The 47641-nt window shown below is 62.6% G+C and carries 43 protein-coding genes, 1 tRNA gene and 2 pseudogenes (1 of these 46 cut by a window edge); 28 read left to right on the forward strand and 18 right to left on the reverse strand.

Annotation, left to right across the window (positions count from 1 at the left end; all coding sequences use genetic code 11):
• Together ACK59L_RS03280 and ACK59L_RS03285 are read left to right on the forward strand one after the other, a co-directional pair.
• Positions 1-263: the 3' portion of a tripartite tricarboxylate transporter permease gene (locus ACK59L_RS03280; protein WP_023534356.1), read on the forward strand. 1252 nt of this gene lie to the left of the window's left edge; only the last 263 of its 1515 coding nucleotides appear in the window; its start codon lies off the left edge, out of view; it ends in the stop codon at positions 261-263.
• Positions 256-1290 (forward strand): AbrB family transcriptional regulator, encoded by a 1035-nt coding sequence (locus tag ACK59L_RS03285; RefSeq protein ID WP_058637095.1) that lies wholly within the window; start codon positions 256-258, stop codon positions 1288-1290. The genes ACK59L_RS03280 and ACK59L_RS03285 overlap by 8 nt, the downstream gene beginning before the upstream one ends.
• 29 nt (positions 1291-1319) lie before the next feature.
• Here ACK59L_RS03285 and ung read toward each other — a convergent pair whose 3' ends face one another.
• Positions 1320-2012: a uracil-DNA glycosylase gene (gene ung / locus ACK59L_RS03290; protein WP_023534412.1), complete on the reverse strand. Its 693-nt coding sequence runs from the start codon at positions 2010-2012 to the stop codon at positions 1320-1322.
• Positions 2013-2138: 126 nt separating this feature from the next.
• Here ung and ACK59L_RS03295 point away from each other — a divergent pair, with 126 nt between their 5' ends.
• Positions 2139-3245: an enoyl-CoA hydratase/isomerase family protein gene (locus ACK59L_RS03295; RefSeq protein WP_409271838.1), complete on the forward strand. Its 1107-nt coding sequence runs from the start codon at positions 2139-2141 to the stop codon at positions 3243-3245.
• Between the two features lie 33 nt (positions 3246-3278).
• Here the strand turns inward: ACK59L_RS03295 and ACK59L_RS03300 are convergent, their stop codons facing one another.
• Positions 3279-3689 (reverse strand): hypothetical protein, encoded by a 411-nt coding sequence (locus ACK59L_RS03300; RefSeq protein WP_058603198.1) that lies wholly within the window; start codon positions 3687-3689, stop codon positions 3279-3281.
• A gap of 215 nt (positions 3690-3904) precedes the next feature.
• Here ACK59L_RS03300 and ACK59L_RS03305 point away from each other — a divergent pair, with 215 nt between their 5' ends.
• From ACK59L_RS03305 to ACK59L_RS03320, 4 genes are all read left to right on the forward strand, one after another.
• Positions 3905-5377: a diguanylate cyclase domain-containing protein gene (locus ACK59L_RS03305; RefSeq protein ID WP_409271840.1), complete on the forward strand. Its 1473-nt coding sequence runs from the start codon at positions 3905-3907 to the stop codon at positions 5375-5377.
• A 1-nt stretch (position 5378) separates the two neighbouring features.
• On the forward strand, positions 5379-5603 hold the full coding sequence (locus ACK59L_RS03310) for a cysteine-rich CWC family protein (RefSeq protein WP_058603200.1): 225 nt from the start codon (positions 5379-5381) through the stop codon (positions 5601-5603).
• On the forward strand, positions 5593-6285 hold the full coding sequence (locus tag ACK59L_RS03315; RefSeq protein ID WP_409271843.1) for a pseudouridine synthase: 693 nt from the start codon (positions 5593-5595) through the stop codon (positions 6283-6285). Before ACK59L_RS03310 ends, ACK59L_RS03315 begins: the two co-directional genes overlap by 11 nt.
• A 281-nt stretch (positions 6286-6566) precedes the next feature.
• Positions 6567-6640 (forward strand) — tRNA-Gly (locus ACK59L_RS03320).
• A 48-nt stretch (positions 6641-6688) separates the two neighbouring features.
• Here the strand turns inward: ACK59L_RS03320 and ACK59L_RS03325 are convergent.
• Both ACK59L_RS03325 and ACK59L_RS03330 read right to left on the reverse strand, forming a co-directional pair.
• Positions 6689-7123, reverse strand: coding sequence for a DNA methylase (locus tag ACK59L_RS03325; protein WP_409271845.1), 435 nt, complete (start codon positions 7121-7123; stop codon positions 6689-6691).
• Positions 7120-7344, reverse strand: coding sequence for a DUF2188 domain-containing protein (locus ACK59L_RS03330; protein WP_058603223.1), 225 nt, complete (start codon positions 7342-7344; stop codon positions 7120-7122). Before ACK59L_RS03330 ends, ACK59L_RS03325 begins: the two co-directional genes overlap by 4 nt.
• Positions 7345-7595: 251 nt before the next feature.
• Between ACK59L_RS03330 and ACK59L_RS03335 the strand changes: the two genes are divergently transcribed.
• Complete coding sequence (locus tag ACK59L_RS03335) at positions 7596-8636, forward strand: DUF4917 family protein (protein ID WP_409271847.1); 1041 nt, start codon at positions 7596-7598, stop codon at positions 8634-8636.
• Here the strand turns inward: ACK59L_RS03335 and ACK59L_RS03340 are convergent.
• The 4 genes from ACK59L_RS03340 to ACK59L_RS03355 all read right to left on the reverse strand — a co-directional run bounded on the left by ACK59L_RS03340 (position 8620) and on the right by ACK59L_RS03355 (position 11462).
• The gene (locus ACK59L_RS03340; RefSeq protein ID WP_409271849.1) at positions 8620-9126 is read right to left on the reverse strand and encodes a helix-turn-helix transcriptional regulator; all 507 of its coding nucleotides are present in this window, start codon (positions 9124-9126) and stop codon (positions 8620-8622) included. The two genes, ACK59L_RS03335 and ACK59L_RS03340, sit on opposite strands and share 17 nt — an antisense overlap.
• Positions 9116-9406: a hypothetical protein gene (locus ACK59L_RS03345; RefSeq protein WP_409271851.1), complete on the reverse strand. Its 291-nt coding sequence runs from the start codon at positions 9404-9406 to the stop codon at positions 9116-9118. The genes ACK59L_RS03340 and ACK59L_RS03345 overlap by 11 nt, the downstream gene beginning before the upstream one ends.
• A 166-nt stretch (positions 9407-9572) precedes the next feature.
• On the reverse strand, positions 9573-10778 hold the full coding sequence (locus tag ACK59L_RS03350; RefSeq protein ID WP_409271853.1) for a class I SAM-dependent methyltransferase: 1206 nt from the start codon (positions 10776-10778) through the stop codon (positions 9573-9575).
• Between the two features lie 66 nt (positions 10779-10844).
• A complete protein-coding gene (locus ACK59L_RS03355) occupies positions 10845-11462 on the reverse strand; it encodes a hypothetical protein (RefSeq protein ID WP_409271855.1) in 618 nt (205 codons plus the stop codon).
• 185 nt (positions 11463-11647) lie between these two features.
• On the opposite strand from ACK59L_RS03355, the gene bglX reads away from it, so the two are divergent.
• The 6 genes from bglX (at position 11648) to ACK59L_RS03385 (ending at position 20087) form a co-directional block, all read left to right on the forward strand.
• Positions 11648-13939 carry a beta-glucosidase BglX gene (gene bglX / locus ACK59L_RS03360; RefSeq protein WP_409271857.1) on the forward strand — a complete coding sequence of 764 codons (2292 nt, stop codon included), beginning with the start codon at positions 11648-11650 and terminating at the stop codon, positions 13937-13939.
• Between the two features lie 104 nt (positions 13940-14043).
• Positions 14044-15801, forward strand: coding sequence for an ATP-binding protein (locus ACK59L_RS03365; RefSeq protein WP_409271859.1), 1758 nt, complete (start codon positions 14044-14046; stop codon positions 15799-15801).
• A complete protein-coding gene (locus ACK59L_RS03370) occupies positions 15795-17129 on the forward strand; it encodes a sigma-54-dependent transcriptional regulator (protein ID WP_409271861.1) in 1335 nt (444 codons plus the stop codon). The genes ACK59L_RS03365 and ACK59L_RS03370 overlap by 7 nt, the downstream gene beginning before the upstream one ends.
• Positions 17130-17372: 243 nt before the next feature.
• Positions 17373-18692 (forward strand): MFS transporter, encoded by a 1320-nt coding sequence (locus ACK59L_RS03375; protein ID WP_058603230.1) that lies wholly within the window; start codon positions 17373-17375, stop codon positions 18690-18692.
• Positions 18693-19076: 384 nt separating this feature from the next.
• Positions 19077-19364, forward strand: a complete 288-nt coding sequence (locus ACK59L_RS03380; RefSeq protein ID WP_196126416.1) for a hypothetical protein — start codon at positions 19077-19079, stop codon at positions 19362-19364.
• A 117-nt stretch (positions 19365-19481) separates the two neighbouring features.
• A complete protein-coding gene (locus ACK59L_RS03385) occupies positions 19482-20087 on the forward strand; it encodes a flavin reductase family protein (protein ID WP_058603232.1) in 606 nt (201 codons plus the stop codon).
• Here the strand turns inward: ACK59L_RS03385 and ACK59L_RS03390 are convergent, their stop codons facing one another.
• Complete coding sequence (locus tag ACK59L_RS03390) at positions 20088-20321, reverse strand: hypothetical protein (protein WP_409271863.1); 234 nt, start codon at positions 20319-20321, stop codon at positions 20088-20090. It abuts the gene before it with no gap.
• 90 nt (positions 20322-20411) lie between these two features.
• The gene (locus ACK59L_RS03395) at positions 20412-20705 is read right to left on the reverse strand and encodes an antibiotic biosynthesis monooxygenase family protein (protein ID WP_409271865.1); all 294 of its coding nucleotides are present in this window, start codon (positions 20703-20705) and stop codon (positions 20412-20414) included.
• A gap of 198 nt (positions 20706-20903) precedes the next feature.
• Between ACK59L_RS03395 and ACK59L_RS03400 the strand changes: the two genes are divergently transcribed.
• A complete protein-coding gene (locus ACK59L_RS03400) occupies positions 20904-21824 on the forward strand; it encodes an AraC family transcriptional regulator N-terminal domain-containing protein (protein WP_409271867.1) in 921 nt (306 codons plus the stop codon).
• 44 nt (positions 21825-21868) lie between these two features.
• On the opposite strand, the gene ACK59L_RS03405 is transcribed toward ACK59L_RS03400, so the two are convergent.
• Positions 21869-22753: an MBL fold metallo-hydrolase gene (locus tag ACK59L_RS03405; RefSeq protein WP_409271869.1), complete on the reverse strand. Its 885-nt coding sequence runs from the start codon at positions 22751-22753 to the stop codon at positions 21869-21871.
• Between the two features lie 103 nt (positions 22754-22856).
• Here ACK59L_RS03405 and ACK59L_RS03410 point away from each other — a divergent pair, with 103 nt between their 5' ends.
• On the forward strand, positions 22857-23762 hold the full coding sequence (locus ACK59L_RS03410) for a LysR family transcriptional regulator (RefSeq protein ID WP_409271871.1): 906 nt from the start codon (positions 22857-22859) through the stop codon (positions 23760-23762).
• Positions 23763-23770: 8 nt separating this feature from the next.
• On the opposite strand, the gene ACK59L_RS03415 is transcribed toward ACK59L_RS03410, so the two are convergent.
• Positions 23771-24640, reverse strand: a complete 870-nt coding sequence (locus ACK59L_RS03415; RefSeq protein WP_058603237.1) for an oxaloacetate decarboxylase — start codon at positions 24638-24640, stop codon at positions 23771-23773.
• A gap of 347 nt (positions 24641-24987) precedes the next feature.
• On the opposite strand from ACK59L_RS03415, the gene ACK59L_RS03420 reads away from it, so the two are divergent.
• Positions 24988-26439 (forward strand): MDR family MFS transporter, encoded by a 1452-nt coding sequence (locus ACK59L_RS03420; protein WP_409271873.1) that lies wholly within the window; start codon positions 24988-24990, stop codon positions 26437-26439.
• A 79-nt stretch (positions 26440-26518) separates the two neighbouring features.
• Here the strand turns inward: ACK59L_RS03420 and ttgR are convergent, their stop codons facing one another.
• Positions 26519-27151 (reverse strand): efflux transport transcriptional regulator TtgR, encoded by a 633-nt coding sequence (gene ttgR, locus ACK59L_RS03425; RefSeq protein ID WP_058603239.1) that lies wholly within the window; start codon positions 27149-27151, stop codon positions 26519-26521.
• A gap of 256 nt (positions 27152-27407) precedes the next feature.
• On the opposite strand from ttgR, the gene ACK59L_RS03430 reads away from it, so the two are divergent.
• The 4 genes from ACK59L_RS03430 to ACK59L_RS03445 all read left to right on the forward strand — a co-directional run bounded on the left by ACK59L_RS03430 (position 27408) and on the right by ACK59L_RS03445 (position 33861).
• Positions 27408-28574: an efflux RND transporter periplasmic adaptor subunit gene (locus tag ACK59L_RS03430; protein WP_409271875.1), complete on the forward strand. Its 1167-nt coding sequence runs from the start codon at positions 27408-27410 to the stop codon at positions 28572-28574.
• Between the two features lie 3 nt (positions 28575-28577).
• Positions 28578-31730: a multidrug efflux RND transporter permease subunit TtgB gene (gene ttgB, locus ACK59L_RS03435; protein WP_409271877.1), complete on the forward strand. Its 3153-nt coding sequence runs from the start codon at positions 28578-28580 to the stop codon at positions 31728-31730.
• Entirely contained in the window at positions 31727-33181 is a 1455-nt protein-coding gene (locus tag ACK59L_RS03440; protein ID WP_167338495.1) for an AdeC/AdeK/OprM family multidrug efflux complex outer membrane factor, read from the forward strand. Before ttgB ends, ACK59L_RS03440 begins: the two co-directional genes overlap by 4 nt.
• 158 nt (positions 33182-33339) lie before the next feature.
• On the forward strand, positions 33340-33861 hold the full coding sequence (locus ACK59L_RS03445; protein WP_409271880.1) for a DUF962 domain-containing protein: 522 nt from the start codon (positions 33340-33342) through the stop codon (positions 33859-33861).
• Positions 33862-33925: 64 nt separating this feature from the next.
• Here ACK59L_RS03445 and ACK59L_RS03450 read toward each other — a convergent pair whose 3' ends face one another.
• The 3 genes from ACK59L_RS03450 to pcaR all read right to left on the reverse strand — a co-directional run bounded on the left by ACK59L_RS03450 (position 33926) and on the right by pcaR (position 37622).
• Positions 33926-35215 (reverse strand): MFS family transporter, encoded by a 1290-nt coding sequence (locus ACK59L_RS03450; protein WP_409271882.1) that lies wholly within the window; start codon positions 35213-35215, stop codon positions 33926-33928.
• Between the two features lie 136 nt (positions 35216-35351).
• Positions 35352-36554: a 3-oxoadipyl-CoA thiolase gene (pcaF, locus tag ACK59L_RS03455; protein WP_409271884.1), complete on the reverse strand. Its 1203-nt coding sequence runs from the start codon at positions 36552-36554 to the stop codon at positions 35352-35354.
• Positions 36555-36746: 192 nt separating this feature from the next.
• Positions 36747-37622, reverse strand: a complete 876-nt coding sequence (pcaR, locus tag ACK59L_RS03460) for a pca regulon transcriptional regulator PcaR (protein ID WP_409271886.1) — start codon at positions 37620-37622, stop codon at positions 36747-36749.
• Between the two features lie 430 nt (positions 37623-38052).
• Here pcaR and ACK59L_RS03465 point away from each other — a divergent pair, with 430 nt between their 5' ends.
• Both ACK59L_RS03465 and ACK59L_RS03470 read left to right on the forward strand, forming a co-directional pair.
• A complete protein-coding gene (locus tag ACK59L_RS03465; protein ID WP_409271888.1) occupies positions 38053-38253 on the forward strand; it encodes a hypothetical protein in 201 nt (66 codons plus the stop codon).
• A 307-nt stretch (positions 38254-38560) separates the two neighbouring features.
• Positions 38561-40033: an inorganic phosphate transporter gene (locus ACK59L_RS03470; RefSeq protein ID WP_058603246.1), complete on the forward strand. Its 1473-nt coding sequence runs from the start codon at positions 38561-38563 to the stop codon at positions 40031-40033.
• A gap of 66 nt (positions 40034-40099) precedes the next feature.
• Here the strand turns inward: ACK59L_RS03470 and ACK59L_RS03475 are convergent, their stop codons facing one another.
• The gene (locus tag ACK59L_RS03475) at positions 40100-41575 is read right to left on the reverse strand and encodes a helicase HerA-like domain-containing protein (RefSeq protein ID WP_409271890.1); all 1476 of its coding nucleotides are present in this window, start codon (positions 41573-41575) and stop codon (positions 40100-40102) included.
• Between the two features lie 311 nt (positions 41576-41886).
• Between ACK59L_RS03475 and ACK59L_RS03480 the strand changes: the two are divergent.
• From ACK59L_RS03480 to ACK59L_RS03500, 5 genes and pseudogenes are all read left to right on the forward strand, one after another.
• Positions 41887-42759 (forward strand): annotated as a pseudogene (locus ACK59L_RS03480) (cache domain-containing protein); the annotation flags it as partial.
• 261 nt (positions 42760-43020) lie between these two features.
• A pseudogene (locus ACK59L_RS03485) lies at positions 43021-43617 on the forward strand (methyl-accepting chemotaxis protein); the annotation flags it as partial.
• 146 nt (positions 43618-43763) lie between these two features.
• On the forward strand, positions 43764-44915 hold the full coding sequence (locus tag ACK59L_RS03490; protein ID WP_409271902.1) for a glycosyltransferase family 4 protein: 1152 nt from the start codon (positions 43764-43766) through the stop codon (positions 44913-44915).
• The gene (locus ACK59L_RS03495; protein WP_409271892.1) at positions 44908-45672 is read left to right on the forward strand and encodes a DUF2334 domain-containing protein; all 765 of its coding nucleotides are present in this window, start codon (positions 44908-44910) and stop codon (positions 45670-45672) included. The genes ACK59L_RS03490 and ACK59L_RS03495 overlap by 8 nt, the downstream gene beginning before the upstream one ends.
• Positions 45669-46661 (forward strand): lysylphosphatidylglycerol synthase transmembrane domain-containing protein, encoded by a 993-nt coding sequence (locus tag ACK59L_RS03500; RefSeq protein ID WP_409271894.1) that lies wholly within the window; start codon positions 45669-45671, stop codon positions 46659-46661. The genes ACK59L_RS03495 and ACK59L_RS03500 overlap by 4 nt, the downstream gene beginning before the upstream one ends.
• 182 nt (positions 46662-46843) lie before the next feature.
• On the opposite strand, the gene purU is transcribed toward ACK59L_RS03500, so the two are convergent.
• Positions 46844-47641: formyltetrahydrofolate deformylase (gene purU, locus ACK59L_RS03505; RefSeq protein WP_409271896.1), on the reverse strand; the 798-nt coding region annotated here is incomplete at its 5' end.

Genomic DNA, 47641 nt, shown 5'->3' on the forward strand with positions numbered 1-47641 from the left:
TGGTCGGCATCGGCATCATGGGCTACATCCTGCGCAAGCTGGACTTCCCGCTTTCGCCGATTCTGCTGGGCTTCATCCTGGGTGGTCTGATGGAGCAGAACCTGCGCCGGGCATTGTCAATTTCCAACGGCGAGTTGGGCATTCTCTGGTCGAGCCCGATCAGCATGGGTGTCTGGGCACTGGTAGCGCTCATGCTCGCACTGCCTATGGTGCGCATCTGGCGCAAGCGTAGCCTGCAGCGCCGGGCCATGGCCGATGCCTGATCGTGGGTTGCCGCTGTACTGGGCAACTGGGCTGGTCGGCCTTGCTGGCGGTTTCGCCGCCAGCAAGGTCGGCTGGCCTTTGCCGTGGATGGTCGGCTCGTTGCTGGCGATCATCGCGGTACGTTGCCTGAGCCCTTGGCAGCTGCCAGAAATACCCAATGGCCGGCGCTGCGGGCAATGCATCATTGGCCTTGGCATCGGCCTGCACTTCACGCCCCAGGTCATCGAGCAAGTGGGCAGTCACTTCGCCTTGATCTTCTTCGGCGCTTTGTTCACTACCGTTTCGAGCGTGCTTGGGGTGTGGTTGCTGCGCCGCTCGGGTGAGGACCGCGCCACTGCGTTCTTTGCCAGCATGCCAGGCGGTTCCGGTGAAATGGTCAACCTGGGTGCGCGCAATGGCGCGGTATTGAGCCAGGTGGCCGCAGCCCAAAGCCTGCGCGTGCTGGCGGTGGTGCTGTGCGTGCCGGCGCTGTTCAAGTTGCTGTTGGGCGATGGCGTAGCGCTCAACCACACCGGCAGCGTCAGCTGGGCCTGGCTGGCCCTCATCGCACCGCTGGGCGTGGCCGCTGGCTGGCTCTGGCAGCGGCTGCAACAGCCCAACCCATGGCTGTTCGGGCCGCTGCTGGTGGCAGCCACCTTCAGCCTTGCCGGCAACTTGCAGATCGCCCTGCCCAATGGCGCCAGTCAGATCGGCCAATGGCTGATCGGCAGCGGTCTGGCCTGCCATTTCAACCGTGCATTCTTCCGCCGCGCGCCGGCATTTCTGGGGCGCACGCTGGTGGCCACAGCCTTGAGCATGGCCCTGGCTGGCGCTGCCGCCTGGGGCTTGAGCCTGCTGACAGCTTTGGACCTGCGCTCACTGACGCTGGGCATGATGCCCGGCGGCATCGCTGAAATGAGCCTGACGGCCGAAACGCTGCAACTGTCGGTGCCGCTGGTGACTGCTTTGCAAGTGATGCGCCTGCTCTTCGTGCTGTTCCTGGCCGAGCCCTTGTTCCGTTACTGGATGAGCAAGCGGCCCGCATGACCTGTCGGGGCCTGACGGCCCCGTCTGGCTCACAGCGGTGGCAACGCCCAGTTAATGGGCGCCAGCCCGCGCTGCTCGAGAAAGCCGTTGGCACGGCTGAAATGCCCACAGCCAAGAAACCCACGGTACGCCGACAACGGCGAGGGGTGCACCGACTTGAGCACCAGGTGCTTGGTGCCGTCGATCAGCTTCTGTTTGCTCTGCGCATGAGCCCCCCACAGCAGAAACACCACATGCTCACACTGCTCGCTGACCACCTCGATGATACGGTCGGTGAAGAACTCCCAGCCTTTCTTGGCGTGGGAGGCCGCGTTGCCCCGCTCCACGGTCATGGTGGTGTTGAGCAGCAACACGCCCTGCTCGGCCCAGCTTTGCAGGTAGCCATGGTTGGGGATGGGAATGTTCAGGTCGCGGTGCAGCTCCTTGTAGATGTTCACCAGCGACGGCGGCGTGGGCACGCCAGGCTGCACCGAGAAGCACAGGCCATGGGCCTGTCCTGGGCCGTGGTAGGGGTCCTGGCCGAGAATCACCACCTTGACCTGATCCAGGGGGGTGGAGTTGAGTGCATTGAAGATCAGCGGACCAGGTGGGTAGATCTGTTTGCCGGCGGCATATTCACCGCGCAGGAACTCGCGCAACTGCTGCATGTAGGGCTGCTCGAACTCGGCACGCAAGGCGGCTTTCCAACTGGGCTCGAGTTTGATGCGATCGTCGTCAGTCATGGGGGCTTCCGTAAACAATGGGGCGACACTAGGGGTGACACCGACGCTTGTCAAACGATCCGACCAGTGCCCGGCGGGATCGACCAGGCAGGCCATACTTGAGCGGTAACCTGAATGAGGTAAGCCATGAGCATTCATTGCCAAGTACTGACAGGCGCCGATGGCGCTCGCCTGGGCATCGCTACCCTTGATGCGCCAAGGGCGCTCAATGCCCTCGACCTGCCAATGATAGAGACGCTGGCCGAGCAGTTGCACAGCTGGGCGCAAGACCCGGGCATCGCCTGTGTGCTACTGCGTGGCAATGGCGCCAAGGCATTCTGCGCCGGGGGCGACGTGCGAGCGCTGGCCCAGGCGTGCCGCGAGCAGCCTGGCAGCGTGCCACCGCTGGCTGCATCGTTCTTCGCCGCCGAATATCGCCTGGACCATGCCCTGCATACTTACCCCAAGCCACTGCTGTGCTGGGGCCATGGCCATGTGCTGGGCGGCGGCATGGGTTTGCTCCAAGGCGCCAACGTACGCATCGTAACCCCCAGCAGCGCACTGGCCATGCCTGAGATCAGCATTGGTCTGTACCCTGACGTGGGGGCCAGCTGGTTCCTGGCCCGCTTGCCGGGCAAGCTGGGGTTGTTCCTGGGGCTCACCGGTGCACCTATCAATGCGCGCGATGCACTGGACTTGGGGTTGGCTGACCGTTTCATGGGCGAAGACCGACAAGCGGCGTTGATCGACGAACTGCTGCAGATGAACTGGCAGGAGCAGACCGCGCTGCAACTCAACAGCCTGCTCAGGGCTGAGGCGCATTGCGCCCGCCAGGCACTGCCGGCGGCCCAGTGGTTGCCACGCCGCGCGCTCATCGACGCGCTGCTCGATGTCACCTGCGCGGGCGCAGCCTGGCGGGCAGTGGCGAGCCTGCGTCAGCACGACGACCCGCTGCTGTCGGCAGCCGCCGAGCGCATGCTGGGCGGCTGTCCGCTGACGGCTCATCTGGTGTGGGAGCAAATTCAGCGGGCCCGACACCTGTCACTGGCGCAGGCGCTGCAGATGGAATACGCCATGAGCCTGAACTGCTGTCGTCATCCGGAGTTCAGCGAAGGGGTGCGTGCCCGCCTGCTGGACAAGGATCACCAACCGCGCTGGCACTGGCCGGATGTGGACCACGTGCCCGCAGCCGTGGTGCAGGCACACTTCCAAGCGCCGTGGGAAGGCCATCATCCGCTGGCGGACCTGCACTAGCGGCGCGTCGGGCGCAGGGCGCTCCTCACCTGATCAATGGCCTCGCCCACGCCTGTCACCCCAGCCGCCTTGATGCCGACCTCCATCCTGGAAGCGCGGGCCATCGTTGCGGTAGTCGTGTCGATCGCGGTCGCGCCTGTAGTCCCAGCGCTGGCGATGACCGTAATCGTAGCGCGGGTTGCCGTGCCAGCGTCGCACGTCGGGCGGCGGCAACGGTCGGTAGCCGGGCGGCGCATGGTAACGAGGCACCGGTTGATAGTAGTAGCGCGGTTGTGGTGGCACCGGATAACGATCGTACCGGTAGTAGCCGGGCGCATAGCCGGGCGAAACATATCGGTCGGTAACGTAATAGTCGGAGCGATAATAGGTCGACCGACCAGCGTAGGGCGCACAGGCGCCAAGCGTCAGCCCGAGCAGGGCCACAAGCAGAATTCGATAGGACATAGGCGGCCTCCCGGACCGCTGAGGTGCCCGTGCAGCGAACGCTGCCGAGCGTCGATGCACGACACGTTGATCGACATGGAATAAGACAAGCGCCAACCCGTGCAGTGCCATACTGGTAATAATTTGATACAGCTGCGGCTTCTGGACAAAATCTTGCAGTCATTTAAAGCCCGGAACACTAGAATGTGCGGCCCGGCACACATCATGGGAAGATCATGCCTTCACGCTCCGCTCCGTCATCGCAGCGTTCGTTAATCGCCGCCCTGCTGATGCTGCTGGCCTGCGGTTTCCTCGCCACGTCGCTGCTGAGTTATTTCTCCTCGCGCAGCGCCATACGTGACGGCATCATCAATACCGAATTGCCGCTGACCTCCGACACGGTCTATTCGGAAATCCAGAAAGACCTGATCCGCCCTGTTCTGATCGCCTCAATGATGGCCCAGGACACTTTCCTGCGAGACTGGGTGCTGGCCGGTGAGCAGGATGCCCAGCGCATGACCCGCTACCTGGGCGAGGTAACGGGCAAGCAGGGCATCTTCACGTCCTTTTTCGTCTCCGAACACACGCTGACCTACTACCAGGCCAAGGGCGTGCTCAAGCAGGTCCAGCCACAGGCCTGGCGCGATGCCTGGTACTTCCGCCTGCGCGACCAGGCGGCACCTTACGAGATCAATGTAGACCTGGACATGGCCAACCAGGACAACCTGACCGTGTTCATCAACTACAAGGTGCACGACTACCAGGATCGCTTCATCGGCGCGGCAGGGGTGGGGCTGAGCGTTTCCACCGTGGTCAGGATGATCGATCAGTACCAACACCGCTATCAGCGATCCGTGGTCTTCGTCGACGCCCAGGGCAAGGTGTTGATGACAGGCTCAGGCGGTGGCCCGCAGGGCCTGCGCGTCGGCCAGTCGCTGGTCGACAGCCCGGACCTGGGCGGCGTGCTGGCACGCCAGCCGGTGCCTGGCGAAGGCAGTCATGAATACCGCGACCTTGAAGGCCACAGCCATTTTCTGAACGTGCGCCACTTGCCGGAACTGGATTGGTACCTGCTGGTGGACAAACGCGAGACCGGGGCGCTGGACCGGATCCGTCATTCGCTGTACCTGAACCTGGCGATCTGCGCCATGATCACCCTTGTGGTGATAGCCCTGGTGCATGCGATGGTGCGCCGCCACCAGGCCAGCACCGAAGCCCTGGCCACGCTCGACAGCCTGACCGGGCTGCCCAATCGGCGCAGCTTCGACCTGCTGGCCGCCCAGGCGCTGCGCGAGGCCCAGCGTGACAACAGTCCGCTGGTGGCGTTGCTGATCGACCTGGACCACTTCAAAGCCCTCAACGACACCTATGGTCATCTGGCAGGCGACGAAGTGCTGCGCCAATTTGCCAATGTCCTGCAAGGCAGCATTCGCCAGTCCGATATACTCTGCCGCTGGGGAGGCGAGGAGTTCATCGTGCTGCTGCGTGAGGCCGATGCCCGCCAGGCGAACGAGGCTGCCGAAAAGATCCGGCGCCGCGCCGAGCAACTGACCTTCAGTTACGAGGACCAGCCCCTGCGCCTGACCACCAGCATCGGGGTGAGTCATCTGCAGCCAGGCGATACCTTGCACACCCTACTGACCCGCGCCGACGGCGCCCTCTATCGTGCCAAACAGGCTGGCCGCAACCGTGTCTGCAGTGAAACCTGAAATGAACGACGATCAACGTTGCCCCGCCTGCGGTGCCCTCAACCGGTGCACCCTGGCCGATCCTGCGCAGGCCACCCAGGCTTGCTGGTGCTACAACGTGCGCATCGACCCGGCGGTATTGCAGGCCTTGCCTGCCGAACTGCGCGACCGTGCCTGCCTGTGCCCAAGCTGCGCAGGCGTCGAGGCCCAATTGGCATCGCCCGCAGGTGACGACCATGCGCCTTGATCGTTTTCTTGCCAACCTACCGACCTGCAACCGCCAGCAAGCGCGCCTGATGCTGGCTCAACGTCGCGTGCGGCTCGATGGCCAAGTGGCCAGCGACCCGCTAACGGAAGTACGGGCGTTCAGCCGGGTCGAGCTGGACGATGAGGTGCTGCAGGCGGGCCTCCCGCCACGCTACCTGATGCTGCACAAGCCGCCCGGTTGCGTCAGCGCCACCCACGACCCCCAGCATCCAACAGTCATGGACTTGCTGCCCGACGCGCTCGCGCAGGGCCTGCATATCGCCGGGCGCCTGGACTTCAATACCACCGGGCTGATGATCCTGACCAACGACGGGCAGTGGTCCCGGCGCCTGACCCAACCGGCCACCAAGCTGCCCAAGCATTACCTGGTCGAAACCCAGGACGAAATCGGCGAGCACTATGTAGCCCGGTTTCAGGAGGGGTTTCACTTTGCTTTCGAAAACCTGACGACCCAACCGGCCGACCTGCAGATCCTCGGGCCGCGCCTGGCCCGGCTCGCCATCGTCGAAGGGCGCTACCACCAGGTCAAACGCATGTTCGGGTTCTACGACAACAAGGTGGTCAAGCTGCACCGGGAGCGCATGGGCGCCATCGTGCTGGACATGGACCTGCCGCCGGGGGCATACCGTGAACTCACCTGCGAGGAAATCGCTGCCGTGTAGGCGTAATGCTACTTAGGACCGCTCCGCGGCCCATCGCGGCACGAGGCCGCTCCTACAAAGTCCGATTAGCCTGCCGAGCCAGGCTTCACTTGAGTGTGGAGCGGCCTCGTGCCGCGATGGGCCGTGAAACGGCCCCAGGGATCTTGATTGAACAGCATTATGCCGTTTAGGCCAGCCTTGTGCCGTAGGGAAAAAGGCGCAGGACAGCGGCGTGAAAAGACATTTTTTATAACGCGGGCTTCTAATTTGCCGAACGTTCTGGTAAAAAGTGCAGCTCAGATGCGGGTATAGTTTAGTGGCAAAACGAAAGCTTCCCAAGCTTTAGTTGAGGGTTCGATTCCCTCTACCCGCTCCATCTTCAAGCCAGCGTTCACATGGCTTACGCTTCCTCTACTGCCCATCCTCACTGCGCACGTTGATGCTGCAGTACCACCGCCGCTTCCCGCATAAAAATCTCGAGCGTCTTGGGCCCCACGCCTTCAAATCCCAGCAGCCATGTATTGACGTGCGCCATGTCCACCGCCGCATTGAGCAACACCTCATCCATTTCCGCTTCAAGCCCACTGCCCAAGCGATGCAGCCGCCTGGCCGTGGATTCGTCGTAGCGGGCGTAACCGGCCTGACCCAGAAGCTTCACCAGCGTGTGATGCGGACACCTCGCCAGCTTGCCTGGGGTGTTCAGGCCATGGGTATCGACCAGCAGCCGGTAGGCCTGGATCGCGACATTGGCACGAATGCGCTTGCCGATCAGAAAGCTGGCAAGCAACCACTTGTAGAGGCCGCGCCCATGGCACTGGTGTAGGTCGATGCCAAGCAGCGCGGCGCTGACCAGTATCAACCCTTGGTGCGCCGCGGGTCAGCGGAGCGAGGGTAGGTGCGCTCTTCCTCGATGGTGCCATCGGCCTTGTGAATCTTCACCGAGGCTGTCTTGCCCTCGAAGAATGTGGCCAGCGACCCCACCAGTTCTTGCTTGGTCGCGCTGTGCTTTGAGGCGCGCGCAGCACCTGCCTTCTTCAGTTCCCACCCGTCGTTGGCAGGGCTTACATGATAGGTGTCCATGACAGATCTCCTGTTCAGGTAAAGACATGACGGTCTACGTGTCGGTGTGGCCGGTGCTGGCTAGGCGCTGCACCGTGGCCACTCAAGACCTTGGAGGGATTCAAGTCCGCTCGTGTTCACTTTCAATCCCCTGCAGTTGCCGTCAAGCTCACCGATGCAGCCTGCAACGCGCTGCCAGCACTGGCGCGGCGCACTCATGGCCTAGGCTTGGCGTGGTAAAGTCTGTCGGATCCCGCTTTACGGACTCCAGCATGCCCGCACTAGACGCTACTCTTCTCCACTGGTCAGACCTTGCCGACCAGTATCCCTGCAAAACCCTGCTGGTCGGTAACGGCGCAAGCCGGGCCTTCTGGAAGCCGTTCGGGTATTTCTCGCTGTACGAGGAGGCGCAACGGGCCGGGCGTAAGAAGGGCTTGGCCATCAGCGATCAGGCCTTGTTCAAGTCATTGGGCTCCGAGCTGTTCGAACCAGTGCTGACCGCCCTCAACACCACGGTGCGTACCAACGCTGCGCTGGCCATCAACTCGACCGCGCCGCTGAACCGCTATTACTCCATCAAGGAGGCGCTGATCCACGCCGTGCGCACCGTGCACATGCCTTGGTCGGCAATGCCCGAAGCCGCCCTGAGCACCCTCAACCAGGCCCTGCGCGGCTACCGCAACGTCTATACCAGCAACTACGACCTGCTGCTGGTCTGGGCCGTGCAGCACGATCCGAAGGGTTTTGCCGAACTGTTCGACGAGCAGGGTTTTTTCGACGTGCGCCGAACGGCGGGTCAAGGCACGCGGGTGCTGCACCTGCACGGTGGCATGCACCTGCTCAAGCTGCCTGACGGCACCACCCGGCAACGCAGTGCCAGCAGCGCTGAAATGCTCGAAGGGTTCGCCGTGAATGTGCCAGGTGAAGTGCCGCTGTTCGTCAACGAGGAGCGCAGCGACGAAAAACTGCGTGCCATCCGTAGTTCGGACTACCTGAGCTGGAGCCTGGGCCAGTTGGCCAGTGGACACCAGGGCATGTGCCTGTTCGGGCAGCACCTGGACAGCAACGACCGGCACCTGCTCGACGCCATCCGCTCAGCCCGGCCCAGCCACCTGGCGATTGCCATACGCCCTTTGGGAGAGGCATCGGTCATCAATCAGAAGCGTCATTTCACCAGCCGGTTCGAAGACATGCCGGACACGGCCCTGCACTTCTTCGACGCCCAGACGCATCCGCTGGGGCTGGCAAGCGCACTACCAGGCACACCAGTCGCACAAGCGGACAGTAGCCATTTGCTTACGAAGCAGGCTTGACAGCGCCGAATACGCGCTCATAGGCCGTGCAGATGTTGATGACCATCGCACTATAGGCAAGCTCGACCACGTTTTGCCTAACAGGGTATGTACCTCGCTTCTGGAGCCAGGCAAGAATGTCTGCAAGGTGCCATAGGCATGTTCTGCCATGGTGCACGGGAGGGGGGAAGTCAATTGAATGCACGAGCATCAACTTGCGCATGTTCTGACGGGATACCCCTATCAATTCTGCAACATCCGTCAGTCCAACGAGGTCGGGAGTCGCTTCGATGAGGTTGGCCGTGGGTACTGCCCGCTGCACGTCACACAAGGCACTTCGTATTGCGTCGTCAGCAGAGCTGGCCTCACGAATGAATGAGAGCGCCAGCCTTCCCGGTTGGCCAATCCCCACCAACGCATCGTCACACCCATGCGATACCAAGCGCTCAAGAAGACCATCAATGTCGTGACGGTCACTTACCTGAAATTTGAGAGTAAATTCATAGTTCATGGAGGTGTTCCGTATCAAGGTCCATATCGCCGGATACTGCCTTTTCGATCACACAATTGTTGACCACGCGTTTGATCTGGCGGGCAAAATTGCCGAGGTTTTTTGGCGTACTCCAGATGCTGACGATACAGAATTCACCGCACCTGCAATTTGCACTGTTCCATGGACAATAGAGCTTTCCCCAACAATGCCCTCCCCCTTCAATGACTTTCCAGCCTCTAGACTGGGCGTATCGTAAAGCTGACTCGATTTCCTTATTGAAATGGGTTGGGCGCGGCATCGACTTCCTCGATTCTGGCCCAGAGACTTCGGTTGTCAACTGACAACCCTGATGCAATCTGCCTCAGCGTAATCGCAGAACGACGGCTTGATGGATAACGGACGCTAATTCAGAACTATCCTACGCCCCCCAAGACATCTTCCCAGGCTGTATTCGCGCTTGAATGTCAAAGCAACCCATCCGCCCGCAGCAACGTTTCAAGACAATGCGCCTTCACCCCGTAGAACGCCTTGAGCTGTTCTATCTTCTCCAGCAAGGCTGACTGATCCGCTGGCTGGCGCCGCTTTACGGCCAGGATCATCTTGTTCTTGTTGGTGTGCTCCAGGGATATGAACTCGAACACCTTGGTCTCGTAGCCGCAGGCCTCCAGGTACAGTGCACGCAGGCTGTCGGTGAGCATTTCGGCCTGCTGGCCCAGGTGCAGGCCATATTGCAGCATCGGTTGCAGCAGGCCCGGGCTGTGCAGCTGCGGGCGGATCTGCTTGTGGCAGCACGGTGAGCACATGATGATCGCTGCGTTGCAGCGGATGCCGGTATGGATGGCGTAGTCGGTCGCCACGTCGCAGGCGTGCAGCGCGATCATCACCTCGATGGCATCGGGCACCACGCTGCGCACATCGCCGCACTGAAACTCCAGCCCTGGGTGTTCGAGCCGCGCGGCGGCGGCGTTGCACAGCTCGACCATGTCCTGGCGCAGCTCAACGCCCGTTACCTGGGCATCGCGGCCGAGCGTATTGCGCAGGTAATCGTGCATGGCGAAGGTCAGGTAACCCTTGCCCGAGCCGAAGTCGGCCACCCGCAGGCGTTGCTCGCTCGACAAGGGGGCACTGGCCAGGGCGTGGTCGAAGACCTCGATGAACTTGTTGATTTGCTTCCACTTGCGCGACATCGACGGGATCAGTGCGCCCTGGGCATCCGTGACGCCAAGGTCGCGCAGAAACGGTCGGGCAATGTCCAGGTAGCGCTTTTTCTCGCGGTCATGCCCGTTGCTGCCAACGGTTTCCCGGGGCGCCTGGGCGCCATGGCGCTGCAGCATGGGCTTGCCCTTCTTGCTGAAGGTCAGTTGCAGCTCACCCTCTGCATCGAACAGGTGGGCATTGCGAAAGCCTTCTGGCAACAGTTCGGCGATGCACTGCAGAGCATCATCGAGCGGCAGGTTGCGGGTGATGTCGCGGGTCTGGTGGCGGTAGACCAGGGACAGGTTCGCCTGCCCCTTGACCAGCAAGGGCTTGGCGATAATGCGTTGCAGGGTCGGGTCGGTGCCGACAGGCCGCGCCAATACCAGCTTGACCACGGTGTTGCCCTGCAGGCCGGTGCGAAGCAGGTCGAGAAACTGGACGCGCGCATCCGGTGAAGTAGAAAGGGCAGACATGGGCAAACGGTACCTCCAATAGCGGGGGCCGTATTCTACACCCCCGCACAGTCGGCCAGGGTCGCGTTAGTCGAGGATTACCAGCGGCTGGGGCAGACGCCTGCACGCAAGTGCGCGTGGCGCCTGCTGGCCAAGGCGATGGCCGCACGCCTCGACGCACTCGATCATGCCCTGCAGCGCTTGCCCCTGGCGAACCTGGCTGGCCAGACGGTCAGTGAGCGTGACGCGCAGCGCCTCGTCAAGGCAAAGCGCGGCCTGCTTGTCCACCAGCAGCTGTGCGTACTGCTCGGCCTCGCTGACGAAGATCATTACGCATCCGGCGCCTGTAAAGGCCCGAGCGCCGAGGTCGAGAAACTGACGGGTGGCAAGGCGCGACGCTCGCCAGCGGCGCCAAGCCCGCGGTACGGTCCAGCGTTCCAGGCGCGGGCTGCGCAACAGCACGCAGAGGCCTACGAACAGCAGTACATTGGCAACGATCAGGCCGCGCACGCTGGGCCAGCCCAGCACCCCGTGCAGCACGCCTGGCAGCGCCAGCGCCAGCACGGCGGACCAGAATAGTGGGAAATAGGCGTAATCATCGGCGCGGCGGGCGAGCACTGCCAGCAACGCGACATCCGTGCGCCGGCCAACACCGGCCATGGCTTCAGCGAGCTGACGCTGCTGGTAGGGTTCAAGCGGGGTCATGCCGTGTTCTCGTGAGCGTTCTTATAGTTGTTTTCCCGGTGTACGGGGCTTCGTCAGCACGCGGCGGATTCAGGCATAATCCGCCGCAGGAAGATCTGCGTGCAAATCGTACAACAACAGCCGCCCGAAAACCTCGCCCATGCGTGTGTCACCGTTGGCCATGCATCGGCCCCCTTACGGAATTCATGATGAAACTGTCTCTGCTGGGCCTGGCCATGGGCCTCGTCAGCCAGGCGGCTGTCGCCGCCACTTCCGCGCCGCCGCTCGAGAACAAACAGGCCTTCATCGACCATCTGATCAGCCAGATGACCGAGGCCGAAAAAATCGGGCAATTGCGCCTGATCAGCATCAGCCCTGAAATGCCCCGGGAGAAGATCCGCGAGGAGATCGCCGCCGGACGCATCGGCGGCACCTTCAATTCGCGCACGGCACCGGAAAACCGGCCGATGCAGGACGCGGCCATGCGCAGCCGGCTGAAGATCCCGATGTTCTTCGCCTACGACACGGTACATGGCGAGCGCACCATCTTCCCCATCGGCCTGGGCATGGCCGCCACCTGGGACATGGACGCCGTCGCTAAGGTCGGCCGCACAGCGGCCATCGAAGCGGCTGCCGACGCACTGGACATGACCTTTGCGCCGATGGTCGACATCGCCCGGGATCCACGCTGGGGTCGCACCAGTGAGGGCTTTGGCGAGGACACGTACCTGACCGCGAAAATCGGCCAGGTAATGGTCCGCGCGTTCCAGGGCAGCAGCCCGGCCAACCCGGACAGCATCATGGCCATCGTCAAGCATTTCGCCCTTTACGGCGCAGTGGAAGGTGGGCGTGACTACAACACGGTCGATATGAGCCTGCCGAAGATGTACAACGATTACCTGCCGCCCTACCGCGCCGCGATCGATGCCGGCGCCGGTGGTGTGATGGTTGCGCTGAACTCGATCAACGGCGTGCCGGCCACCTCCAACACCTGGCTGATGAACGACGTGCTGCGCAAGGAGTGGGGCTTCAAAGGCGTGACCATCAGCGATCATGGCGCCATCCAGGAGCTGATCCGCCATGGCGTGGCGCGCGACGGTCGCGAGGCGGCCAAGCTGGCGATCAAGGCGGGCATCGACATGAGCATGAACGACACCTTGTACGGCGAGGAGCTACCAGGGTTGCTCAAGGCGGGCGACGTGAGCCAGGCAGAGCTGGATCAGGCCGTGCGCGAAGTGCTGGGCGCCAAATACGACATGGGCCTGTTCAAGAACCCCTACGTGCGCATCGGCGCGGCGCAGAACGACCTCAAGGACTACTACGGCGAGGACCGCCTGCACCGCGACGCCGCGCGCGACGTGGCGCGCCGCAGCCTGGTGCTGCTGGAAAACCGCAGGCAGACGCTGCCGCTCAGTAAAGATGCCACCATCGCCCTGGTCGGCCCTCTTGCCGACGCACCGATCGACATGATGGGCAGCTGGGCAGCAGACGGGCGCCCCACCCACTCGGTCACGGTGCGCGAAGGGCTGCGCCGCGCCATCGAGGGCAAGGGCAAGCTGGTCTACGCCAAGGGCTCCAACGTCACCGGTGACAAGGCCATTCTCGACTACCTGAACTTCCTCAACTTCGATGCGCCGGAAATCGTCGACGACCCTCGCCCACCTGCGGTGCTCATCGACGAAGCGGTCAAGGCCGCGCAGCAGGCGGACGTGGTCGTGGCGGTGGTCGGCGAATCGCGCGGCATGTCCCATGAATCTTCCAGCCGCACCACGCTGCAGGTACCGGCCAACCAGCGTGCACTGATCGAGGCCTTGAAGGCCACCGGCAAGCCGCTGGTGCTGGTGCTGATGAATGGCCGGCCACTGTCCATCGGCTGGGAGCGCGAGCAGGCCGATGCCCTGCTCGAAACGTGGTTCGCCGGTACCGAAGGTGGCAACGCCATTGCCGACGTGCTGTTCGGCGACTACAACCCCTCCGGCAAGCTACCGATCACCTTCCCACGCTCGGTCGGGCAGATTCCGATGTACTACAACCACACTCGTATTGGCCGTCCGTTCACGCCTGGCAAACCCGGCAACTACACCTCCCAGTACTTCGAAGAACCCAACGGGCCGCTGTATCCCTTCGGTTACGGCCTGAGCTACAGCACGTTCGAACTGTCGGGGCTCGCGCTTTCTGGCAACAAGCTCAAGCGCGGGGACACGTTGCAAGCCAGCATCGTGGTGCGCAATACCGGCAAGGTGGCCGGCGAGACCGTTGTGCAACTGTACGTGCAGGATGTGTCCGCCTCGATGAGCCGCCCGGTCAAGGAGCTGAAGAACTTCCAGAAGCTCATGCTCAAGCCCGGCGAAACACGGACCGTGACCTTCAGCATCGGCGAAGAAGACCTGAAGTTCTACAATGGCCAGCTGCAGCGCGTTGCCGAGCCCGGGGCGTTCAACGTCCAGGTGGGCCTGGACTCCGAGGCGGTGCAACAGCAGGGCTTCGAACTGCTGTAAGTGTCGATCCTTGACGGCCTTTTCGCGGACAGACCGGGGCGGCGGTGCAGCGCTCCGGTTTCGCCAAAGCAGGCTCCTTCCCCACCCACGCGGATCTGCTCCCAATGCCTTTTTCCTATCGCGCCCTGCGTCTGGGGCTGATCACCCTGGTGATCGTGCTGGGTACCGTCCTCTGTGCCAGCTGGGCCATGCACCAGGCCAAACGCCAGGCCATGGAAGCGGACGCCCGCCAGGCCAGCCAGCAACTGGGGCTGTATGCCAATGCCTTGCACACCCTCATCGACCGCTATCGGGCCCTGCCTGCAGTACTGGCCCTGGACCCGGAACTGATCGACGCTTTGCGCGGCCCGGTACAGGCGCGAACCCAGGATGCCCTGAACCGCAAGCTCGAGCGCATCAACGGTGCAGCCAACTCTTCCACCCTCGAACTGCTCGACCGCAACGGGCTGGCGGTGGCAGCCAGCAACTGGCGGCTACCCACCAGCTATGTGGGTTCCAACTACGGCTTTCGCCCTTATTTCAAGCAAACCCGCAGCCTGGGTAATGGCCGCTTCTATGCCGTTGGCGTAACCAGCGGGGTACCCGGCTACTTTCTGTCCAGCGCGGTGAACGACGAACAGGGTCGCTTTCTCGGCGCCATGGTGGTCAAGCTGGAATTTCCCGAGCTTGAGCGCGAGTGGCGCCAGGGCAGCGACATATTGCTGGTCAGCGATGCCCGTGGCATTACCTTCATCGCCAACCAGGACGGCTGGCGTTACCGGGAACTGCGCCCATTGGACGGCGCTGACCGGGCCGAACTGGCGCAGACCCGTCAGTACGACAAGCACCCGTTGATACCGCTGATGCACCAGGTGCTGATGCGTTTCGCTGAAAACAGCACCCTCAGCCGGGTGCAGGCCCCGCAAGGCGAGACCGAGTTCTTGTGGGAAAGCCTGCCGCTGGAAAGCGAGCAATGGACCCTGCACCTGCTGCGCAAGCCCCAGGTGGGAACCGACGCGCGCAATGCCGGCCTGGGTGCTGCAGCGGTATGGCTGAGCCTGGTATTCGCCGCCTTGCTGGTCAGCCAGCGCCTGCGCCTGTCACGCCTGCGCCAACGCAGCCGCGAGGAGCTCAAGCGCCAGGTCGAGGAACGCACCCGCGAGCTGCGCACGGCCCAGGAAGGGCTGGTGCAAACGGCCAAGCTGGCGGCCCTGGGGCAGATGTCCGCCGCCATGGCGCACGAAATCAACCAGCCCCTCACGACCCAGCGCATGCAGCTGGAAACCCTGAAACTGCTGCTGGACCACGGGCGCTACGACGAGGCTCGTCAGGCCCTGGAACCACTGGAGCAGATGTTGTCGCGCATGGCATCGCTGACCGGGCACCTGAAGACGTTTGCCCGTAACAGCCCAGGCGGCTTGCGCGAGCGCCTGGACTTGGCCGGCGTGGTCGACCAGGCGCTGGACCTGTTGCAGGCGCGCCTGCATGCCCTGGACGTGCAGTTGGCCCTGTACCTGGCGCGTCCGGCGTGGGTGCGCGGCGACGCCATCCGCCTGGAACAGGTGCTGATCAACCTTCTGAGCAACGCGTTGGACGCGATGGCAGACAAGCGCTACCGGCGGCTGGAAATCCGCATCGAGCCCGATGCGCAGCGTTGGCGCCTGAGCGTGCTCGATTCGGGGGGTGGTATCGCGGCCGAGGACCTGCCCAGGATCTTCGACCCTTTCTTCACCACCAAGCCCGTAGGTGATGGCCTGGGCTTGGGCCTGGCGATCTCCTATGGCATCGTGCACGACGCCGGTGGGCAGCTGCTGGCCGAAAACGTACCGGGCGGCGCGCGCCTTAGCATCACCTTGCCTCGCGATCAGGAGCCTGCATGTTGAACTCAGTGATGGTCATAGACGATGAAGCCAGTATTCGTACGGCCGTCGAGCAATGGCTGAGCCTGTCGGGCTTCGAAGTCCAGGTCTTTGCCCGTGCCGATGAGGGCCTGGCGTACATCGGCCAGGACTATCCAGGCGTGATCATCAGCGACGTGCGCATGCCTGGCATGGACGGCCTGCAACTGCTCGAACGGCTGCAGGCCAACGATCCGGACCTGCCCGTGATCCTGCTTACCGGTCACGGTGATGTACCCATGGCGGTCGAGGCCATGCGCAGCGGCGCCTACGACTTCCTGGAAAAGCCCTTCACTCCACAGCACCTGCTCGGCAGCCTTCGCCGCGCGCTGGAAAAGCGCCAGCTGGTGCTGGAAAATCGACGCCTGCATCAGCAGGCAGACCTCAGGACGCGGCTTGAAGCCACGCTGCTCGGGGTATCACCGGGCATGCAGCAGTTGCGCCGGCAAGTGCTGGACCTGGCCGCCTTGCCGGTGAACGTGCTGATTCGCGGCGAAACCGGCAGCGGCAAGGAGCAGGTCGCCCGCTGCCTGCACGACTTTGGCCCACGCGCCAGCAAACCTTTCGTCGCGCTCAACTGCGCCGCCATTCCCGAAGCCTTGTTCGAGGCCGAGCTGTTCGGCCATGAAAGCGGCGCCTTCACCGGCGCCCAGGGCAAACGCATCGGCAGGCTGGAATACGCCGATGGCGGCACGGTCTTTCTCGATGAAATCGAAAGCATGCCCCTGGCGCAACAGGCCAAGTTGCTGCGCGTGATCCAGGACCAGAAGATCGAGCGCCTGGGCGCGAACCAGAGCATCGGCGTGGACCTGCGCATCATCGCTGCCACCAAGCCCGACCTGTTCGATGAAGCCCGGGCCGGCCGCTTTCGCGAGGACCTGGCCTACCGCCTGAACGTTGCAGAGTTGCGCCTGCCGCCTTTGCGCGAACGACGGGAAGACATCGTCCTGTTGTTCGAGCACTTCGCGCAGGCAGCCGCGTCCCGAATTGGCCGCACAGCCCTGCCCCAGTCGGGTCAGCAGTTGGCGCAACTGCTGACCCATGATTGGCCGGGCAACGTGCGTGAACTGGCCAACGCGGCGGAGCGCCACGTACTGGGGCTCGGTTCGCCCATGCCAGAACAGACGCCTGTCGGGCAGTCGCTGGCTGAGCGCGTGGAGGCATTCGAGGCGCAGTGCCTGCGTGCTTCCCTGCGCCAACATGCCGGCGAGATCAAGGCGGTGATGCACGACCTGCAAATGCCCCGCCGTACCTTGAACGAGAAAATGCAGCGCCATGGGCTGGTGCGGGACGAATTCGTCAACGCGCCATAAGCGGAAACTCGCCTACATCTGCGCACTGATGAGCGGAATCTTGCTTATACAGGTGAACCGCCGTTGCGCGCACGCCGTACTGAGTGCATCTCAATTTCTGCTCAACGCCATGATCCATACGGGTTCCACGTCAGCGTGCACCCGGATGAAGCAAGGGCGCCTCGTTTTGGCACACCTTCTGCAAAAGCCCCTGCAAGCTGCGCCCTGCGCGCTTTCACAACAACAATGAGAAGGTGTCCCCTGATGGATAACGCTACCTCCCTGCCTAACGGGGCGGCCGCAACGCCTGCCGCGCCAAGAACCACTGCCAGTCGCCTCAAATCGATCTTCAGCGGTTCGATCGGCAACATGGTCGAATGGTACGACTGGTACGTCTATGCAGCGTTCTCGCTGTATTTCGCCAAGGCTTTCTTCCCGGCCGGCGATTCCACGGCTCAACTGCTCAATACCGCTGCCATCTTTGCCGTGGGCTTTTTGATGCGCCCGATTGGTGGCTGGCTGATGGGCATGTACGCCGACCGCAAGGGGCGCAAGGCTGCGCTGATGGCCTCGGTGCTGCTGATGTGCGCAGGCTCGCTGGTCATTGCCCTCACCCCCGGCTATGAGACCATCGGCGTAGCAGCGCCGGTCCTGCTGGTGGTCGCTCGCTTGATGCAAGGGTTGTCGGTGGGGGGTGAATACGGCACCTCGGCCACCTACCTGAGCGAAATGGCGAGCAAGGAGCGTCGGGGCTTCTTCTCCAGCTTCCAATACGTGACGCTGATCTCGGGCCAGCTTATCGCCCTGGCGGTCCTGATCGTTCTGCAACAGACCCTGACCACCGAGCAACTGTACGCCTGGGGCTGGCGCGTGCCGTTCGTGATCGGTGCCCTGTGTGCGGTGGTTGCCCTCTACCTGCGACGGGGCATGGAAGAAACCGCGTCGTTCACCAAGAAGGAGAAAGCCAAGGAAAGCCTGATGCGCACCTTGATGCGCCACCCCAAGGAACTGCTGACCGTGGTCGGCCTGACCATGGGCGGTACCCTGGCCTTCTACACCTACACCACCTACATGCAGAAATACCTGGTCAATACAGTCGGGATGAGCATCAGCGATTCGACCACCATCTCTGCCGCGACGCTGTTCCTGTTCATGTGCCTGCAACCTTTGGTGGGTGGGCTGTCGGACAAGATCGGCCGGCGCCCTATTCTGATTGCCTTCGGGGTGCTCGGCACGCTGTTCACGGTGCCGATCCTCAGCACCTTGCATACCATCCAGACCTGGTGGGGCGCGTTCTTCCTGATCATGGCGGCGTTGATCATCGTCAGCGGCTACACCTCGATCAACGCAGTGGTGAAGGCTGAACTGTTCCCGACCGAAATCCGTGCCCTGGGCGTTGGCTTGCCCTACGCCCTGACCGTGTCCATCTTCGGCGGTACGGCCGAATACGTGGCCCTGTGGTTCAAGAGCGCCGGCATGGAAAGCGGCTTCTACTGGTACGTCACAGGCTGCATCGCCTGCTCGCTGCTGGTGTATGCCACCATGAAGGACACCAAGCAGCATTCGCGGATCACCACTGACTAAGCCATCCCACGCTTAGCACTGCTTCGGGCGCCTAGAGGGCGCCCGATTTCGTTTTGGGCACCCCGAGCCCGTGGGATTACCCAGGCGCCAGCCCTCCCCCTGCAGGCCCAGCTTGCACCTTCGCACCGCCCGCACTGGCACGACGTTCATCTGACGCGCTTGGCTTAATGGCCTATTAATCACACTCCGGCATATTGCATCCCTGAGCAACAGCGCCAGCACCTGCTCCGCGAAACCCGCCGATTGGCTACCTACCAATACAGATGCGCACCCCAAATAATCGAATAAGTCGATCATTAAGCACGATTTTTAGCGCTTTTTAATCGTATTAATCAGCGTAACATTGAATTTATCGAAACAACTCACTAACTCTGGAGCTTCCCCATGAAAAGCAAACTCATCCTGACCCTCGCCCTTTGCGCATTTGCCGCAGGCGCATCCGCCGAGGATGGATTCGATCGCACCCATGCGCATACCTTCGCGGCGGCGCCCGCTCAAGCCACCGGCTATGCCGAGGATGGCTTTGACCGCACCGGTGGCCAGCGCTTCGCCGAAGACGGCTTTGACCGCACCGGTGGCCAACGTTTCGCCGAAGACGGCTTTGACCGCACCGGCGGCCAGCGCTTCGCCGAAGACGGCTTCGATCGCACCAACGCTCATCGCATCAGCTGATAGCAACCATGCGTATCCAGCCCGGCTTTCGCCGGGCTCCAGCATTCCCAGTTGGCCTCAGCCTTGGCACACTGGTCGCCTCTCAAACCAGGAGGTGGGCCGGCAAGCCCAGCGCAGATGTATTACTACGAACCCGCCAAAGGCCATGGCCTGCCCCATGATCCGTTCAACGCCATCGTCGGCCCTCGGCCGATCGGCTGGATATCCTCGCAGGACCAGCAAGGCCGTCTGAATCTCGCGCCTTACAGCTTCTTCAACGCCTTCAACTACATTCCACCGATCATCGGTTTCTGCAGCGTCGGGCGCAAAGACAGCCTGAACAATATCGAGCAAACCGGTGAGTTCGTCTGGAACCTGGCCACCCGCCCTCTGGCCGAGCAGATGAACCTGAGCTGCTCTGCTGTACCGCCGGAGGTGAACGAGTTCGACCTCAGCGGTCTGACGGCCACGCCCTCGAGCGTGGTGAAGGTGCCACGGGTAGGGGAAACCCCCGTGGCGTTCGAATGCAAGGTGACGCAGATCGTGCAACTGCAGCGCGCTGACCAGGCACTGGTGCCCAGCTGGTTGATCCTGGGCGAGGTGGTGGCGGTGCACATCGCCGAGCGCCTGCTCAAGGACGGTATCTACGACACCGCGGCAGCCGAGCCCATCCTGCGTGGCGGTGGCCCGGCGGACTACTTCGAGCTGGGCAACCTGTTCAAGATGCCCAGGCCCAAAGCCTGATCACCAGATCAGCTCACCCGCCTCGCTGACCCCTTGCAGGCGTTGCAACTGACCCGTGGCCGCCTCGTCGGCAGCCACGGCGCCCTTGAACACTTGCCCATCGAGCACCTTGTGAAAGCGCGGTGCGCCGCCCATGCCCAAGGCCTTCACGGCAATGGCTGCGTGGTAGCCACCGCCTTCGGCCGGCACTATTGCCGACACGGCTTCGAACTGGGGAAACTCTCTACGTGCCATCGTTGCCATACGCCTTGTGAGTGAAACCGAGATGGTACCCACTGGCTCGATGACGCGGCAATCACTGGCCTGGGCGCCCGCAGCACAGGCTCAGCCGAACGTGTGCAGATCCAGGCTGCTCACCACCTGGGCTTGCAGCAACTCGCCGAACACATTGAGCGTTGGCGAAGCGAAGTAACCATTCATCGCCTGCTGGTCCTGCCAGCTACCGCTCAATAACCACAACTCGTCATCGGCCTGCGAGCGCTGCACCGAAAAGCTCAGGCAACCTGGTGTTTCCAGCGACGGCACCAACAGGTCGCGCAAGCGTGCGCCGAGTTCGGCCGAGCGCCCGCTGCTGGCTCGAATCAAGGCAAGGTGGGTGACCGGTTGTTGTAGCCTCATTGCACAATCTCCCTGAAGCAGCAGTCGAATACCTGGCTTGCAAGGCTAGGGCCTGGGCGCGTCTGCGCGTTAGGCCATTACTGCACACCGATTGCCTGATTCTGCAACGCGGCAGGATCAGGCAATCGATCTGCAGTATTCGACTAGCTTCGACGATTGCCCAAACCTATGCTGCGTCGGTCAGCAGAGGAAAGCCCCATGCCCATCGCCCCGTCCCTAGATCCGCACCTGGAGGTTCAGCGCCAGGAGCTGGCCGACTTGATCGCTCGCCATGCAGGCGACCCCTATGGGCCGGCCTCAGCCATCGACAACCTTTTCCTGGTGCGCTACACCGAGAACATTCGCTCCGTACCCACCCTGGCGCAACCTGCGCTGTGCATTCTGGCCCAAGGCAGCAAGAGCTTGTTCCTCGGGGACGAACAGTACGCCTACGACCCGCTGCACTACATGGTGGTGTCGGTCACCTTGCCCCTGAGCGCGGTCAAGCTCGACGCCAGCCCGCATAGCCCGAGCCTGGGTTTGCGCATGGACCTGGACCCTGCCGAGATCAGCCAGCTGATCGCCGACAGCGGTCCGATGCTGGTACCCAATCGCCCCTATGGGCGCGGCCTGTATGTGGAAAAAACCGACGGCGCGCTGCTCGATGCCTTGCTGCGTCTGCTCCGCCTGCTCGACACGCCACGCGACATCGCCATGCTGGCCCCGCTGGTGCGCAGAGAGATTCTCTACCGCCTGCTGCGCGGCCCGCAGGGCTACCGGCTGTACGAAATTGCCTTGGCCAATAGCCAGACCCACCGCGTGTGCCAGGCCATCAGCTGGCTCAACGACAACTACCAGCGGCCACTGCGCATCGAGGACCTGGCCCGCGAGGTCAACCTCAGCGTTTCTACCCTGCACCATCGCTTCAAGGCGGTGACTTCGATGAGCCCGCTGCAGTACCAGAAACAACTGCGCTTGCAGGAAGCCCGGCGCCTGATGCTCAACGATGGCCTGGAGGCCGCTGTGGCGGCCTATCGGGTGGGTTACGAGAGCCCGTCGCAATTCAGCCGTGAGTACAGCCGCCTTTACGGCGCACCGCCTATCCGTGACATGGCCCGGCTGCGGTCAAGCGCGGTGTAGCGACAACGAGGTCACCGCAGCGCTGCATAGCGTAATGCGCACAGTCACTGAAGCGGCCATTGCATCTCGCCCTTGGCCACCTTGGCGCTGAGCTCGAGCGCACTCTGATCGCCCAACCCCGGATAGTGTCGTTTCATGGCCTCGACCAGCGCCGCCGCATCCCTTGCCACTCGCGCCTGCGCCTCGAAGGTGCGGATGTAATCGGCGGTAAAGCCAACGGACTGCGGTGAGTAATCACTGGCACCGACAAAGTGGCCGGGCACCACGGTTTGCGGCGCAAGTGCCTGGATGTCCGCCAGGGTTTGCAGCCAATGGGCACGCGAGGATGCCGATTGTGTGTCGGCCATCCACACATGAATGTTCTGCGAAACCACGACGCCGCCAACCACTGCCTTGATCGAAGGTATCCAGACAAAGCTGCGGTCTGGCTGCGGTCCTTCGAGGCCGCGCACCTCCAGCACTTGGTCCTCGAGCAGCAGACGGTTGCCTGCCAGCGCCTTGGGCAGCACCAGCCGTTCAGGTTTGTCCGCCCCCATTTCAGGCCCCCAGTACGCCAGTTTGGCCTCCATGGTGTTGCGGATGTGTTCGACGGTGGCGGCCGAGGCCACTACCTCGGCGTCCGGGAACGCCTGGGTCAGGGTTGCCAGGCCGAAGTAGTAATCGGGGTCGCCCTGGCTGATGTAGATCGTCGTCAGGCGCTTGCCACTGGCGCGTAGTCGCTGCACCAGTTGCCGGGCGTGGTCATTGCCAAATTGTGCATCGATCAATACGGCGTCACGTTGACCGCTTACGATCACGGAGCTGACCGCGAACGGCGCATCGGCGCCAGGGTTGTAAACGTCCAGTTGCAGGGGGGCGGCTGCCAGCAGTGGGGCGGCACAGGCCAGGCATCCGAGCACTAGGCCACGCAAGGGAGAAAGCAGTGTCATCGCAGGCATCCGTCAGAATGGGAATGCCTGGCAGCTTATGGGGCGACACCCTGCAGAAAAATGCCATGCTTGCACATGGTTTGTTTCTAAAATCGGGCAAATGATGGATCGTCTAACCGCTATGCGCGTTTTCGTCACGGTCGTGGACCTTGGCAGTCAGTCGGCGGCGGCCGAGCACCTGCTGCTCTCGCGGCCCGTGGTCTCTCGGTACCTGGCACAGCTCGAAGCGTGGGTGGGGGCGCGGTTGATGCAGCGCACCACGCGCCGGCTCAGCCTCACTGCCGCGGGCCAGGACATCCTGCCGCGCTGCAGGCAATTGCTGGAGCTGGCCAGCGACCTGCAGGGGGCCGTACAACAGCAAGACCAGACACCGCGAGGGACATTGCGTATCAGCGTCAGTACGTCATTTGGACAGGCGCAGCTGGCCGATGCCGTGGCCGCCTACGTGCGCCAGTACCCCTTGGTAAAAGTCGATCTGCAGATGCTCGATCGCACCGTGAACCTGGTGGACGAACGCATCGACCTGGCCATCCGCAACAGCAACGACCTGGACCCCAGCCTGGTTGCCCGCCGCCTGAGCGTATGCCGCTCGGTGATCTGCGCCGCGCCCGCCTACCTGGCCGAACACGGCACGCCCGAGCGGGTCGAGGACCTGGCGCACCACAATTGCCTGACGCACAGCTATTACGGCAATGGCGTGTGGCAATTCGAGGTCGACGGCCAACCGGTTGCGGTGCCGGTCAAGGGCAACATCAGTGCCAACGAATCCCTGACTTTGCAAAGGGCCGTAGCAGCAGGCGCCGGCATCGCCTTGCTCCCGTCCTACCAGGCGGCCGCCGCCCTGCGCAGCGCAGAACTGGTGCGCCTGCTTCCCGAGGCCAGGCCGCAGGCCCTGGACCTGACGGCGGTCTATACCTCGCGCAAGCACATGCCGGCGACCTTGCGCACCCTGCTGGACTTTCTCGTCCAGCGCTTTGAGGAGGAACCGGCCTGGGACCGGGACCTGTAAGCGCCCGTTTACTCCTCGACGCTCATGTATTCCTTGGCCCAGCGGATGTAGTCCTCGGGCTGGGTGTAGGTATGCGAAAGCTCGGTGGCGCTCAAGTTATCGGACTTGTGCTGCTGGCCACGCTGCTGGCGCAGGCAGTCGTACGTCGCCTTGATGGCGGCGAAGTAAGCCGCGTGGCCGTCGACGGCGATGCGCACGCCAAGGCTTGCCAGGCGCTCGTCGTCGTGCAGGTTGGGGTTACCGTAGGTCACCAGCATCAAGGGTACGGTCAGGTGGCTGGCGATCTGTTCGAGCTGGTCGAAGTCCTTCACCCCTACCATGCAGATGCCGTCAGCACCCGCTTTCTGATAGCTCTGGGTCCGCACGATCACTTCCTCGGTGCTCAGCACACCGGCGTTGGTACGGGCGATGATCGACAGGGACGAATCGACGCGCGCCTCGAGCCCCGCACGAATTTTGCCCACGCCTTCTTCTACCGATATCAGGTCGGTGGACTTGCGGCCAAACTGGGCCGGCAACAGCGTATCTTCGATCGTCAACGCCGCCACACCGGCGCGCTCCAGCTCCGTGACCGTGCGCATCACGTTAAGCGCATTGCCGTATCCGTGGTCAGCGTCTGCCAGTACCGGCAACTGGGCTACGCGACCAATTCGCGTGGCCTGCTCGACGAATTCGCTGAGTGTGATCAGGGCAAAATCCGGCGCAGCCAGTACCTGCAACGATGCCACCGACCCTCCAAGGATGCCGACCTCAAAACCCAGGTCTGCGGCAATACGCGCAGACATGGGGTCGAACACCGAGGCGGTGTGGTAGCAAGAACCTGAAGCGAGCAGCTCGCGGAAGGCAATACGCAGATCTTGGTGGGAAGCCTTGGGCATGATCACTCCGCAATTGTAGAAATTTCTGAACGGTAACTACCGGCCTCTGTATCAGGCGTACCTGCACAATTCATGGACCACTCAATTCGGGGTCATGCTCCACATGCAGGCAGAGGAATAAAGGTGTAGGAGCCAGGGGAATCCGATTAACCCCCGAGAGGTCGCACCAAGCTGGTGCAAACAGGGGCTTAGAGCGGGATTGGCATACCAAAGATATCACGGGGCCAGCCTTTGCTGGATGAATGCTCTGATGCCGATCGTGCATAGGCGATGCCCAGAGTACATAGGAAGCTACGTAACTCAGGTTACACTGCCATGCTTTGACTGCTCAAAAACAAGGAATTGCCGTGCCCCCTGCCCTGCCCGCGATTGCCCTGCGCCAGATCCTGACCGCCTTGATGCTGGCCATCTTTCTCGGCGCGCTGGATCAAACCATCGTGGCAGTGTCATTGCCTGCGATTTCCGCGCAGTTCAACGATGTCGGTCTGCTGGCCTGGGTCATTTCCGGCTATATGGTGGCCATGACCGTGGCCGTGCCGATCTACGGCAAGCTGGGCGACCTCTATGGAAGGCGTCGCATGATCCTGACCGGGATTGGCGTGTTCACCGTCGCCTCGATCGGCTGTGCGCTGGCTCAGGACATGCCGCAACTGGTCCTGGCCAGGGTGCTGCAGGGCATCGGCGCCGGCGGCATGGTATCGGTGAGCCAGGCGATCATCGGCGACTTCGTGCCCCCGCGCGAACGTGGGCGTTATCAGGGCTATTTCAGCAGCATGTATGCCCTGGCCAGCGTGGCGGGGCCGGTACTGGGCGGCTGGCTGACCGAGTACCTGACCTGGCGCTGGGTGTTCTGGATCAACCTGCCGCTGGGCATCGCCGCGCTGTGGGCGATCCAGCGCGCTCTGGCCGGTCTGCCCGTGCAGCATCGGCCTGCACAAGTGGATTACCCGGGCGCGCTGCTGCTGATCGTGGGGCTGGGCAGCCTGCTGCTCGGCATCACCCTGGTCGGCCAGGGGCAGGCCTGGACGGCCCCCAGCGTGCTGGGCCTGTTCACCTGCACCCTGGTCGCCATGGCCATGTTCATCCTCCAGGAGCGTCGCTGCGTCGAGCCACTGCTGCCGTTGAAGCTATTCAATAATCGCGCCGCGGTGCTGTGCTGGGGGGTGATTTTCTTCGCCAGTTTCCAGGCCATTTCCCTGACCATGCTGATGCCCTTGCGCTACCAAGGCCTCACCGGTGCCGGTGCCGACAGCGCCGCCTTGCATCTGCTGCCGTTGGCCATGGGGCTACCCATCGGTGCTTTTACCGCAGGACGACTGACAACGCGGCTTGGCCGCTACAAGCCGCAGATCCTGGTTGGCGCCCTGCTGATGCCCGTGTCTATCCTGGCCTTGGCGATCACCCCGCCACAGGCCGGACTGGCCAGTGCACTGTTCATGCTGCTGACAGGAATCGCGTGCGGGATGCAGTTCCCGACGTCACTGGTAGGCACACAGAATGCCGTGCAGATCCAGGACATGGGGGTCGCCACCAGCACCACCAACCTGTTTCGGTCCCTCGGTGGCGCCATGGGCGTGGCGTGCATGTCGAGCCTGCTGCTGGCCTTGCTGCACCAAGGCGGGCTGGCGTTGCTGGACAATCCGCTGCTAGGGACTTTCAAGGCCAACCCGGTGAGCCCCGAACTGCAGGCACACCTGGCGGTCACGTTCCGGCATCTGTTGATGGCCAGCGCAGGGGTTGGCGTCATTGCACTGGTGGTGGCGGTATTGCTGCCTGATCGGCCACTGCGCGGGCACTGAGGTGGCACGCAGGTAGGCTCAGGTGCGGCTCACTGGCCCGTACCCTGGGAATCAAGCCCTCACAAACCTTCACAAAGTCTCATTTGCGCATCGCCGGGCTCAAGCGCAGCATATCCAGCCCGGCGTCGACCCATTTCTCGGCGTTGCCCAGCAGGTCCACGCTGTCGGGCAACAACAGCCAACGCCTGATCAACCCGTCGACGTAGGAAAACATGGCCACCGCGGCCCGCTCCACATCCAGCTCCACCGGCAGTTGGCCGCGGCGCACGGCGTTGGCCAAGGCCAGGGTAATGCCTGTATGGCAGTCCACTACCGCCACCTGGCGCTGCTGGCGGATTTCGCACATGTCATCGGTGAACTCGCACTTGTGATGCAGAATCTCATTGATACGGCGTGTCCTGGCGTCGAGCACCAGGTCGTTGAACACTTGCAGCAGCAATTTGCGCATGCAGTCGAGCGGGTCGAGTTCGTCTTCGCTTTCGCTGGCGCGTGCAAGATGGTCATGGGTTTCATGCAGGCTGTCGAGCAGTGCCTGCACCAGTTCGGCCTTGTTATTGAAGTGCCAGTAGATTGCACCTCGCGTGACGCCCGCCTGTTCGGCGATGTCCGCAAGGGTGGTTCGCGCAACCCCGCGCTTGTAGAAAGCCCTTTCCGCCGCCTGGATGATCTGGGCGCGGGTTTCCTGGGCTTCCTCTTTGGTTCGACGGACCATGGCAGTACAACCTCATCTGGCCCGAACGCGGCGACGCGTGCGGGAAGGCTCCGGGGCGCCTCTTGGGGGCACCTGGCGGATCAAGCTAATCAAGGGCTGTGGCGGTAGCCATGGACAACCCGGCGGTATTTACAAACAACCATGAATGTAAGTATATTCCTTAGCAAGCTATTTATCCACCGGATAGCCATTTATCCAGATCAAGACATTCCATTACTCTTGAGCGTCTCCCTGCTCCTGCGATCCGAGGATTCTCATGCAATTCAAGCCAGCCGTTACCGCCCTGGTTTCAGCCGTAGCCCTCGCAACCCTGCTCAGTGGCTGCAATAAAGAAGACCAAGCCGCGCAGCAGCAGCAACAGCAGCAGGCGCCTCAAGTCGGTGTAGTGACCCTACAGCCGCAAGCCTTCACCTTGACCACCGAGCTGCCGGGCCGCACCAATGCCTACCGGATCGCCGAAGTTCGTCCACAGGTCAACGGGATCATCCTCAAGCGCCTGTTCAAGGAAGGCAGCGAGGTCAAGCAGGGCCAGCAGCTGTATCAGATCGACCCGGCCGTGTATGAAGCCAACCTGAGCAAGGCCCAGGCGGACCTGCAGGCTACCCGCTCTCTGGCTGATCGCTACAAGCAGCTAATCGAGGAGCAGGCGGTTTCCCGGCAGGAATACGACGACGCCAATGCCAAGCGCCTGCAAGCCGAGGCCTCGCTCAAGAGTGCGCAGATCGACCTGCGCTACACCAAGGTCCTGGCCCCCATCAGTGGCCGCATCGGTCGTTCGGCGGTAACCGAAGGTGCGCTGGTCAACAGCGGCCAGACCAATGCCATGGCCACCATCCAGCAACTGGACCCGATCTACGTGGACGTGACCCAATCCACCGCCGAGCTGCTCAAGCTGCGGCGCGAGCTGGAAAGCGGCCAACTGCAGCGCGCCGGCGACAACGCAGCGTCCGTGCAACTGGTGCTCGAAGACGGCACCCTGTACAAGCAGGAAGGCCGCCTGGAGTTCTCCGAAGTGGCCGTGGACGAAACCACCGGCTCGGTCACCCTGCGTGCCATTTTCCCCAACCCTGACCACACGTTGCTGCCTGGCATGTTCGTGCATGCACGGCTCAAGGCCGGCGTGAACGCCAACGCCATCCTGGCACCGCAGCAGGGCGTGACGCGCGACCTCAAGGGCGCCCCTACCGCGCTGGTGGTCAACAAGGACAACAAGGTCGAACTGCGCCAGCTCAAGGCCAGCCGGACCGTGGGCAGCGACTGGCTGATCGAGGAAGGCCTCAACCCAGGCGACCGCCTGATCACCGAAGGCTTGCAGTACGTGCGCCCAGGCGCCGAGGTCAAGGTCAGCGAAGCCACCAACGTCAAGAAGCCGGGCAGCCCGAACCAGGGCAACGCAGCGAAAGCAGACGCCAAAGCGGAGTAAACCATGTCGAAGTTCTTTATTGATCGCCCGATCTTCGCCTGGGTGATCGCCTTGGTGATCATGCTGGTCGGCGCCTTGTCGATCCTGAAGTTGCCGATCAACCAGTACCCCAGCATTGCCCCACCGGCCATCGCCATTGCCGTGACCTACCCGGGCGCTTCGGCGCAAACCGTGCAGGACACCGTGGTGCAGGTGATCGAGCAGCAGCTCAACGGTATCGACAACCTGCGCTATGTGTCGTCGGAAAGTAACTCCGATGGCAGCATGACCATTACCGCCACCTTCGAGCAGGGTACCAACCCCGACACCGCCCAGGTTCAGGTGCAGAACAAGCTCAACCTGGCCACCCCCTTGCTGCCGCAGGAAGTGCAGCAACAGGGTATCCGCGTCACCAAGGCTGTGAAGAACTTCCTGATGGTGATCGGCCTGGTATCCGAAGACGGCAGCATGACCAAGGACGACCTGGCCAACTACATCGTCTCCAACATGCAGGACCCGATCTCACGGACGGCCGGTGTGGGTGACTTCCAGGTGTTCGGCGCCCAGTACGCCATGCGCATCTGGCTCGATCCGGCCAAGTTGAACAAGTTCCAGCTCACCCCGGTGGACGTCAAGACCGCCGTGGCTGCCCAGAACGTACAGGTGTCCTCCGGCCAGCTCGGCGGCCTGCCTGCCATGCCTGGGACGCAGCTCAACGCCACCATCATCGGCAAGACCCGCCTGCAGACTGCCGAGCAGTTCGAGAAGATCCTGCTCAAGGTCAACAACGATGGCTCCCAGGTCCGCCTGGGTGATGTCGCCCAGGTCAGCCTGGGCGGCGAGAACTACGCCGTCAGCGCCCAGTTCAACGGCAAGCCCGCCTCGGGCCTGGCCGTCAAGCTGGCCACGGGCGCCAACGCACTGGACACGGCCAAGGCCTTGCGCCAGACCATTGCCGACCTGGAGCCGTTCTTCCCGCCAGGGGTCAAGGCGGTATTCCCGTATGACACCACGCCGGTGGTCACCGAATCGATCAGCGGGGTTATCCATACCCTGATCGAAGCCGTCGTGCTGGTGTTCCTGGTGATGTACCTGTTCCTGCAGAACTTCCGCGCCACCGTCATCACCACCATGACCGTACCGGTGGTATTGCTGGGCACATTCGGCATCCTTGCCGCCGCTGGTTTCAGCATCAACACCTTGACCATGTTCGCCATGGTGCTGGCCATCGGCCTGCTGGTGGACGATGCCATCGTGGTCGTTGAAAACGTCGAGCGGGTGATGTCCGAAGAAGGGCTGCCGCCAAAGGAAGCCACCAAGCGCTCCATGGAGCAGATCCAGGGCGCGCTGGTGGGTATCGCCCTGGTGTTGTCGGCCGTATTGCTGCCCATGGCGTTCTTCGGCGGCTCCACCGGTGTGATCTACCGTCAGTTCTCCATCACCATCGTCTCGGCCATGGGCCTGTCGGTGCTGGTGGCGCTGGTCTTCACCCCGGCGCTGTGCGCCACCATGCTCAAGCCTTTGAAAAAGGGCCAGCACCATGAGGCCAAAGGCGGGTTCTTCGGCTGGTTCAACCGCAATTTCGATCGCAGCGTCAACGGTTACGAGCGCAGCGTAGGGGCCATCCTGCGCAACAAGATTCCGTTCCTCTTGGCCTATGCTCTGATCGTGGCTGGCATGATTTTCCTGTTCACCCGCATTCCGACTGCGTTCCTGCCCGAGGAAGACCAGGGTGTACTGTTTGCCCAGGTCCAGACGCCGGCCGGTTCCAGTGCCGAACGTACCCAGGCAGTGGTCGACCAGATGCGCGAATACCTGCTCAAGGACGAAGCCGACACGGTGTCCTCGGTGTTCACCGTCAACGGCTTCAACTTCGCCGGCCGCGGCCAGAGCTCGGGCATGGCGTTCATCATGCTCAAGCCCTGGGGTGAGCGTACGGCGGAAAACAGCGTATTCGGCCTCGCCCAGCGGGCGCAGCAGCACTTCTTCAGCTTCCGCGACGCTATGGTCTTCGCGTTCGCCCCGCCAGCGGTGCTCGAGCTGGGTAACGCCACCGGCTTCGACGTATTCCTGCAAGACCGCGGCGGTGTCGGCCATGCCAAGCTGATGGAGGCTCGCAACCAGTTCCTGGCCAAGGCTTCGCAGAGCAAGGTGCTCAGCGGTGTACGCCCCAACGGCCTGAACGACGAGCCGCAGTACCAGCTGACCATCGATGACGAGCGTGCCAGCGCCCTGGGCGTGACCATCTCGGACATCAACAACACCCTGTCGATTGCCTTCGGTGCCAGCTACGTCAACGACTTCATCGACCGCGGCCGGGTCAAGAAGGTCTACATCCAGGGCGAAGCCAATGCCCGGATGAGCCCGGAAGACCTGCAGAAGTGGTATGTGCGCAACGCCGATGGCGAAATGGTGCCGTTCTCTTCCTTCGCCAAAGGTGAATGGACCTACGGCTCGCCCAAGCTTTCGCGCTACAACGGCGTGGAAGCCATGGAAATCCTCGGTGCCCCTGCACCTGGCTACAGTACCGGTGAGGCCATGGCCGAGGTCGAGCGCATCGCCGGTGAACTGCCAAGCGGCGTAGGGTTCTCCTGGACGGGCATATCCTACGAGGAGAAGCTCTCCGGTTCGCAAATGCCGGCCCTGTTCGCCCTGTCGCTGCTGTTCGTGTTCCTGTGCCTGGCAGCGCTGTACGAAAGCTGGTCGATCCCGATCGCCGTGGTGCTGGTGGTGCCACTGGGCATCATTGGTGCGTTGATCGCTACCAGCCTGCGCGGGCTGTCCAATGACGTGTACTTCCTGGTCGGCCTCTTGACCACCATCGGCCTGGCGGCCAAGAACGCCATTCTGATCGTCGAGTTCGCCAAGGAATTGCACGAGCAGGGCCGCAGCCTGTACGACGCGGCGATCGAGGCGTGCCGCATGCGTTTGCGCCCGATCATCATGACCTCGCTGGCCTTCATCCTCGGCGTGGTACCGTTGACCATCGCCAGCGGCGCCGGCGCCGGCAGCCAGCACGCCATTGGTACCGGCGTGATCGGCGGCATGATCAGTGCGACCGTACTGGCCATCTTCTGGGTACCGTTGTTCTTCGTCGCAGTGTCGTCGCTGTTCGGCAGCAAAGAGCCGAAAAAAGATGACACCCCTGAAACTCCACGTTATGAGGCTGGGCAATGACCAAGTCTTTGTTGTCCCTGGCAGTCACCGCTTTCATTCTCGGCGGCTGCTCGCTGATCCCCGACTACCAGACCCCGGAAGCACCGGTGGCTGCCCAGTGGCCGCAAGGCCCGGCCTACTCGCCTACCCAATCGGCGGACGTCGCTGCCGCCGAACAGGGCTGGCGGCAGTTCTTCAACGACCCGGCGCTGCAGCAACTGATCCAGACCGCACTGGTCAACAACCGGGACCTGCGCGTCGCGGCGCTGAACATCGACGCCTACCGCGCCCAGTACCGCATCCAGCGTGCGGACCTGTTCCCGGCGGTATCGGCCAACGGCAGCGGCAGCCGCCAGCGCATCCCGGCGAACATGTCGCAGACGGGCCAGTCGGACATCACCAGCCAGTATTCGGCAACCCTGGGCGTCAGTGCCTATGAACTCGACCTGTTCGGCCGCGTGCGCAGCCTGTCGGAGCAGGCGCTGGAGACCTACCTGTCCAGCGAGCAGGCGCGTCGCTCCACCCAGATCAGCCTGGTAGCGAGCGTGGCAAACGCCTACTACACCTGGCAGGCCGACCAGGCGCTGTTCAAGCTGACCGAGGAAACCCTGAAGAACTATCAGGAAAGTTACAACCTCACCCGCCGCAGCAACGAGGTGGGCGTGGCGTCGGCGCTGGACCTGAGCCAGGCCCGCACGGCTGTCGAAGGTGCCCGGGTCAAGTACTCGCAGTACCAGCGCCTGGTTGCCCAGGACGTGAACAGCCTGACCGTCCTGCTGGGTACCGGCATCCCCACCAACCTGCCTGAGCCACTGCGCCTGGATGCCGATCAGCTGGCCGAGGTACCGGCGGGCTTGCCGTCGGACCTGTTGCAGCGCCGCCCTGACATTCAGGAGGCCGAGCACCTGCTCAAGGCGGCCAACGCCAACATCGGCGCTGCCCGCGCGGCCTTCTTCCCCAGCATCAGTCTTACGGCCAATGCAGGCACCTTGAGCACCGACATGGGCGGGCTGTTCAAGGGGGGGTCGGGCACCTGGCTGTTCCAGCCGCAGATCAACCTGCCGATCTTCACCGCCGGGAGCCTGAAAGCGAGCCTGGACTACGCCAAGATCCAGAAGGACATCAACGTCGCCCGCTACGAGAAGTCCATTCAGACTGCGTTCCAGGAAGTGTCCGACGGGCTGGCCGCGCGCAAGACCTTCGAGGAGCAATTGCAGGCCCAGCAAGACCTGGTGCAAGCCAACCAGGACTACTACCGCCTGGCCGAGCGTCGTTACCGTATCGGCATCGACAGCAACCTGACCTTCCTCGACGCCCAGCGCAACCTGTTCAGCGCGCAGCAGGCGCTGATCGGTGACCGCCTTTCGCAGTTGACCAGCGAGGTCAACCTGTACAAGGCACTCGGTGGTGGCTGGTACGAGCGCACCGGGCAGGCCAGTCAACAGGCCTCGGTACAGACGCCCCGCGGCTGATACCCGCCCGCTTGCTCACCACCGGCCAGGCCTCGACAGACGCAGTGGGTGGTGAGCAAGGCGCGGCCCTGGCATTCGCCAGGCTGATGATGATGGTGACCACAGCTATCCTGAGCTATATCGGGCACACCCCGGCAAGCCCACCAGGAGGCAGCACCATGAGCACCCTCGCCGAGCACCTGATCCGTTACGCGGGCTATCACCGCGACCCACGCAACATCGTCACCCATTTCGTCGGCATACCCTTGATCGTCCTGTCCGTGGCCATTCTGTTGTCGCGGCCAGGCGTGTCCCTGGGCGGCATCTGGTTATCCCCTGCCCTGCTTGTCTCGGCGGCGGCTACCTGGTTCTACCTGCGTCTTGAGCTTCGCTTCGGGCTGGTGATGGGCGTCCTGCTGGGCCTGTGTCTGTGGCTGGGTCACCTGCTGGCGGTGCAGACCACGGCGCTGTGGCTGTCGGTAGGCGTGGGGGCGTTCGTGGTGGGCTGGATCATTCAGTTCGTCGGTCACCACTACGAGGGGCGCAAGCCAGCGTTCGTCGATGACATCAGCGGCTTGATCATCGGGCCGCTGTTCGTGGTGGCCGAGGCGGCGTTCCTGATGGGCCTGTGCCCTTCGCTCAAGCGTCAGGTCGAGCGCGCCGCCGGCCCCGTGGCGGTGCGTAAGGCCATGCGACACTGACATCGCCGGCAGGCCGTCCCGTTACAGCAGACGGCCCACCGCGCCTCACGTCCTGTGTCGGCCCTCAATGATCGTGGTGCAGGTACTTGGCTTGTTTTGGCAAGCGCAGGCTGAACAGGAAGGCAACGGCCATCATTGCCGTCACGTACCAGTAGAACGTGTTCTCCATGCCCAGGGTTTTGAGGCCCAAAGCCACGTACTCCGCTGACCCGCCAAACACGGCGTTGGCCACCGCATACGCAAGCCCCACGCCCAATGCCCGTACCTGGGGTGGGAACATCTCGGCCTTCACCAGGCCGCTGATGGAGGTGTAGAAGCTGACGATGCACAGCGCCAGGCTCACCAGCACGAACGCCATGAATGGGCTGCTGACCGTCTTGAGCGCCATGAGCAATGGCACCGTGAACACCGTGCCCAGCGCGCCGAACAGCAGCATGGAGTTACGCCGGCCAATGCGGTCGGACAACATGCCGAACAACGGCTGCATCACCATGAACAGGAACAGCGCCCCAGTCATTGCGTAGCTGGCGTGCTTGGCGGTCATGCCGGCCGTGTTGACCAGGTACTTCTGCATGTAGGTGGTAAAGGTGTAGAAGATCAGCGAACCGCCGGCGGTATAGCCCAGCACCGTGATGAAGGCCGCCAGGTGATTGCCGAACAGACCGCGAATACTCCCGGCGTCCTTGTCCTGGCGCGCCTCTGCGCTGCTGGTTTCGTGCAGCGAGCGGCGCAGCATCAAGGAGATGACGGCAGCGACCGCACCGACCACGAAAGGAATTCGCCAGCCCCAGGCGCGCAGCTCGTCTTCGGTCAGTAACTGCTGCAGGATCACCACTACCAATACCGCCAGCAACTGGCCGCCAATCAAGGTCACGTACTGGAACGATGCAAAGAAGCCCCGCTGGCCACGCAGGGCCACTTCGCTCATGTAGGTCGCCGTGGTGCCGTATTCGCCACCCACCGACAGGCCTTGAATCAAGCGCGCTAGCAGCAGCAATGCCGGGGCCCAGGTACCGATGCTGGCGTAGGTGGGCAAGCACGCGATGGCCAAGGACCCGAAGCACATCATCAGTACCGAGATCATCAGCGAGTTCTTGCGACCGTGGCGGTCGGCCAGGCGTCCAAAGATCCAGCCGCCGATAGGCCGCATCAGAAAGCCTGCGGCAAACACGCCGGCGGTGTTGAGCAGCTGCACGGTCGGGTCATCGGAGGGGAAGAACGCCGGGGCAAAATAAATGGCGCAGAAGGCGTAGACATAAAAGTCGAACCATTCCACCAGGTTGCCTGAAGAGGCGCCGACGATGGCGAAGATGCGTTTGCTACGCTCCTCGCCGGTGTAGTGAGGGGTGGTCATGTCAGTCGTGCTCCTGGAGGATACAAGGTAAGTCTAGACATACCTGGTTACACAGTCGTTCCGCGTGGTGTGCAACCCGGCGCAGCGAGGCGCTGGCGGCTGCCCTGATCCCTGGGGCACCTGCGGGCTGGTTTCGTCAAAGGCGCTCAATTGCCAGCGCCAGCCCTTGGCCGACACCTACGCACATCGTGGCCAAGCCTTTGCGCCCGCCTGTGCGCTCAAGGTGGTGCAGCGCCGTCAGCACCAGGCGCGCACCGCTCATGCCCAACGGGTGGCCCAGGGCGATGGCCCCGCCGTTTGGGTTGACCTGGGGCGCATCGTCCGCCACTCCCAGCCCGCGAAGAACGGCCAGCCCTTGGCTGGCAAAGGCTTCGTTGAGTTCGATGACATCGAAGGCGCTGATGGAAATGCCCAGTCGCTCGATCAGCTTGCGCACCGCAGGCACCGGCCCGATGCCCATGACCCGCGGGGCTACCCCCGCACTGGCCATGCCCAGCACCTTGGCGCGAGCGGTCAGGCCATGGGTGTGCACGGCCTCGGCAGACGCCAGGATCATCGCTGCCGCGCCATCGTTGACCCCCGATGCATTGCCCGCCGTGACCGTTTTGCCCACGCCATTGACGGGGTTGAGCTTGGCCAAGGCCTCAAGGGTGGTATTGGGCCGCAAGTGCTCATCGTGCTCTACCCAGGTCTCACCCTTTTTATGCGCGATGCACACCGGCACGATTTCCTCGGCGAAAAACCCGGCAGCTTGCGCCGCTGCGGCCTTGTGCTGACTGCGCAAGGCAAACGCATCCTGGTCGGCGCGGGAGATACCGAGGTCGTCAGCCACGTTGTCGGCCGTTTGCGGCATGGCATCCACACCGTATTGCGCTTTCATGAGCGGATTGACGAAACGCCAGCCAATGGTGGTGTCTTCAAGTTGCATGCTGCGTGAATAAGCGCTTTGTGCCTTGCCCATGACAAATGGCGCACGCGACATCGACTCCACGCCGCCCGCGATGGCCAGCTCCATCTCGCCGCAGGCGATGGCGCGGAACGCCGCGCCAACGGCCTCCATGCCTGAAGCACACAAGCGGTTGAGGGTGACGCCCGGCACGCATTCCGGCAGCCCGGCCAGCAGCAGCGCCATGCGCGCCACGTTCCGGTTGTCTTCGCCGGCCTGGTTGGCACAGCCGAAAAACACCTCGTCCAGTTGCGTCCAGTGCACACCGGGGTTGCGCGCGATCAGCGCCTTGAGTGGTACCGCCGCCAGATCGTCAGCCCGTATGCCGGCCAAGGCGCCGCCGAATCGGCCTATGGGCGTACGAACGGCATCACAGATATACACCTCGCGCATCTTGCCTCTCCTGCAATGACCATGGGCCCCGGGGATAGAGGCACAATCAGTCACTGCAACCTGTCCGCCGGATGGGCATCAGGTTAGGGATAAAGGCGGATCCACCACAATTGGCTCAAGGCTGAAATGGGCGATTATCGAACGCTTTTGTCAGGCAGGCTGGGCTGATGATCCGCAGGCAAGCATGCGTTCTCAACCAAACAGCTGATGGCTCAACTCCTGGCTAGCCTCCAGCAGAACAGGGAGAAACCGTTGTTCCAGTTCGCTGCGCGGTACACGCCCGACGTGAGTACTGACGTTCAACGCCGCCAGCACCTGGCCTGAGGCGTCGTAGACGGGCACGGCAACCGAGCGCAGCCCCTGTTCGAGTTCCTGGTCGACCACGCACCATCCCTGGCTACGCACTTGCTCGATGCACGCGAACAGCGACGAGGCGTCGTGCAGGGTACGGCTGGTGCGCGCCTTGAGGTCGGCGCGGTCGAAGTATTCGCGCAGGCTGGTGTCGTCCATGGCCGCCAGGAGGATGCGGCCCATGGACGTGCAATACGCCGGGAGGCGCCCACCGACCGACAAGTCCACCGAGATCAGGCGCTCTACTGTCGCCGAGCGGGCGATGTACAGAATATCGTCCCCTTCGAGGGTCGCCATGTTGGCCGCTTCGTGCAACTGGTCGCTGATTCGGTCCAGGTAAGGCTGCGCGGAAATGGCCAGGGGTGTCGATGACAGGTACGCATGGCCCAGCGTCAGCACTTTGGGCAGTAGGGAGTAGGTACGCCCGTCGGTGGTCGCGTACCCCAGCTTCATCAGGGTATGCAGGCACCGGCGCACGGCTGCCCGGGGGATTTCAGTGCGGTGACTGATTTGCGCGATGGTCAGGTGCCGCTTGCGTTCCTGAAATGCCTGGATGACGGCAAGCCCGCGCGCCAAGGAGGTCATGAAGTCCGGATCGCCGGTGAACGCCTGAATGCGCTTGGCCGGTGATGCCACGATGGGCGGGGCCAGGGCTGGCGCCGGGCTGCGCACTGTTTCGGGCAGGCCACCGCCACGGGCTGTTTTAACGTCCTTCATCGCACACCTCAACAAAAATCGCCGACTTGTGCGATTATCGAACAACCGGCCGATAATCGCAATTGACCGGCGACACGTTTGCTTATACCTTTCCAGTGCCACTTGTGGCTTCTTTGGAGAGACTGGTCAGGTACCCACCGTAGAAGTCCCAGGCAACGGCCCTGCCAATTGGTGGGGCCGTTTTGTTTATGCGACTCGCATCGTTGGGTATCGAACTTTCATACGTTGAGGTTTTCTTAATTTCGACATGTGTTTGATTGCCCATCGCGCCAATCCCATCACGCTAGTCTTGTTCGCGTGTTGATATACTCCGATCGTCTTGTTGGACGACTCGCCGATGTAGATCCCGCTGGCAAGTTAACGTGTCGATACCGCATAACGTTTACGCCGACAGGGCGGTCCTCTTTTCAATTCAATTCAGGTACTGCATGTGACAAAAGAAGAACTGCGCGCAGAACTCGAGCGCCAGGCCGAGCGTTTCAAGGATGTATATGGCGGCGAAGTGACCACCTATGCGGCGCAGCCGGAACCGGAACGCAAACCATGGCGTAAACGTGCCAACATCCGCGACCAGGCATTCAGTCAGGAGCTGGAACGCATGGAGAAGGAATTGCGCAGCGCCACGCCCTGAGTGCTTTGCCCAGTCGTCAAGTTGCGCAAGGGGTGCCCAAAGCGCCTGACTGCTCTGGCGCAATGGTTGTAACGGAATTTCACAAATTTCATACAACCGTTTAAAACGATAAAGGCATCATCTTTTCGCGTATTTTGTTGATTTTTCGCTGACGTTGAATGCATTTGCCTTAGATGATGCCGGCCCACCTGCGGCTGCGAATGGCGTTTTCTGACCTGCGCGACATGATCAGCGGCTGCGGTGGGTGCATCGATTGCCAACGTTTTCTGGCATAATCCGGCCCCCCTACGACCGCCAGACAACCTTCATGATCGATTTATTCAGCGGACTGGATGCCTGGGTATTGGTGAGCCTGCTGCTCGCCTTGACCTTCGTGCTCGCCTTCGAGTTCATCAATGGCTTTCATGACACCGCCAACGCGGTAGCCACCGTCATCTACACCAAAGCCATGCCGCCACACCTGGCCGTGTTCTTCTCCGGCGTGTTCAACTTCCTTGGCGTTCTGCTGGGTGGGGTCGGGGTGGCTTACGCCATCGTGCACCTGCTACCGGTAGAGTTGCTGATCAATGTGAACACCGGGCATGGCCTGGCCATGGTCTTCTCGCTGCTGGCCGCAGCCATTACCTGGAACCTGGGCACCTGGTACTTCGGTATTCCTGCGTCCAGCTCGCACACCCTGATCGGCTCGATCCTGGGCGTGGGCTTGGCCAACGCGCTCATCAACGGCATTCCGCTGGGTGACGGCGTCAATTGGCAGAAAGCCATCGATATCGCCATGTCCCTGGTGGTTTCGCCGATTGCCGGGTTTGCCGTGGCTGCGCTGGTCCTGCTTGGCCTGAAATGGTGGCGCCCGCTGTCGAAGATGCACAAGACGCCTGAACAACGCCGCAAACTGGACGACAAGAAGCACCCGCCTTTCTGGAATCGCCTGGTGCTGGTGATTTCGGCCATGGGCGTGAGCTTCGTGCACGGCTCCAATGACGGTCAGAAAGGCATTGGCCTGATCATGCTGGTATTGATCGGCATCGTACCGGCCAAGTTCGTGCTGGACCTGAACAGCACCACCTACCAGATCGAACGCACCCGTGATGCCACGTTGCACATGAGCCAGTTCTACGAGCGCAACGCTGCCACGCTGGGCGAATTCCTGGCGCTGGGCAAAGCCAAGGCCAGTGACCTGCCTGAGCAGTTCAGCTGCAATCCGCAGCAGACCGAGCCGACCATCGCCGCGCTGCAATCCTCGCTGCAAGGCGTGACCGACTACCGGGCCCTGGACGCGGACAAGCGTGTCGAAGTACGCCGTTACCTGCTGTGCCTGGACGACACCGCGAAGAAGGTTGGCAAGCTGCCAGGCCTGGACGCGCGTGAAAAGTCGGACCTGGAAAAGCTGCGCAAGGACCTGACCGCCACCACTGAGTACGCCCCGTTCTGGGTGATCGTGGCCGTTGCCCTGGCCCTGGGCCTGGGCACCATGGTTGGCTGGCGCCGCGTGGTGTTGACCGTCGGCGAGAAGATCGGCAAGCAGGGCATGACCTATGCCCAGGGCATGTCGGCGCAGATCACCGCGGCCTGCGCCATTGGCATGGCCAACGTGTTTGCGCTGCCGGTTTCCACCACGCATGTACTGTCTTCCGGCGTTGCCGGCACCATGGTCGCCAACAAAAGCGGCCTGCAGGGCGGTACGGTGAAGACCATCCTGATGGCTTGGGTGCTGACCCTGCCTGCCTCGATGGGTCTTGCAGCCGGCCTGTTCTGGTTGGCGTCCAAGGCAATCGGCTGACCTCAGCCCGTATAAGAAGGCGCCGTCGGGCGCCTTTTTTATGGGCGATGGCTGCACACCGCGCAGCTACTTCTTCTTCCCGCCCAGCAACGAGCCCATCAGCCCGCGCACCAGCTGCCGCCCCAGTTGATTGGCAGCCTGACGCACCGCCGACTTGATCGCCTGCCCGGCCGCGCCTTGCAGGAATTCGCCCGCCTTTTCGGCAAAACTGCTGTCATCGGCCTTGGGTTGCGGCGCGGGCTCCACCGCTTCGCCTTTGCGCTGGTTGAGCCTTTCGTAAGCCGAGTCCCGGTCTATGGGTTTGTCATAACGGCCAACCAAGGGTGAACGCGCAATCAGCGCACTGCGTTCAGACTCACTCAACGGGCCGATACGCGATTGCGGGGGCGCAATCAGCACCCGCTGCACCCTGGCAGGTGTTCCCTTGTCCTCAAGCGTGCCGACCAAGGCCTCCCCGATGCCCAGTTCGGTCAGCGAAGACAACGCATCGAATGAAGGGTTGGGGCGAAAGCCCTCAGCTACGGCACGCAGCGCCTTCTGCTCCTTGGCCGTATAAGCCCGCAGGCCATGCTGGATTCGCAAACCCAGTTGGGCCAGGACTGCATCGGGTAGATCCGCTGGGGACTGGGTGACGAAATACACCCCTACCCCCTTTGAGCGAATCAGCCGCACCACCTGCTCCAGGCGGTCCTGCAAGGCCTTGGGCGTGTCCTTGAACAGCAGGTGCGCTTCATCGAAGAACAACGCCAGCACCGGTTTTTCGGCATCGCCACGCTCGGGCAGTTGCTCGAACAGTTCGGCCAGCAGCCACAGCAGAAACGTGGCATAGACCTTGGGTGCCTCATGCACCAGGCGGCTGGCGTCGAGCAAATGGATACGCCCTCGCCCATCCGGGTCGGGCCGTAGAATGTCCTCGAGCTGCAATGCCGGTTCACCGAACAACGCCTCTGCCCCCTGTTGCTCCAGGGTGGCCAGCCTGCGCAGCAATGCCTGAACGGACGCGCCGGTCACCAGCGCACTGTCCTCGCCCAGCACCTGCGGGCTGTCCTTCAGGTGGCCAAGCAGCGCTTTGAGGTCCTTGAGGTCCAGCAACAGCAAGCCCTCGCGATCGGCCACCTTGAAACTGGCATACAGCGCCGCCTGTTGGCTATCGGTGAGCTCAAGCAAGTTGCCCAGCAGCAAAGGGCCCATTTCGCTGATCGTGGTACGCAACGGATGCCCCGACTGGCCCGCGATGTCCCACACGCTCACCGGATAGGCCTGTGGCTGGTAGTGCAACCAAGGCATCCCTGCGATGCGCTCGGCCACCTTGCCCTCAGGTGCGCCTTTGGCGCCCAGCCCACACAGGTCGCCCTTGACGTCGGCCGCGAACACCGCCACCCCGGCATCGCTGAACGCTTCGGCCAAGTGTTGCAGGGTCACGGTCTTGCCGGTACCGGTGGCCCCCGCCACCAGCCCGTGCCGGTTGGCAAGCCGCATCGCCTGCCCTACGGGCTGGCCATCAGGGCTTGATCCTACAACGATAAATGAAGATTCCGACATCTCTTTAATCCTCTGCTCAAGCTTTGTCTTACTCCGGCCGATACCTCTGGGTGATATTCGCCTTACTCAGAGAGAACAACCGAAAAAGGACTTTTCGGGATGTTGCACTGGCTGGGCCCTACAGCTGCGAACGCCTGATACAAAACCTTAGCGGACCCGATGATTTCATGAACAAAAGCCTTCGTTTCAGCCACAAGATTCTGCTGGCAGCATCACTGATCGTGATCCTCGCATTCAGCCTGTTCACTCTCTACAACGATTATCTGCAGCGTAATGCGATTCGCGAGGACCTTCAGGACTACCTGACTGAGATGGGCGCCTCCACTTCGACCAACATCCGCAGTTTGTTCGAGGGGCGTATCAAACTGGTCGAAAACCTGGCGCAGAATATCGCCCAGCAACCGGCCAACGCTGAAACCCTGATGGGCCAGCAGGCGCTGATATCGAGTTTCCTAACCGTTTACCTGGGCAGGGTCGATGGCAGCTTCAGCGTACGCCCGGATGCAAAGATGCCTGACGGCTACGACCCCCGCACACGCCCTTGGTACAAGGATGGCATGAGTGCCAGCGGCACCCTGCTGACCGAACCTTACATCGACATGACCACCAACAAGATGGTCATCGGCATCCTCGACAAGGTGGCCGATTCGGTGGGCGTGGTCGGGGGTGACTTGGCGCTGGACGGCCTGGCGCAAATCATCAACTCGCTGAATTTCGGCGGTATGGGCTATGCGTTCCTGGTAAATGACCAAGGCAAGATCCTGGTGCACCCGGATCAAGGCCTGGTGATGAAATCATTGTCAGACCTGTTCCCTGAGCGCACACCAAAGCTCACGTCCGAGCTCACCGAAGTGCAAAGTGACGGCCAGGCCCGCCTGCTGACGTTCACACCGGTGACCGGCTTGCCTTCGGCCAATTGGTACATCGGCCTGTCGGTGGACAAGGACAAGGCCTTCGCGATGCTCAGCACATTCCGCACCTCCGCCGTGATTGCCACCGTGGTGGCCGTGGTGATCATCATCGCCCTGCTGGGGCTGCTGATCCGTGTGCTGATGCAGCCGCTGCACACCATGACACGGGCCATGGAGGACATCGCCGAGGGTGAAGGCGACCTTACCAAGCGCCTGCGCATCCACCACCACGACGAGTTCGGCATCCTGGGCAACGCCTTCAACCGCTTCGTCGAGCGTATCCACGGCTCGATCCGTGAAGTGTCCTCGGCCACCGAGCAGGTGAACGAAGTCGCGTTGCGTGTCATCAGTGCGTCCAACTCGTCGATGACCAATTCCGACGAACAGTCCAACCGCACCAACAGCGTGGCGGCCGCCATCAACGAGCTGGGCGCTGCCGCCCAGGAGATCGCCGGCAATGCGGCGCAGGCGTCCCAGCACGCAAGCTCTGCACGGCGCCTGGCAGAAGAAGGCCAGCAGGTGGTCGATCGCAACATCGCCGCCATGAACCGTCTTTCCGACTTGATCGTAACGTCCAGCGCCCACATCGAGACGCTCAACAGCAAGACCGTCAACATCGGCCAGATTCTCGAAGTAATCACCAGCATCTCCCAGCAGACCAACCTGCTGGCGCTCAACGCCGCCATCGAGGCCGCGCGCGCCGGTGAAGCAGGTCGTGGTTTCGCAGTGGTGGCCGACGAGGTGCGCAACCTGGCCCATCGCACCCAGGAATCCGCGCAGCAGGTCCAGGGCATGATCGAGGAGCTGCAAGTGGGTGCCCGCGAGTCGGTCGAAACCATGGACCAGAGCCAGCGCCACAGCCTGGACAGCGTGCAGATCGCCAACCAGGCAGGTGAGCGGCTGGACAGTGTCACCGTGCGCATTGGCGAAATCGATGGCATGAACCAGTCCGTGGCCACGGCCACCGAAGAGCAGACAGCCGTGGTCGAAGCCATCAACATGGATATCAACGAAATCAACATGCTCAACCAGGAAGGCGTGGAAAACCTGCAGGCGACGCTGCGTGCCTGTTCTGACCTGGAGCAGCAGGCCAGCCGCCTGAAACACCTGGTCGGCACCTTCCGTATCTGAAGCCGGCCCAGCCCCGGCACCGACCCACCGAGCGCTATTGCCTGGCGCTCGGCTGCCGGGCGGCCAACCGCACAAGCTGATCGAACAAACTACCCTTCTGAAAGGTCAACTTCATGGCATGTCAACGCCGGTTTCGTTACCGCGCGATGACAGACCCGAAAGACGATCCCGGAGGGACGCAGATCGTGCACATTGCCGACATCACCATGTTCTACGCCCCGGCCAGCGGCGGCGTACGCACGTACCTGGATGCCAAACACCACCGCCTGGATGCCGTGCAAGGTGTCCGTCACAGCCTGTTGATCCCCGGCGCCAGCGCTCGGCATGAAGGCGGTGTCTATCATGTGCCTGCACTACCCCTGCCCTTTGGCAAAGGCTACCGCTTTCCGGTACGTCTGGCCCCATGGTGCAACACGCTGCGCACGCTAAAGCCAGACCTGATCGAAGTCGGCGACCCGTATCTGACCGCCTGGGCGGCGCTGGAAGCTCGCCGTCAGCTGGACGTGCCGGTCATTGGCTTCTATCACTCCGACCTGCCGCTGTTGGTGAGCAACCGTATGGGCAACTGGTTCACGCCCAACGTCGAGGCTTATGTCAGCAAGTTGTATGGCAATTTCGACCGGGTGCTCGCACCGAGCAAGGTCATGGCAGACAAGCTCCGTCGCCTGGGAGTACGTGATGTCCACGTGCAGCCTTTGGGCGTAGACCTGGAAACCTTCAATCCTGCACGCCGCGATCCACAGGTGCGAGCCGAACTGGGCATCGCCGACACCTGCCGGTTGCTGATTTATGCAGGCCGTGGCTCACGGGAGAAGAACCTGCCCGTTCTGCTTGAGTGCATGCGGCAGTTGGGGCGCGGTTATCACCTGCTGCTGGTGGGGTCCAACATGCCCGCCAATGTGCCCGAAAACGTCAGCGTGATCGGCCAGTTCTGCCCACCTGACCAGGTGGCTCGCCTGATGGCCAGCGCCGACCTGTTGGTGCATGCCGGCGACCAGGAAACGTTCGGCCTGGTCATCCTCGAAGCCATGGCCAGTGGTACGCCCGTGGTTGCAGTGCGTGCCGGCGCCTTCGGCGAAATCGTCAACGACCAGTGCGGTCGCTTGTGCCAACCCAACGACGCCAGGGCAATGGCCCTGGCCGTGCGGGAGGCGTTCGAAGCGGGTGCGCGCAAGCTCGGTGCACAGGCCAGGCGGCATGTAGAGCAGCATTACTCATGGGACAACGTGGTCAACGGCCTGCTTGAGCATTACCAGGCCGTATTGGGCCACCAACAGCAGGTGCGGGCACATGCTTGAGTCCGGTGCCCGTTCCCGCAGCGTGATGCTGGTGCTGCATGACGTGGCCCCAGAGACCTGGCCAGACTACGAGCCGTTCGTGCAGGCGGTCGATGCATTGGGTAACGTGCCCATGACTTGGCTGGTGGTGCCCGACTTTCATCGACGCAACCTGCTGACTCAGTCTCCCGGCTTCTGCCAGTTGCTCGATCGCCGTTTGGCCGCGGGTGACGAGCTGGCCCTGCACGGTTACGCCCATGCCGATGAAGGTCCCACGCCGCGCACGCCCCTGGACTACTTCATGCGGCGGATCTACACCCATGAAGGCGAGTTCTACGCGCTGGACGAACACCAGGCCATCGCCCGACTACAAGACGGCCTGGCGCTGTTCGACCGTCAAGGCTGGCCCGTGGCAGGCTTCGTGGCCCCCGCCTGGTTGATGAGCCAGGGCACGCGACAAGCGCTGCGCCAACTGCCGCTGAAGTACACCAGCACCCCGCAGCACCTCTATCGCCTGCCGGACTTTACCGCCATCGATGCCCCTGGCCTGGTCTGGAGCGCGCGCAGCGCCTGGCGCCGTGGTGTATCGCGGGTGCTCAGCGACTGGCAATGTCGACGTTGGCAAGGCGCCAACACCCTGCGCCTCGGGTTGCATCCGGTGGACATGCGCCATCGCTACTCACGGGACTACTGGTTGCGCACCCTTGGAAAACTGATCGAAGACGGGCGTGAACCCTTGACCAAGTCAGCCTGGCTGGAGCGGCAGGTGGCAGCGTGAACCGCTGGCTGCTGCTGGGCTTGGCGCTGTTGGGCGCAGCCCTGGTGCCTGCACTGCTGGGCGGCAGCGAACTGCTGCCCAAGCTGAGCCGTTTCGATCCGCAGTTGCTCATGACGTTGGTGGGCATGATCCTGCTGTGCTGGGTGATCAACGCCTGCCGGATGCGCCTGCTGCTGGGCGATCAGGCAGCGCGTGTATCGCGGGTGCGCACATTGGGTGTGGTCATGGCCACCGAGTTCGCCATCTGCACCACTCCAGGTGGCGGCGGCGGCCCCTTGACCCTGATGGCCTTGCTGGCCCGCGAGGGCATCAGTGCAGCCCGCAGCGGCGCGGTGTTCGCGATGGATCAGCTCAATGACTTGGTGTTTTTCTTCTGCGCCATGCTGGCGATCGCAGGCTATGCGTTGTTTCACAGCCTTGGGCGCAGCCAGGAAAGCATGTTGCTGGGCAGTGCAGCACTGCTGTGCGCGGCGCTGGCAGGCGTGGTGATGTTGCTGCGCTACCGGCGCAAGGTGATGCGTCTGAACGGCCGGCTGTTGCAGCGCCTGGGCACCAGCGCACCGCGTAAACGACGCTGGGCGCGCAAGCTGCTTCGTTTCGTGCAGGCCTTGGCGCAAACCTGGCAGCTGCCCAAGCGCACTTTGTTTCTGGTGTTCAGCCTGACATGCGTCCACTGGGGGCTGCGCTTTAGCGTGCTGTATCTCGTGGTCAGAGGCTTGGGCGTGCAGCTGGCCTGGATTCCCAGTTTCCTGGTCCAGATGCTATCGCTCAGCGCTGGTCAGTTCAGCATGATGCCCGGCGGCGCAGGCGCTGCCGAGCTGACCTCGGCCAGCCTGCTGACACCCATGGTGGGCAGCTCGACGGCCGCGGCAGCGATCCTGATCTGGCGCGCCATCACTTACTACCTGTATCTGCTCGCCGGGGGGCCGGTGTTCGTGTGCCTGCTGGCGCGTCCGCTGCTGGAGCGCTGGCGCCGTCAGGTGGGTTGAGCGCTTGCCAAAGCGCCGCGGCACCGGGGAAGTCGGTACCGTCGGTGTCCTGCAAGGCGTCGGGATCGTAGCGGGCCAGGCAACCCTGACCCACTACAGGGGGAGGTGAGGCTGTAGGTGTACCGCGCCGTCCCATGGGTCGATCCTCACGTTGCTCAACAGGTCTGGGAGTAGCCCTGCGATCAGTCGAACACCACTGTCTTGTTGCCGTGCACCAGAACCCGGTCTTCCAGGTGATAGCGCAGGCCGCGGGCCAGCACCATTTTTTCCACGTCGCGCCCGAAACGGACCATGTCCTCGATGCTGTCGGCGTGGGTAACCCGCACCACGTCCTGCTCGATGATAGGGCCGGCGTCCAGCTCTTCGGTCACATAGTGGCAAGTCGCGCCGATCAGTTTCACGCCACGCAGCGCCGCCTGGTGGTACGGCTTGGCGCCGACGAACGATGGCAGGAAGCTATGGTGGATGTTGATCACCTTCTCAGCATAGTCCTGGCAGAGTTGCGGCGGCAGAATTTGCATGTACCGCGCCAGCACGACCACGTCGGCTGCATGTTCCTGCACCAGGCGTGACACTTCGGCAAACGCCGGGGCCTTGTCCTTGGGGTCTACTGGAACATGGAAAAACGGAATACCGTGCCACTCGACCATACTGCGCAGGTCATTGTGGTTGGAAATGACGCAGGGAATATCGCAATCGAGCTCATCGCTGTGCCAGCGGTGCAGCAGGTCAGCCAGGCAATGGGATTCACGGCTGGCCATCAACACGACCCGCTTCTTCTGGGCAGAATCGGTCACGCGCCAGGTCATGGAGAACTCTTCGGCGATGGGCGCGAACGCCTCGCGAAACGCCTCGATGCCGAAGGGCAGCGACTCGGCGCGAATTTCATGACGCATGAAGAACCAGCCAGTCTGCTCGTCGGAGTGATGGCTGGCTTCGGTGATCCAGCCGTTGTACAAGGCCAGGAAATTACTGACTTT

The organism is Pseudomonas sp. KCJK9111, from assembly GCF_046231935.1.
Taxonomy (GTDB): Bacteria; Pseudomonadota; Gammaproteobacteria; order Pseudomonadales; family Pseudomonadaceae; genus Aquipseudomonas; species Aquipseudomonas parafulva_B.

What these genes read in the sequence shown, in the direction of transcription:
- ACK59L_RS03450 (WP_409271882.1), bottom strand. Translation starts at nt 35,215, where the DNA reads ATGACCACCCCTCACTACACCGGCGAGGAGCGTAGCAAACGCATCTTC.
- ACK59L_RS03380 (WP_196126416.1), top strand. Translation starts at nt 19,077, where the DNA reads ATGAAAAGCAAACTCATCCTGACCCTCGCCCTTTGCGCATTTGCCGCA.
- ACK59L_RS03370 (WP_409271861.1), top strand. Translation starts at nt 15,795, where the DNA reads ATGTTGAACTCAGTGATGGTCATAGACGATGAAGCCAGTATTCGTACG.
- ACK59L_RS03345 (WP_409271851.1), bottom strand. Translation starts at nt 9,406, where the DNA reads ATGCCGCGCCCAACCCATTTCAATAAGGAAATCGAGTCAGCTTTACGA.
- pcaF (WP_409271884.1), bottom strand. Translation starts at nt 36,554, where the DNA reads ATGCGCGAGGTGTATATCTGTGATGCCGTTCGTACGCCCATAGGCCGA.
- ACK59L_RS03475 (WP_409271890.1), bottom strand. Translation starts at nt 41,575, where the DNA reads ATGTCGGAATCTTCATTTATCGTTGTAGGATCAAGCCCTGATGGCCAG.
- bglX (WP_409271857.1), top strand. Translation starts at nt 11,648, where the DNA reads ATGATGAAACTGTCTCTGCTGGGCCTGGCCATGGGCCTCGTCAGCCAG.
- ACK59L_RS03445 (WP_409271880.1), top strand. Translation starts at nt 33,340, where the DNA reads ATGAGCACCCTCGCCGAGCACCTGATCCGTTACGCGGGCTATCACCGC.
- ACK59L_RS03350 (WP_409271853.1), bottom strand. Translation starts at nt 10,778, where the DNA reads ATGTCTGCCCTTTCTACTTCACCGGATGCGCGCGTCCAGTTTCTCGAC.
- ACK59L_RS03415 (WP_058603237.1), bottom strand. Translation starts at nt 24,640, where the DNA reads ATGCCCAAGGCTTCCCACCAAGATCTGCGTATTGCCTTCCGCGAGCTG.
- pcaR (WP_409271886.1), bottom strand. Translation starts at nt 37,622, where the DNA reads ATGAAGGACGTTAAAACAGCCCGTGGCGGTGGCCTGCCCGAAACAGTG.
- ACK59L_RS03330 (WP_058603223.1), bottom strand. Translation starts at nt 7,344, where the DNA reads ATGGACACCTATCATGTAAGCCCTGCCAACGACGGGTGGGAACTGAAG.
- ACK59L_RS03390 (WP_409271863.1), bottom strand. Translation starts at nt 20,321, where the DNA reads ATGGCACGTAGAGAGTTTCCCCAGTTCGAAGCCGTGTCGGCAATAGTG.
- ACK59L_RS03340 (WP_409271849.1), bottom strand. Translation starts at nt 9,126, where the DNA reads ATGAACTATGAATTTACTCTCAAATTTCAGGTAAGTGACCGTCACGAC.
- ACK59L_RS03355 (WP_409271855.1), bottom strand. Translation starts at nt 11,462, where the DNA reads ATGACCCCGCTTGAACCCTACCAGCAGCGTCAGCTCGCTGAAGCCATG.
- ACK59L_RS03440 (WP_167338495.1), top strand. Translation starts at nt 31,727, where the DNA reads ATGACCAAGTCTTTGTTGTCCCTGGCAGTCACCGCTTTCATTCTCGGC.
- ACK59L_RS03470 (WP_058603246.1), top strand. Translation starts at nt 38,561, where the DNA reads ATGATCGATTTATTCAGCGGACTGGATGCCTGGGTATTGGTGAGCCTG.
- ACK59L_RS03295 (WP_409271838.1), top strand. Translation starts at nt 2,139, where the DNA reads ATGAGCATTCATTGCCAAGTACTGACAGGCGCCGATGGCGCTCGCCTG.
- ACK59L_RS03300 (WP_058603198.1), bottom strand. Translation starts at nt 3,689, where the DNA reads ATGTCCTATCGAATTCTGCTTGTGGCCCTGCTCGGGCTGACGCTTGGC.
- ACK59L_RS03410 (WP_409271871.1), top strand. Translation starts at nt 22,857, where the DNA reads ATGGATCGTCTAACCGCTATGCGCGTTTTCGTCACGGTCGTGGACCTT.
- ACK59L_RS03395 (WP_409271865.1), bottom strand. Translation starts at nt 20,705, where the DNA reads ATGAGGCTACAACAACCGGTCACCCACCTTGCCTTGATTCGAGCCAGC.
- ACK59L_RS03315 (WP_409271843.1), top strand. Translation starts at nt 5,593, where the DNA reads ATGCGCCTTGATCGTTTTCTTGCCAACCTACCGACCTGCAACCGCCAG.
- ACK59L_RS03375 (WP_058603230.1), top strand. Translation starts at nt 17,373, where the DNA reads ATGGATAACGCTACCTCCCTGCCTAACGGGGCGGCCGCAACGCCTGCC.
- ung (WP_023534412.1), bottom strand. Translation starts at nt 2,012, where the DNA reads ATGACTGACGACGATCGCATCAAACTCGAGCCCAGTTGGAAAGCCGCC.
- ACK59L_RS03400 (WP_409271867.1), top strand. Translation starts at nt 20,904, where the DNA reads ATGCCCATCGCCCCGTCCCTAGATCCGCACCTGGAGGTTCAGCGCCAG.
- ACK59L_RS03490 (WP_409271902.1), top strand. Translation starts at nt 43,764, where the DNA reads ATGACAGACCCGAAAGACGATCCCGGAGGGACGCAGATCGTGCACATT.
- ACK59L_RS03405 (WP_409271869.1), bottom strand. Translation starts at nt 22,753, where the DNA reads ATGACACTGCTTTCTCCCTTGCGTGGCCTAGTGCTCGGATGCCTGGCC.
- ttgB (WP_409271877.1), top strand. Translation starts at nt 28,578, where the DNA reads ATGTCGAAGTTCTTTATTGATCGCCCGATCTTCGCCTGGGTGATCGCC.
- ACK59L_RS03495 (WP_409271892.1), top strand. Translation starts at nt 44,908, where the DNA reads ATGCTTGAGTCCGGTGCCCGTTCCCGCAGCGTGATGCTGGTGCTGCAT.
- ACK59L_RS03365 (WP_409271859.1), top strand. Translation starts at nt 14,044, where the DNA reads ATGCCTTTTTCCTATCGCGCCCTGCGTCTGGGGCTGATCACCCTGGTG.
- ACK59L_RS03285 (WP_058637095.1), top strand. Translation starts at nt 256, where the DNA reads ATGCCTGATCGTGGGTTGCCGCTGTACTGGGCAACTGGGCTGGTCGGC.
- ACK59L_RS03310 (WP_058603200.1), top strand. Translation starts at nt 5,379, where the DNA reads ATGAACGACGATCAACGTTGCCCCGCCTGCGGTGCCCTCAACCGGTGC.
- ACK59L_RS03430 (WP_409271875.1), top strand. Translation starts at nt 27,408, where the DNA reads ATGCAATTCAAGCCAGCCGTTACCGCCCTGGTTTCAGCCGTAGCCCTC.
- ttgR (WP_058603239.1), bottom strand. Translation starts at nt 27,151, where the DNA reads ATGGTCCGTCGAACCAAAGAGGAAGCCCAGGAAACCCGCGCCCAGATC.
- ACK59L_RS03335 (WP_409271847.1), top strand. Translation starts at nt 7,596, where the DNA reads ATGCCCGCACTAGACGCTACTCTTCTCCACTGGTCAGACCTTGCCGAC.
- ACK59L_RS03385 (WP_058603232.1), top strand. Translation starts at nt 19,482, where the DNA reads ATGTATTACTACGAACCCGCCAAAGGCCATGGCCTGCCCCATGATCCG.
- ACK59L_RS03305 (WP_409271840.1), top strand. Translation starts at nt 3,905, where the DNA reads ATGCCTTCACGCTCCGCTCCGTCATCGCAGCGTTCGTTAATCGCCGCC.